The organism is Dokdonia sinensis (genome assembly GCF_003688895.1).
Classification (GTDB): domain Bacteria; phylum Bacteroidota; class Bacteroidia; order Flavobacteriales; family Flavobacteriaceae; genus Dokdonia; species Dokdonia sinensis.
This window is the reverse complement of sequence record NZ_REFV01000001.1, coordinates 280,845-338,515: the sequence shown is the minus strand read 5'-3', so window position 1 is coordinate 338,515 and position 57,671 is coordinate 280,845. Positions and strand designations below refer to the sequence as shown.

At 40.1% G+C, this 57,671-nt stretch carries 55 protein-coding genes (2 of these 55 cut by a window edge); 20 read left to right on the top strand and 35 right to left on the bottom strand.

Annotated elements, in window-relative coordinates; all coding sequences use genetic code 11:
- The 4 genes from EAX61_RS01390 to EAX61_RS01375 form a co-directional block, all read right to left on the bottom strand.
- On the bottom strand, positions 1-1,202 hold the 5' portion of the coding sequence (locus tag EAX61_RS01390) for a M23 family metallopeptidase (RefSeq protein WP_121915856.1). It extends 493 nt beyond the left edge of the window; the window shows 1,202 of its 1,695 coding nt (coding positions 1-1,202); the start codon lies at positions 1,200-1,202; the stop codon falls past the left edge of the window.
- Between the two features lie 86 nt (positions 1,203-1,288).
- Positions 1,289-2,179 carry a DUF4249 family protein gene (locus EAX61_RS01385; protein WP_121915855.1) on the bottom strand — a complete coding sequence of 297 codons (891 nt, stop codon included), beginning with the start codon at positions 2,177-2,179 and terminating at the stop codon, positions 1,289-1,291.
- A 20-nt stretch (positions 2,180-2,199) separates the two neighbouring features.
- Positions 2,200-3,078 carry a DUF4249 family protein gene (locus tag EAX61_RS01380; RefSeq protein WP_121915854.1) on the bottom strand — a complete coding sequence of 293 codons (879 nt, stop codon included), beginning with the start codon at positions 3,076-3,078 and terminating at the stop codon, positions 2,200-2,202.
- A complete protein-coding gene (locus tag EAX61_RS01375; protein ID WP_121915853.1) occupies positions 3,078-5,459 on the bottom strand; it encodes a TonB-dependent receptor in 2,382 nt (793 codons plus the stop codon). Before EAX61_RS01375 ends, EAX61_RS01380 begins: the two co-directional genes overlap by 1 nt.
- 148 nt (positions 5,460-5,607) lie before the next feature.
- On the opposite strand from EAX61_RS01375, the gene EAX61_RS01370 reads away from it, so the two are divergent.
- Positions 5,608-7,215 (top strand): NAD(P)H-hydrate dehydratase, encoded by a 1,608-nt coding sequence (locus tag EAX61_RS01370; protein WP_347337917.1) that lies wholly within the window; start codon positions 5,608-5,610, stop codon positions 7,213-7,215.
- 160 nt (positions 7,216-7,375) lie between these two features.
- Here EAX61_RS01370 and EAX61_RS01365 read toward each other — a convergent pair whose 3' ends face one another.
- From EAX61_RS01365 to EAX61_RS01325, 9 genes are all read right to left on the bottom strand, one after another.
- The gene (locus EAX61_RS01365) at positions 7,376-7,936 is read right to left on the bottom strand and encodes a type 1 periplasmic binding fold superfamily protein (protein WP_121915994.1); all 561 of its coding nucleotides are present in this window, start codon (positions 7,934-7,936) and stop codon (positions 7,376-7,378) included.
- Between the two features lie 155 nt (positions 7,937-8,091).
- On the bottom strand, positions 8,092-10,488 hold the full coding sequence (locus tag EAX61_RS01360) for a TonB-dependent receptor (RefSeq protein WP_121915851.1): 2,397 nt from the start codon (positions 10,486-10,488) through the stop codon (positions 8,092-8,094).
- A 30-nt stretch (positions 10,489-10,518) separates the two neighbouring features.
- A complete protein-coding gene (locus EAX61_RS01355) occupies positions 10,519-10,857 on the bottom strand; it encodes a hypothetical protein (protein ID WP_121915850.1) in 339 nt (112 codons plus the stop codon).
- Positions 10,854-11,378 (bottom strand): DUF6787 family protein, encoded by a 525-nt coding sequence (locus EAX61_RS01350; protein ID WP_121915849.1) that lies wholly within the window; start codon positions 11,376-11,378, stop codon positions 10,854-10,856. Before EAX61_RS01350 ends, EAX61_RS01355 begins: the two co-directional genes overlap by 4 nt.
- 18 nt (positions 11,379-11,396) lie before the next feature.
- Positions 11,397-11,804 carry a DUF6146 family protein gene (locus EAX61_RS01345; RefSeq protein ID WP_121915848.1) on the bottom strand — a complete coding sequence of 136 codons (408 nt, stop codon included), beginning with the start codon at positions 11,802-11,804 and terminating at the stop codon, positions 11,397-11,399.
- A 210-nt stretch (positions 11,805-12,014) separates the two neighbouring features.
- Positions 12,015-12,650: a DUF937 domain-containing protein gene (locus EAX61_RS01340; protein WP_121915847.1), complete on the bottom strand. Its 636-nt coding sequence runs from the start codon at positions 12,648-12,650 to the stop codon at positions 12,015-12,017.
- 126 nt (positions 12,651-12,776) lie between these two features.
- Complete coding sequence (locus tag EAX61_RS01335; RefSeq protein ID WP_121915846.1) at positions 12,777-13,730, bottom strand: D-2-hydroxyacid dehydrogenase; 954 nt, start codon at positions 13,728-13,730, stop codon at positions 12,777-12,779.
- Positions 13,731-13,909: 179 nt separating this feature from the next.
- Positions 13,910-14,974 (bottom strand): 3-phosphoserine/phosphohydroxythreonine transaminase, encoded by a 1,065-nt coding sequence (gene serC, locus EAX61_RS01330; protein ID WP_121915845.1) that lies wholly within the window; start codon positions 14,972-14,974, stop codon positions 13,910-13,912.
- Between the two features lie 75 nt (positions 14,975-15,049).
- Complete coding sequence (locus EAX61_RS01325; RefSeq protein WP_121915844.1) at positions 15,050-16,168, bottom strand: acyl-CoA reductase; 1,119 nt, start codon at positions 16,166-16,168, stop codon at positions 15,050-15,052.
- A gap of 62 nt (positions 16,169-16,230) precedes the next feature.
- Here EAX61_RS01325 and EAX61_RS01320 point away from each other — a divergent pair, with 62 nt between their 5' ends.
- From EAX61_RS01320 to EAX61_RS01295, 6 genes are all read left to right on the top strand, one after another.
- Positions 16,231-16,584: a 4Fe-4S dicluster domain-containing protein gene (locus tag EAX61_RS01320; RefSeq protein WP_121915843.1), complete on the top strand. Its 354-nt coding sequence runs from the start codon at positions 16,231-16,233 to the stop codon at positions 16,582-16,584.
- Between the two features lie 206 nt (positions 16,585-16,790).
- Positions 16,791-19,241 (top strand): endopeptidase La, encoded by a 2,451-nt coding sequence (lon, locus tag EAX61_RS01315; RefSeq protein WP_121915993.1) that lies wholly within the window; start codon positions 16,791-16,793, stop codon positions 19,239-19,241.
- Between the two features lie 119 nt (positions 19,242-19,360).
- Positions 19,361-20,377, top strand: a complete 1,017-nt coding sequence (gene porQ / locus EAX61_RS01310) for a type IX secretion system protein PorQ (RefSeq protein ID WP_121915842.1) — start codon at positions 19,361-19,363, stop codon at positions 20,375-20,377.
- A gap of 212 nt (positions 20,378-20,589) precedes the next feature.
- On the top strand, positions 20,590-20,892 hold the full coding sequence (locus tag EAX61_RS01305; protein ID WP_121915841.1) for a type II toxin-antitoxin system RelE/ParE family toxin: 303 nt from the start codon (positions 20,590-20,592) through the stop codon (positions 20,890-20,892).
- A gap of 1 nt (position 20,893) precedes the next feature.
- Positions 20,894-21,178 (top strand): addiction module antidote protein, encoded by a 285-nt coding sequence (locus tag EAX61_RS01300; RefSeq protein ID WP_054560626.1) that lies wholly within the window; start codon positions 20,894-20,896, stop codon positions 21,176-21,178.
- Between the two features lie 95 nt (positions 21,179-21,273).
- A complete protein-coding gene (locus tag EAX61_RS01295) occupies positions 21,274-21,807 on the top strand; it encodes a hypothetical protein (RefSeq protein WP_121915840.1) in 534 nt (177 codons plus the stop codon).
- A 35-nt stretch (positions 21,808-21,842) separates the two neighbouring features.
- On the opposite strand, the gene EAX61_RS01290 is transcribed toward EAX61_RS01295, so the two are convergent.
- Both EAX61_RS01290 and EAX61_RS01285 read right to left on the bottom strand, forming a co-directional pair.
- Positions 21,843-22,505, bottom strand: coding sequence for a transglutaminase domain-containing protein (locus tag EAX61_RS01290; protein WP_121915839.1), 663 nt, complete (start codon positions 22,503-22,505; stop codon positions 21,843-21,845).
- Between the two features lie 10 nt (positions 22,506-22,515).
- On the bottom strand, positions 22,516-22,926 hold the full coding sequence (locus tag EAX61_RS01285) for a carboxypeptidase-like regulatory domain-containing protein (protein ID WP_121915838.1): 411 nt from the start codon (positions 22,924-22,926) through the stop codon (positions 22,516-22,518).
- 326 nt (positions 22,927-23,252) lie between these two features.
- On the opposite strand from EAX61_RS01285, the gene EAX61_RS01280 reads away from it, so the two are divergent.
- Positions 23,253-25,589 carry an ATP-dependent helicase gene (locus EAX61_RS01280; RefSeq protein WP_121915837.1) on the top strand — a complete coding sequence of 779 codons (2,337 nt, stop codon included), beginning with the start codon at positions 23,253-23,255 and terminating at the stop codon, positions 25,587-25,589.
- Here EAX61_RS01280 and EAX61_RS01275 read toward each other — a convergent pair.
- The gene (locus EAX61_RS01275) at positions 25,579-26,526 is read right to left on the bottom strand and encodes an alpha/beta hydrolase (RefSeq protein WP_121915836.1); all 948 of its coding nucleotides are present in this window, start codon (positions 26,524-26,526) and stop codon (positions 25,579-25,581) included. The genes EAX61_RS01280 and EAX61_RS01275 overlap by 11 nt on opposite strands.
- Before the next feature lie 103 nt (positions 26,527-26,629).
- On the opposite strand from EAX61_RS01275, the gene EAX61_RS01270 reads away from it, so the two are divergent.
- Positions 26,630-26,845 carry a hypervirulence associated TUDOR domain-containing protein gene (locus tag EAX61_RS01270; RefSeq protein ID WP_121915835.1) on the top strand — a complete coding sequence of 72 codons (216 nt, stop codon included), beginning with the start codon at positions 26,630-26,632 and terminating at the stop codon, positions 26,843-26,845.
- Between the two features lie 92 nt (positions 26,846-26,937).
- On the top strand, positions 26,938-27,555 hold the full coding sequence (locus EAX61_RS01265; RefSeq protein WP_121915834.1) for an L-threonylcarbamoyladenylate synthase: 618 nt from the start codon (positions 26,938-26,940) through the stop codon (positions 27,553-27,555).
- A gap of 385 nt (positions 27,556-27,940) precedes the next feature.
- On the opposite strand, the gene EAX61_RS01260 is transcribed toward EAX61_RS01265, so the two are convergent.
- The 8 genes from EAX61_RS01260 to EAX61_RS16390 all read right to left on the bottom strand — a co-directional run bounded on the left by EAX61_RS01260 (position 27,941) and on the right by EAX61_RS16390 (position 34,522).
- A complete protein-coding gene (locus EAX61_RS01260; protein ID WP_161555155.1) occupies positions 27,941-28,708 on the bottom strand; it encodes a leucine-rich repeat domain-containing protein in 768 nt (255 codons plus the stop codon).
- Between the two features lie 325 nt (positions 28,709-29,033).
- Positions 29,034-29,888, bottom strand: coding sequence for an OmpA/MotB family protein (locus tag EAX61_RS01255; RefSeq protein ID WP_121915832.1), 855 nt, complete (start codon positions 29,886-29,888; stop codon positions 29,034-29,036).
- A gap of 87 nt (positions 29,889-29,975) precedes the next feature.
- Positions 29,976-30,998, bottom strand: a complete 1,023-nt coding sequence (locus EAX61_RS01250) for a glycosyltransferase family 2 protein (protein WP_121915831.1) — start codon at positions 30,996-30,998, stop codon at positions 29,976-29,978.
- 255 nt (positions 30,999-31,253) lie between these two features.
- On the bottom strand, positions 31,254-31,976 hold the full coding sequence (locus tag EAX61_RS01245; protein WP_121915830.1) for a head GIN domain-containing protein: 723 nt from the start codon (positions 31,974-31,976) through the stop codon (positions 31,254-31,256).
- Between the two features lie 26 nt (positions 31,977-32,002).
- Positions 32,003-33,088, bottom strand: coding sequence for a DUF4097 family beta strand repeat-containing protein (locus EAX61_RS01240; protein WP_121915829.1), 1,086 nt, complete (start codon positions 33,086-33,088; stop codon positions 32,003-32,005).
- A 10-nt stretch (positions 33,089-33,098) separates the two neighbouring features.
- The gene (locus EAX61_RS01235) at positions 33,099-33,659 is read right to left on the bottom strand and encodes a hypothetical protein (RefSeq protein ID WP_121915828.1); all 561 of its coding nucleotides are present in this window, start codon (positions 33,657-33,659) and stop codon (positions 33,099-33,101) included.
- Positions 33,628-34,206, bottom strand: a complete 579-nt coding sequence (locus EAX61_RS01230) for an RNA polymerase sigma factor (RefSeq protein WP_236641961.1) — start codon at positions 34,204-34,206, stop codon at positions 33,628-33,630. Before EAX61_RS01230 ends, EAX61_RS01235 begins: the two co-directional genes overlap by 32 nt.
- Before the next feature lie 124 nt (positions 34,207-34,330).
- Positions 34,331-34,522, bottom strand: a complete 192-nt coding sequence (locus EAX61_RS16390; protein ID WP_161555153.1) for a hypothetical protein — start codon at positions 34,520-34,522, stop codon at positions 34,331-34,333.
- 14 nt (positions 34,523-34,536) lie between these two features.
- Here EAX61_RS16390 and EAX61_RS01220 point away from each other — a divergent pair, with 14 nt between their 5' ends.
- On the top strand, positions 34,537-35,115 hold the full coding sequence (locus EAX61_RS01220; RefSeq protein ID WP_121915826.1) for an RNA polymerase sigma factor: 579 nt from the start codon (positions 34,537-34,539) through the stop codon (positions 35,113-35,115).
- Entirely contained in the window at positions 35,105-35,509 is a 405-nt protein-coding gene (locus EAX61_RS01215) for a hypothetical protein (RefSeq protein WP_121915825.1), read from the top strand. The genes EAX61_RS01220 and EAX61_RS01215 overlap by 11 nt, the downstream gene beginning before the upstream one ends.
- A gap of 208 nt (positions 35,510-35,717) precedes the next feature.
- Here EAX61_RS01215 and purB read toward each other — a convergent pair whose 3' ends face one another.
- The 7 genes from purB to EAX61_RS01180 form a co-directional block, all read right to left on the bottom strand.
- A complete protein-coding gene (gene purB / locus EAX61_RS01210) occupies positions 35,718-37,061 on the bottom strand; it encodes an adenylosuccinate lyase (protein ID WP_121915824.1) in 1,344 nt (447 codons plus the stop codon).
- Positions 37,062-37,141: 80 nt separating this feature from the next.
- On the bottom strand, positions 37,142-38,473 hold the full coding sequence (locus tag EAX61_RS01205) for a DUF58 domain-containing protein (RefSeq protein WP_201739400.1): 1,332 nt from the start codon (positions 38,471-38,473) through the stop codon (positions 37,142-37,144).
- Positions 38,474-38,483: 10 nt separating this feature from the next.
- Positions 38,484-39,566, bottom strand: a complete 1,083-nt coding sequence (locus EAX61_RS01200) for an AAA family ATPase (RefSeq protein ID WP_430641059.1) — start codon at positions 39,564-39,566, stop codon at positions 38,484-38,486.
- A gap of 10 nt (positions 39,567-39,576) precedes the next feature.
- Entirely contained in the window at positions 39,577-40,788 is a 1,212-nt protein-coding gene (locus EAX61_RS01195) for a DUF4350 domain-containing protein (protein WP_121915822.1), read from the bottom strand.
- On the bottom strand, positions 40,785-41,534 hold the full coding sequence (locus EAX61_RS01190; protein WP_121915821.1) for a DUF4129 domain-containing protein: 750 nt from the start codon (positions 41,532-41,534) through the stop codon (positions 40,785-40,787). Before EAX61_RS01190 ends, EAX61_RS01195 begins: the two co-directional genes overlap by 4 nt.
- A 4-nt stretch (positions 41,535-41,538) precedes the next feature.
- On the bottom strand, positions 41,539-42,471 hold the full coding sequence (locus tag EAX61_RS01185; RefSeq protein ID WP_121915820.1) for a hypothetical protein: 933 nt from the start codon (positions 42,469-42,471) through the stop codon (positions 41,539-41,541).
- Positions 42,468-43,475, bottom strand: a complete 1,008-nt coding sequence (locus tag EAX61_RS01180; protein WP_121915819.1) for a stage II sporulation protein M — start codon at positions 43,473-43,475, stop codon at positions 42,468-42,470. Before EAX61_RS01180 ends, EAX61_RS01185 begins: the two co-directional genes overlap by 4 nt.
- Positions 43,476-43,510: 35 nt before the next feature.
- Here EAX61_RS01180 and EAX61_RS01175 point away from each other — a divergent pair, with 35 nt between their 5' ends.
- The 3 genes from EAX61_RS01175 (at position 43,511) to EAX61_RS01165 (ending at position 45,666) form a co-directional block, all read left to right on the top strand.
- Complete coding sequence (locus EAX61_RS01175; protein WP_121915818.1) at positions 43,511-44,233, top strand: RDD family protein; 723 nt, start codon at positions 43,511-43,513, stop codon at positions 44,231-44,233.
- Positions 44,233-44,856 carry a trimeric intracellular cation channel family protein gene (locus EAX61_RS01170; RefSeq protein WP_121915817.1) on the top strand — a complete coding sequence of 208 codons (624 nt, stop codon included), beginning with the start codon at positions 44,233-44,235 and terminating at the stop codon, positions 44,854-44,856. Before EAX61_RS01175 ends, EAX61_RS01170 begins: the two co-directional genes overlap by 1 nt.
- Positions 44,857-45,258: 402 nt before the next feature.
- Positions 45,259-45,666, top strand: coding sequence for a CoA-binding protein (locus EAX61_RS01165; protein ID WP_121915816.1), 408 nt, complete (start codon positions 45,259-45,261; stop codon positions 45,664-45,666).
- Here EAX61_RS01165 and EAX61_RS01160 read toward each other — a convergent pair.
- Positions 45,643-47,079: a sodium:solute symporter gene (locus EAX61_RS01160; RefSeq protein WP_121915815.1), complete on the bottom strand. Its 1,437-nt coding sequence runs from the start codon at positions 47,077-47,079 to the stop codon at positions 45,643-45,645. The genes EAX61_RS01165 and EAX61_RS01160 overlap by 24 nt on opposite strands.
- Before the next feature lie 49 nt (positions 47,080-47,128).
- On the opposite strand from EAX61_RS01160, the gene EAX61_RS01155 reads away from it, so the two are divergent.
- From EAX61_RS01155 to EAX61_RS01145, 3 genes are all read left to right on the top strand, one after another.
- Positions 47,129-48,286, top strand: coding sequence for a DUF3810 domain-containing protein (locus EAX61_RS01155; RefSeq protein WP_236641960.1), 1,158 nt, complete (start codon positions 47,129-47,131; stop codon positions 48,284-48,286).
- Positions 48,287-48,363: 77 nt separating this feature from the next.
- Positions 48,364-51,327 carry an amidohydrolase family protein gene (locus tag EAX61_RS01150; RefSeq protein WP_121915814.1) on the top strand — a complete coding sequence of 988 codons (2,964 nt, stop codon included), beginning with the start codon at positions 48,364-48,366 and terminating at the stop codon, positions 51,325-51,327.
- Position 51,328: 1 nt separating this feature from the next.
- On the top strand, positions 51,329-52,633 hold the full coding sequence (locus EAX61_RS01145) for an amidohydrolase family protein (RefSeq protein ID WP_121915813.1): 1,305 nt from the start codon (positions 51,329-51,331) through the stop codon (positions 52,631-52,633).
- A gap of 160 nt (positions 52,634-52,793) precedes the next feature.
- Here the strand turns inward: EAX61_RS01145 and EAX61_RS01140 are convergent, their stop codons facing one another.
- Both EAX61_RS01140 and EAX61_RS01135 read right to left on the bottom strand, forming a co-directional pair.
- A complete protein-coding gene (locus EAX61_RS01140; protein WP_121915812.1) occupies positions 52,794-53,582 on the bottom strand; it encodes a DUF6503 family protein in 789 nt (262 codons plus the stop codon).
- Between the two features lie 54 nt (positions 53,583-53,636).
- The gene (locus tag EAX61_RS01135; protein ID WP_121915811.1) at positions 53,637-55,478 is read right to left on the bottom strand and encodes a T9SS type A sorting domain-containing protein; all 1,842 of its coding nucleotides are present in this window, start codon (positions 55,476-55,478) and stop codon (positions 53,637-53,639) included.
- A gap of 77 nt (positions 55,479-55,555) precedes the next feature.
- Here EAX61_RS01135 and EAX61_RS01130 point away from each other — a divergent pair, with 77 nt between their 5' ends.
- Positions 55,556-56,353 carry a TrmH family RNA methyltransferase gene (locus tag EAX61_RS01130; RefSeq protein WP_121915810.1) on the top strand — a complete coding sequence of 266 codons (798 nt, stop codon included), beginning with the start codon at positions 55,556-55,558 and terminating at the stop codon, positions 56,351-56,353.
- Between the two features lie 139 nt (positions 56,354-56,492).
- Here EAX61_RS01130 and EAX61_RS01125 read toward each other — a convergent pair whose 3' ends face one another.
- Positions 56,493-57,200, bottom strand: a complete 708-nt coding sequence (locus tag EAX61_RS01125; RefSeq protein ID WP_121915809.1) for a peptidylprolyl isomerase — start codon at positions 57,198-57,200, stop codon at positions 56,493-56,495.
- Between the two features lie 47 nt (positions 57,201-57,247).
- Here EAX61_RS01125 and EAX61_RS01120 point away from each other — a divergent pair, with 47 nt between their 5' ends.
- Positions 57,248-57,671, top strand: the 5' portion of a protein-coding gene (locus tag EAX61_RS01120) for an NUDIX hydrolase (protein ID WP_347337916.1). 173 nt of this gene lie beyond the right edge of the window; 424 of the gene's 597 nt are visible here — the first part of the coding sequence; it begins with the start codon at positions 57,248-57,250; the stop codon falls past the right edge of the window.

The following is a 57,671-nucleotide window of genomic DNA, read 5'->3' as shown; positions in this document are numbered from 1 at the left end:
ACTAAGTCTCCGTTTACTTGGATGTCAAGATACGCATCATCATATAATGCACCTTTGGGAATATATATGTCAAACTTTCCATCCGTAAAGGTATAGGCATTATTTGCTTGAACATAATGGTCTGTTACAACAATTTCTTTTTTGTTGGTAATCGTGTCATTAGCTCCTATTATAGGAATCTGAATTTGTACTTCGTTATCCTTAAAGTCATTAATCTTTATGCTATACTCATAGGATAATGAATCTTCTATATGCAATTCTCCGCTGTCTACAACTTTATTATAAATACTTAGCGGATTATTAGGCTCTACGAATAATTTCTGAATGCGACTTCGCTTGTTCTGATAGAAGCCGTAGTCTATCATTCTGTTGAGATATCTAGTTTCGGCAAATGAAAATTTATCCATTGTCAGTCCGAAATTATGATTGCCGTTTATAAATGTGTTAATGCTGTAAATTCCGTTTCTATTATTAGCTCCATTTTGTTGGTCATTTGTAGTTACACCAAAACCTATACTGCCTTTTGCCTTAAGATTTTCGGTCACGTACTTTCCTTTAGATTTTTTGGTTAGACGTAATTCAATAGGATTTTCTGAACCATTAACGTGAGATCCAGGTCCGATAGGATATGCCATAACGCGTCTTACTTGAGGTTCCTTAGTATCATTTACCTCAATGCCAAATAAGAACGGATTCATAGGTCGTTCGTTTTTATCTCGAAGTTCAAAATGTAGGTGTGGACCGCCACTTCCGCCAGTATTGCCGCTGTAGGCAATTAATTCTCCTTTGGAGATTTTAAGTTCTTCGGCAGTCGGAAAAACTTCGATTTCAAAATCTTCTTTTTCGTATTGTCGTTCCTTTATATAGGATTCTATTTCTGGACAAAATTCTTTTAAGTGGGCGTAAACACTTGTATATCCGTTAGGATGCGAGATGTATAGCGCTTTACCATAGCCATAGTGAGAAACTTTGATACGGCTCACGACACCGTCTGCTGCAGCATATATGGGTATTCCAGTTTTTTGCTGCGTCTTGATATCCAGACCACTATGAAAATGATTACTGCGCAACTCACCAAAGGTTCCAGATAACACCATCGGAATATCCATAGGAGCTCTAAAATAGTCTTCTGGAACGTTGGTTTGACTATATCCAGTAAGACATAATAGCAAAGAAATCAGGCTTAAAAGTTTCAATCTCATAAAAGGCTAAAATAAGTAAAGCAGGTAAGAATCAAAAAGTCTGCCGAGCTGGTCTAGAGGTCCGCTTTCGCGAAAGCGGAAAAAGTCTATAAATCCTCAATCACGATACGTTCTGTAAAAACCTGTGAAACCGAAAAATAGCCCAGAATAAATGCATCTGGTCGATTTAGGTTATCAAACTGGTCGATATTGTCGATGTCCGTTACATTAAGAAAGTTGCCTCTTACGGTAGCAGTAGGGGTCTGGAAAGGACCATTGTCACCTTGCTGGCTCTGCTCGATAATACCGTTCATATAGTCAAAAAACTGCTCTGTGGCACCCAGAATACTAATGGTAATCTCATCACCTGGTTCTATATTCTGGTCATAAAAATAAGAGAACTGAAACTCTTGCCCTTCTATAAATTGATCTTCAGAGGTTATAAATTCTCCAAAATCAAGATCAAAAACATAAAAGTCTTGCCGCTGGGGAAAATCGGTAAAGGTTACTGCAACTTCTGTCTGGTCATCGCCAAAAAGCATTCCGTCACCCTGGGTTAGATCGTCTATCGCTACCGAAGGAGCAAAATTTGTGCGGGCCAGATAAGACCGTCCTTCATAGTCTACTTGCATAATAAACTCGGCATCAGGATCAGAAAGAAAACTTGTAACTATCATATTATCTGCAACTGGAGAGACAGTAGTGGGAAAGGGACGATACATTCCAGGTTCTCCAGGCACAGGTTCATAAGGTACAAATGCTCCTGAGGATTCATTAAGAATAATAAGACTCTCGACTTCTGCAGGTTGTATCTCGTCAAAAAATGAGGAGCTCAACGATATTTTTATGTTAGCAGGGGTTAGGGATTGTGTAGTATCTACACGTATGAGCGCATCTACAATTAAGCGAGGAGCCTCTGCCTCCAGATCGACTTCTACAACATCCTCACAGGAAAATAATAAAGGAATGCAGATTAAAAGATATATTAGTTTTTTCATAGTATTTTCTTAATATTCAATTATTGAATAATGAGTGTTTTTGTGTGTTCTTGAACGACGGCAAAATATCCTAAAACAAATTCCTGAGGTCTTCCCACATTATTAAAAAGGTCAATGTTATCAATATCCTCTACTTTGAGAATATTACCGCGTACGGTGCTCACAGGGGTTTGAAATAATGTGTTTTCTCCCATCTCACTTTGTTCTATAAGCTTTAGATAGTAGTTGTAAAAAACCTCATCTACTCCCCAAAGATTTATCTCTATCTCGTCTCCAGTATTCAAGTCCTGCGATGAGAAATAAGAAAAGGAGTAGGATTGGCCATTAAAAAATTCGTCTTCTAGTGCCACAAACTCACCATTTCCATAGCTTATTACGTAATAATTCTTCTCGTCTTCAGGATCATCAAAACTTATAATAATTTCTGTTTCATCTTCGTCAAATAAGACTTCTGTGCCCTGAGTGACAGAAGTAATCTCAGGTGCTTTAACATAACTAGCAAAAGCCAGATAAAGTTCATCCAGATAAAAGAAAGTTAGTACCAAGAGGTCATCTGGATTAAATTCCCCTGTAATTAACAGGAAATCGTCTATAGGCATTCCATCTGAACCGGGTATATAGTCTCCTGGTCTTTCTGGATCTTGTACATAAAATCCGGGTAGGCCACCTTGAGTATCGTTTAAGAGTTGTGCATCTCCTAATGTTTCTGGCTCTATAGTCCCAAAAAAAGAACCCGTTGTTGATACTCTTATTCTATTTTCTCGGGGTATATCATTATTATATCTAAGAACGCCCTCAAAAATAAGTTTAGATTCTTCAGTAGGTAAATCTACGTCTACCACATCCTCACAACTTGTAAGGAGCACTCCAAAAATCAATATGTAGGTTATCCTACGCATTAAAATTTAAAATTATAAGTCACAGAAGGAATGATACCAAAAATCGATGTGCGGACCGCCTCATTTCTGAAGGTTTGATCATTCTGGCGGAAATTTATAGAAGCAGCATTTCTGCGGTTATAGACATTGTATACGCTAAATACCCACTCAGATTGCCATTTGCGACCTCTGTTTGCCTTAGGCGTGAGCGTTGCGCTTAGGTCAAGCCTATGATAATCCGGAAGTCGTTGTTTGTTTCTCGGTCCGTATGTCGGGATAACAATACCCTGAAATTCAAACTGACCCACCGGGAAGTTTGTAGGTTGCCCCGTTTGAAATAATAAATTGCTGCCAAAACGCCATTGGTCATTTAGTTCATAATTTAGATTCATCGAGATGTCGTGGGTCTTGTCGTACGGTGTGTTGTACCACTCTCCACGGTTGATTCCTATCTCGTTTTCATTTCTTCCTGGAGTACGCTGCTCAGATTTAGAAAGCGTGTATGATAAAAATCCAGTAAATTTCCCTTCATTCTTACGCAGGAAAAATTCTAGACCGTAAGCCCGAGCTTCTCCTTGAAGGATTACTTGCTCTATCGCATCGTTTGCAATGAGTTGCGCGCCGTCTATGTAGTCTATACGACCATCTATATCTTTGTAAAATGCTTCGGTTTCTATGGTGTATTCGCTTTCGCGAAAGCGGAAATTCTTAAAGAATCCTACAGCATATTGGTCTAATACTTGAGGAGCGGCAAATTGTCCAGAAGGTGTCCACACATCTAGTGGCGTAGGCGAACTCGTATTTGAAAGCAAGTGTAAATACTGAACAAGCCTAGTATAACTAGCCTTCACCGAAGTATCATCATTAAAGGCATAACTCGCCGAAAGTCTAGGCTCAAAACTATTAAACGTTGCCAGTTTATCACTTCGGGAGAATGAAGTATCTACGTTTGTAGGTTCAGCGCTTTGGTAAATCAGTAGGAAAGGGTCAAAGGTCACGGGCTGATCATTGCGATACACATTTACTTCGTCCTGACCTAGTCTGGTAAAATTGCTCCAACGCAGGCCGTATTCCATACTGAGGTTTTCTGTGAGTTTATGCTCTACATCTACATAAGCCGCAAACTCGTTAGCATACTTGCGTGTCAGTTGTTCTTCTACAATTCCAGAATCAGGGCCATCTGGTTCTATTTTACCCGGATTAAAGGTGTAATAGAGATTATTAATTCCCGTATATACTTTTACTGCATCATTAAGGTAATATGTAAAATCATACTTAAGGTTAATATTAGAGATGCCACTATTCCAATTAAATCCAACAAAATCTAAGCCTAGCCCATAATAATAATCGCTATAAATCAGGGATGCGTTAGAAAATAGTTTGTCAGAAAACAGATGATTCCACCTAAGATTTAAAACTGCATTACCATAAATATTCTCAAAACTATCTTCTATACTAAATAGGTCGCGACCAAAATACCCTGAGAGATACAGGTTGTTATTTTCATTGAGTTTATAGTTTAGCTTTGTGTTCAGGTCATAAAAATACGCCTTACTGTCTATGTCAAAAAGGGGCAAAAACAAGTGTGCATAAGAGGCACGACCACCTATGAGGAATGCACCTACATCTTTCTTTATTGGACCTTCCACTAGCAGCCTACTTGCAACAGCTCCTATGCCGCCGTTTACTTTAAGTTTTTTACTATTTCCTTCTTTTTGATAAATATCCAGAACAGAGGAAACTCTGCCCCCATAACGGGCCGGAATACCACCTTTATATAACTTAAGGTCTTTAATAGCATCAGGATTAAAAACAGAGAAAAACCCAAAAAGGTGTGAAGAATTAAATATCGTAGCCTCGTCTAGTAAGATTAAATTCTGGTCTGCAGCACCACCACGTACGTTAAATCCAGAAGCTCCCTCGCCAGCACTTGTGACTCCAGGGAGTAATAGAATTGCCTTAATTACATCTGCCTCACCCAGAACAACAGGAATCCTTTTTATAGACTCTGCAGAGAGCGCATTTACACTCATTTGCGGTTTGCGTATGCTCACTTTTTCCACCTTTTCTTCGAGCACAATTTCATCTAGGGACTCGCTGGATGGTTTCATTGCAAAATTACGACGTATACTGGAGTCCAGAACAATGGTTTCTAATCGGTCCTCATACCCGAGGTAGCTCAGACGTAATTGATACGTGCCTGCAGGTAATGTAATAGAGTAAAAGCCGTAAGAGTTTGTTGCAACACCATTAGAAATTTCAGGGAAGAGTAAGTTTACCCCTATGAGCGTTTCGTTACTTTCTACATCAGTAACGGTTCCGCTTAAAGTGAACTTTTCCTGAGCTAAGGCATTCATCGTGAATAGCGCAAAAAAAAGCCCTACAAAAATGTTTTTTGTCATTCCATTTGAATTTTAGTAAAGCTACACGTAAAAAAATAAATAGAAACCTGCCATTGTTATTTGGGGTGTTAAAATTTATGCACACTCGTTTTCGAGTGGATATTCGTCTTTTACGATAAATGATGTTATTTTTAGAGAATATATTACAATGAGAATAGGTATGCTTTCGCGAAAGCGGAATTACCGCTACTCAAAACTTGAAAATTACTTAATACCCAATATGAAAATATACAGCCCAAAACAAATCTATGAAGCAGATAAGGCAACCATAGCAAAAGAAGGTATCCCTTCCTATAACCTCATGGAACGCGCCGGTGGATACATATACGAGTGGATGCACAAACGCTTGCAGGGGCAGCAGGTTCCCATAAAAGTTTTTTGTGGAATAGGCAACAATGGTGGCGACGGTCTCGTGGTGGCGCGCTTATTGCTTAAAAATGGCTATAATGTAGACGCTTATATTGTTAACTGTAGTGACAAGCGTTCTCCAGATTTCTTAAAAGCTTACGACGAGCTCAAAAGTGCTTCTAAAAAATGGCCAGAACTCATAAAAAAAGAAGAAGACTTTCCAGCAATCACTCCCAATGATATTGTCGTAGATGCTATTTTCGGTATAGGGCTCAATCGATGTCCAGAAGATTGGGTAAAAAAGCTATTTGTAAAGATTAATGATTCTAAGGCATACGTACTCTCTATAGACATGCCATCTGGTATGTATGCAGATAGAGGCTTGCAGAAGGATGATGTAATTATACACTCGGCTTTTGTGTTGAGTTTTCAATCTCCCAAACTAGCTTTTTTTCTTCCAGAAACTGGAAAATACATTACGATGTGGGATGTGCTCGACATAGGTCTAGATCCAGAATTTCTTGCAAATACAGAAACAGATACCGTTCTCATAGATAAACCAGACATACAGCGTATATATCGCCAGCGCCCTCAATTTACTCATAAGGGTATGTACGGACATAGTTTGATTATAGGTGGTAGCTATGGCAAAATGGGGGCGATTATTCTTGCTGCAAAAGCTGCTTTGCGTGCAGGAAGTGGTCTCGTTACGGCGTATGTACCTCAAATAGGCGTTCCCATACTACAAACGGCAATTCCCGAGGTAATGGTGGAGACAGATAACTTTAACGGGAAGGTTTTTGAAGAAATAGATTTCCAAACCGAAGCAAATGCTATAGCCATAGGCCCAGGAATGGGAACGGATGAAAAAACTGTAGATGCGATGAGTGCATTTCTTAAGGCTCAAAAAGCACCTATCGTTATAGATGCAGATGCTTTAAACATTCTAGCAAAGCGACCCTCATTAATGGAGCAGGTACCTGATCTTTCTATTTTAACTCCTCACCCTGGAGAATTAGAACGATTAATTGGGAAGTGGGATGACGATTTTGATAAACTAGAGAAAACAGCAAAGTTTGCAAAAAAACACAACATTATAATTGTAATAAAAGGCGCACATACCATCACAGTCTATGATTATAAGTTACACATAAATACTACAGGAAATCCTGGGTTATCTACTGCTGGGACAGGAGATGTGCTCACGGGCGTGATTACAGGATTGTTAGCACAAGGATATCATCCTATGGAAGCGGCGTTAATGGGAGTATACCATCACGGCCTTGCTGCAGATATAGCTATTAATCAATATGCTGTAGAGGGACTTATAGCTAGTGATGTTACAGCCTTTTTAGGCCGTGCGTATATGGATTTATTTGCAAAACCAGAGCACGAACAACAGCAGTAACCCTAAAGATTTAATAGTACATTCAAAATCTGTGGGGTCACTATAACCTGACAGGTTAATTCTTTTATTAATGATTAGCATTTAGCTTAATCCCTGACAAATAAGCAACAAAAAAGAGGCTCATTGTCGAGCCTCTTTTTACAAATTTTTACGGAGATAATTACTCAATAGTTACATCAGTAAATACAGCTTGTACATCTGTCTCTCCACCAGCACCTGCCAGCGTACCGTCGTTGGGCTTAGAAGGCTCGTGACGTAATACAACCGTAAATGTTCCAGTACTAGCATCGCCAGTTGCAACAGTAATATCTAGTCCTAATGGATTTCCATCCTCATCGGTATCATTGTATGTAGTCGTAACATTTAAGCCATCTGACGCTAAATAAAACACCTGGTGCTCGTCTGCCTCATCTTCTACTTCTGTAGTAATATCTTCGGCAGGACTTTCTGTCTCGTTTAAGAAAACAATATCTCCGCTATATGAAGTATTTGCTGCAAGGCTACCAGAAACTGTAAGTACAGGCGGGTTAGGTCCTTCACCGTCGCTATCTACAGCAAGCAATGTAACTACGCTTCCGCTGTCAGGTGTTAGTGTAAGACGCACCGTAGTGATTACCTCTTCTTCGTTAATTACTTCTGGAGTCCCGTCATCATCATCCCCACAAGAGATTGTAAAAATAGCAAGTGTTCCTAGTAGTAAAAGATTTTTTAGATTTTTCATAATTGTTTGTTTTAAAAATTTGTGCGGTATGTTTTTAACCGCGTGTGTTAGTATTGTTTTAAAAATGTACATTCTTTTATTCCTATGTACGTTGTATGTTGATTCTTACGCTTTTTTATAAATACGTTTTTAGTGTATTTCAAAAGCAAAACATCCTAATAATTAATTTTAATTTGCAACAGCACGTTACGACCTAAATCATCGGCAAAATAGCGCTGGCGGTTTAGATATTCTCGATAAGAGGTATTAAACATATTGTTTACCATAAGTCCGAGATTGAGATTGCTTTTGTTCCCTAATGCAAAATCAATATCTCCCCTAAAGTTTATCAAATGATAAGCATCTGGAGGTGTGCTTACATCTACTACCACTTGGTCATCTGTTGCCGGAAGGGTTATCTCAAAGTTGTTATCTGGAAATTCATTCTGTCTAAAGACGTAATTGCTTTCTAGCATAAACCTTAAATTGCTAACCTCCGGCAGGCTATAAGTAATCGAGTTACGCGTATTTGTTGCTGGCATATTGATAAGCGCATCATCTAGCGTGAGATCTTGACCCTTAACTAATGAGAACTGGTTTTTTAAGGTTAGATTTTCGCGTAAGCGTACTTCATTATCGATGTCAAACCCTAATAATCTTGCCTCAGTCTGTCTATACTCCCATACTTGGAAATTACCACGTATGGTCTGTCGTAGGTCTGTAGGTTCGATCAGGATAAAATCATTAATAAAGCTTGCAAACGGTGCTATCGCAAATTGCCAATTTTCCTCAGTTCTCGTAAAATTGAGTGAAAACTTATGTGCCACCTCTTGATTAAAACTCAAATCTCCCAGCTCGATACGCGCAGCACTCTGGTGCAACCCGTCAGAAAAAAGCTCAGAAACATTTGGCGCCCGAGATGCTAGCGCATAATTTGCCGAAAGAGAATAATCACCATCAAAATCATACCCCACACCAGCCGTCGCCGAAAAATTACTGTACGAGAATTCTGGTCTTGTAAATATTTGATTGCCTATTTCCTCAACCTCAAATTCGGGAAAGCTCTGGTCAAAACTCCGTTCTTCCCATACAGATGTTAAGTAGAACTTTTCGGCGTTTATCTGATTGTAGTCAAATCGCGCTCCACCTTCAAAAGTCCACTGATTTAGTTGCTTAGACCCTAGCGCATATACACCAAAATCAAAAGCCTCATAATCTGGTATAAGCCTGCGCACTCCAGTGATAGGATCTGGAAAATGTTCTCTATATCGCCCCAAAACTCCAAATTTTGCAGTAACCGTATTATCTGCCGTGTAATCAAAATCTGCTGTTGCGGTAAATGTTTCCAGTTGCAAGTCTATAGAAGGGCGCGTGTCTTCACTATCCCGACGTATGTCAAATTCGAGCCTATTGTTGCGCTGGTAATCTACCTGCGCGGTTAGTTTTCCCAAATTCTCAAAACGATATAATCCATTTAACTTAGCAATTTGATGTCGTACATCCTGCCTCGGCTGGTTGATCTCATACGTAAAATCATTTACCACAAACGGCTCATCGCTATTTATAGCAACCACCAGATCTTCTGCACCACCTAGGTGGGAAGAACGTAATATTCCCGATTCTTTGTCAAAAATCGAATAACTCCCTTCTATCCCAAAACGATATCTATTTACACCTACACGCAACGCTACATCTTTCTCTGACATAGCGGTATTCGAAAGGATATAATCAGGAGTTTCAAAATCGCCAAAACGTTTGTAGGTTCCATTCACACCACCATACCATCCATTGTTAAAGGATTTTGTAAGCGATGAGGTAATGGAGCCACCTCGACCATTTGAAGCGCCAGTAACAATCGTCCGACCATATAAAGTATCTTTTACAGGAATCGTTTCGGGCTCAATGACAATAGTACCACCTATTGCGTCTCCACCGTATTGTAGTCCCGCCGCACCTTTAATGACAGTAACTTCTCCAGCAGCATTTACATCTATATTAGGAGCGTGCTCTGCTCCCCATTCTTGGTCTTGTAATCTTGTGCCATCAGTAATTAGTACCACGCGACTACTATGCAACCCTTGAATTACTGGTTTTACGACAGTATTTCCAGTATTTAATGAGGAAACACCGCTTAGCTGGCGCAGCGCATCTCCTAAAGAGGCGGCGCTGCTCGATTCTAGAATTTGATGATCTACTATGGTCTCTGTTCCTGTTTTACTCTTGAGCTCGTGAGCGTGTCCCGTTACTTGCACATCTCCTAGAGATTCCAAATGGTGCTCCATATTAATATTACGTGTCGTATTACCGCGTACAGTAACTCTAACCGCCTGTGTTTCGCAAGCAGGATGGGAAACTTGTAATGTATATGTTGCTTCACATAGGCCTGTGATAATATATTTTCCATCTGTATCTGTAGTCACAGCCTCTTCAGATCCAGCTACGATTATTGTAGCCTGATTTAGGGTAGACTGGTCGTGCAGATCAATAACATATCCAGATAAAGTGTATGTGCAATTTTGGGTAAATCCCAATGTGCTCCAGAGCAAAGCCCCGAGCAAAAAGTAAAATTTCATTTAAAGTATTTTTGTTAAAACTGAAGTTTTTCAAGTCTTAACAAGCGGTGGGCCTCTGTCTGCAAGGATTTTTGTATCAAGCGATACAATAGCGTAGGAATAAAAAAATGCGTTTTCAGAAGGAATGGTGAGTATTGTTTTTTCCGCTTTCGCGAAAGCGTACATCCCTATTTTTACAAGCTGTATATCTCCTATAGAACAATCTAGATCATTCTCATGCACGTGCGTGTCTGAAGCGACCTTACACGTATCAAAATGCTCGTGCCCCTCGAGGCTATGCGCAAAACTTACCCCAAGCGGAATAAGGAAAGTCAGTATAAGAATAGCTGCTTTCCATTTCTGGAGGATATGTTTTGTGTTATTTCTCACGACTGTTTTGAAAATAAAAAACCAAGTCCCATGCGGGAAACCATTTTTATAGCAAAAGATTTAAAAAAATCATATTGCCCAAAAATCCAGCCGAAAATAACTAAAAGCACCTGGTATATCGGGAAGATTAACAGAATTCTAACAGGCCAGTATATCCATCCGCTAGTGAGATCTCTGGACATTCCTATTAATTCCATAAGCGGATCAGAAAGTTTTCCAGAAGTGGACCCTGTTATTGCAAAAACTAAGAACATTGCAATAAGTTCCCAGCGGTAGGTCACTCCCCATCGTTTATAAAGTTTTGTAAATAACCAAAGGGTAATTCTAATAATCATTATCGAAACGATGATTGTTCCTATAATTAGAGCTACAAGGTGGCTCGTTGTTTCTGGAGTAACCCATTTTTTTACAATTCCCTTTGAGATAAGGTAACCACAAAAGAAAGTGGCAACGAATCCCAAAAATGGGTATATAAGTTGCCAGTTTCTTGTTATTTCCCAGCGCCTTTTAAAGTTTTTCATAGCGCTGCAAAAATACTATTATCGTAATTTCTGGTTGTATTGTTTTTGGAAAAATTCAAACCAGTTAAAAAGCAAGTAATTTACCTCATAACCATAATCTACAAAGTTGTTATAGTTTATTTGTTGAATGTAAATGTTTGGATTATACCTTGATGGCTCAAGTACACGGTTATTGTATGTTGTTACCATTATTTTATTACGGATTTCTAGATAATCCTGGCCATAAAATCCACGTGGAGGTTGTGTTGCTAGCCAGGCGTTAAAACCTGGCTCGATAATAATAATTTCATATTCCAGACTGTCGTTTGCAATACGGATAGTATCTGATGTAGAAGCGCTACTATTATTAACGTCCTTCGTATTAGAAGTTGAAGCACATCCTATTATAAGAAGTGCTAGAATTAGAGTGTAGAGTAAGTTTTTCATCATATTAAAGTTATAAGGTTTCTTATGAAAGTTCACCCATTTAAGCAAGAATTAACGCTTATTTGACTTCCCTTTTTTGTTATACACAATGATAGTGTATGTCTCCGCCTTTAAAAACCTACATTGAGTGATTGTGCTATTTGAGTGAGGGAAATAAAAAAAAGCGGCTTTTCGATAAAGAAAAGCCGCTTTACAATTAATAAATCCGTCTTATTTTCCAAAAAGTCCACCTAGCAATCCGCCTAGTCCTCCTTGTTTTTTATTGCTTCCTAGCACCATTCCCGCAACATCATCCAGAATGCTTCCATCACCGTCTGCATCTAGAAGTGATGAAATAAGGCTTTGATTTTCTTGTGGTTGTCCCCCTAGCATACTTCCTAAAAGTGCGTTCATTCCAGTACCATCACTTACATTATTCTGCTGGGTTTGTTTACCTAAAACACCCATAAGTACAGGGGCTGCTATCTTAAGTATCTGAGCCACAGAACCCGCATCTATTCCCGTCTTACTACTCAAAGCATTTTCAACCTGAGGTTGCTTTCCTCCTAGAAGGTGTCCTAAGATTCCGGCACCATCATTTATCGTATCATCGTCTGGACCACCGTTACCCATTAAATCTCCTAAAGAATCTAGAATTCCTCCATTATGTTTTCCAGAAAGAGCACCCATAAGACCAGCAGCACCTTCTGGTGTTTGTACGTTTTTCTTCATTGCCCCCATAAGAACAGGAAGCGCCATACTTAAGAGCCCAGCTGTTTTGTCCTCTGGTTGTCCTGTCTTGGCACTTGCTCCACTAATTAAAGATTTCCCTATTGGGCTATTTAAAAGGTCTAATAATCCTGACATCGTATTGTTTTTTAGTTAATTAAGATTAACAATTTACGAATTATTAATAAGTGATACAGTACCGGTATAAAAAAATCCGCTGCGGGAGCGGATTTTGTTTTTTATCGATTTAAAAACAGTCTTTATCTAGTTTTTAAGTAAACTTATTATTTGGTCTGCAAGTTCTGTTCCTATTCTATCTTGCGCTTCGCCTGTTGCAGCACCTATGTGCGGTGTAAGGGAAACTTTAGGATTCATGAGTACTTTAATTGCTGGTTTAGGCTCGTCTTCAAAAGTATCTAATCCGGCAAACGAAAGTTTGTTGCTGTCTAGCGCATCAATGAGTGCAACTTCATCTATAACACCACCGCGAGCAGCATTAATGATCGCAGCGCCATCTTTCATCATTTCGATCTCCTTCTTTCCGATCACATATTCCTTTTGAGCAGGAACGTGTAGTGTGATAAAGTCTGCGTGTTTTAGTACTTCGTTTACAGGTTCTGTCTTAATATCTACATTGATAAATTGCCCGTTGTAAAAATCTACTTTAATTGTTGCTTCGCCTACAAACTTGTCACTTGCAATTACTTTCATCCCGCAACCTAGAGCAATTTTTGCTACCTCACGACCTATGCGTCCAAAACCAATAATTCCTAAAGTCTTGCCGCGAAGTTCTGTACCCTTTGCATACGCTTTTTTAAGGTCTTTAAACTTTGTGTCGCCGTCTAATGGCATCTGACGGTTTGAATCATACAAGAAACGAACTCCGTTAAATAAGTGAGCAAACACAAGCTCTGCCACCGAAGCAGATGATGCGGCGGGTGTATTAATTACGTGCAGTCCTTTATCACGCGCATATTGCACGTCGATGTTGTCCATTCCTACACCACCACGACCTATAATTTTTATAGACGGACAAGCGTCGATAAGATCTTTGCGTACCGTTGTCGCGCTACGTACCAAGATGACATCGATTTTGTGTTCGTTTATGTGGTTTATCAGTTGTTCTTGAGCCACATTTGTAGTGCTTACTTCAAAGCCTGCAGCTTCAAGGGATTCAACTCCTGTTTGTGATATTCCGTCGTTTGCTAGTACTTTCATATTTAGTGACCGCTTTGCGGCTATTTTGTCATATCCGTAAAGGCGGATATCTCAGCTGGCATCTATGATTGACACCGATTAAACATTTTATTTCATTGGTTACGCTTTCGCGAAAGCGTAAAAAAAACTATTGAACTAAACTTCCAATCTTGTTTTCTTACTTTCTATTTTTTAATTTATTAGGCCTTGCGCTCCAACTCACTCATCACATCTACAAGCGCACCTACACTGTCCATCGTCATTGCGTTATACATAGATGCTCTGTAACCACCTACACTACGGTGACCGTTAAGACCGTTTATTCCAGCTTCTTTCCACATCGCGTCAAAGGTTTCTTTCAAGTCACCATCTGTAAGATTGAACGTCGCGTTCATCGTCGAGCGGTCGTCTGTTGCCGTAAAGCCTTTAAATAATGGGTTGAGGTCTATCTCACTATATAATAAGGTAGCCTTGCGACCATTTATTTCTTCAATTGTAGATATTCCTCCTTTTTCCTTTAACCAGCGCATTGTGAGCATAGAAACGTACACCGCATATACTGGAGGGGTATTGAACATACTTCCTTTCCCGATGTGTGTCTGGTAATCAAGCATAGATGGAATCTTGCGTGTCACTTTTCCTAAAATATCTTCACGCACTACTACTAACGTTGCCCCAGCAGGTCCCATATTTTTTTGTGCCCCAGCGTAAATTAAGTCAAACTTTGAAAAATCAAGCTCACGAGAAAAAATATCACTACTCATATCGCACACTAGCGGACAATCTACCGTAGGAAAATCTTTAATCTGCGTTCCAAAAATCGTGTTGTTGCTCGTCACGTGGAAGTAATCCATTCCTTCTGGAATGTGATATCCTTTAGGGATGTAATTATAGTTTGCGTCTTTGCTGGAAGCAACTTCTGTCACATCGCCAAAGAGTTTTGCCTCCTTTATCGCTTTGTCACTCCAAGTTCCCGTATTCAGGTAGGCCGCTTTTTTTTCTAACAAATTGTAAGCGGTCATTAGGAATTGCATACTTGCGCCTCCTTGTAAAAAGAGCGCTTTGTAACCTTTTCCTTCAAGACCAAGAAGCTCCAACGCCAGATTGCGCGCTTCATCCATCACATCTACAAAATCCTTGCTTCTGTGAGATATTTCAAGAATGGAAAGTCCAGAATCGTTAAAATCGAGTATGGCCTGCGATGCCTCTTGAAAAACTTCTTGAGGTAAAATACAGGGTCCTGCGCTAAAGTTGTGCTTCTTCATTTTGTGAGTTTTTAAACTTTTGCAAAGATGCCCAAAACCATATAAAAAGCCGTTAAGAATGTGATAATTTATAGGTCAAATTGTTGTCAAAAATTCAATAGTATCCACACCATCAGCATAGTCGTGCAATTCTGGCTGTTGGGTTTTCCCAAAGGGAATGGTGGTGATATCGCTTTCCCTAAAATGTGAACTCACCACACATTGAATCTTCTCATTATCTGCACTAAGTTTTTCGGCCAAGGCCTCTGGGGCGCTGTATTTCTCGTAGAATAAAGTGGCAATGGGCGAGCCGTAGCTTTCATCTTCTTTAAGCATTAAGAACCCGTTTTCTAATAGGTCAAAAAGGCTCATTAAATAAACCGCCTTATTGTAGTCGTAATTATTTGCATACTTCGCTTTGTCCATCATCGTATGCCACGGGTACATCGCTTTAAAGAATGCGTCAAAGTCGTAATCTTCTGGAACATATAATTTTGAAACATTGCGACATCCCAGACCAAAATATCTGAAAACATCCTCACCTAAAGCTTCGAGCTCTTCCTGCGTTTCCTTTCCAGTCAGAACTGCGACAGAGTTGCGGTTCTTGCGTATGATATTCGGTTTTTTACCGAAATAGTATTCAAAGTAACGTGCGGTATTGTCGCTTCCAGTGGCGATAACAGCATCGTGTTCGGGTAATTTTTCTTCGGTAAATGCGATGCGACCTTTAAATGCTGGCTCGACGTATTCTAGGTATTTGGCAAGAAAGGGGAGGAGGTGTTTATCGTTTGAGGATTGTTTTCCTACGAAGTTGTGTCCCGTAATAAGAACGCTTAGGAAATCGTGAAAACCCACTAGCGGAATATTCCCTGCCATAATTACGGCAACAGTTTTTTGAGAATCTGCTTTTTCTGCTGCGTCTGAGTCCGCTTTCGCGAAATTTGTGCTGAGCGTAGTCAAAGTAGCGTAACCTTTCAGCCATTTATTTAATTTAGCCTCAGTAAGGGATTGCGACCAACCTTCAATGGCGTATAGAATATTCTCCTCTGTAAACCAATTGTTATGCTCCCCAGCAAGTTTCATCTGATGCCTAAATCCATCAAAGAAGAGGTCATTGTGCGGAATATTCTTTTTTTGAGCAATTTCTTTACGGGAAAACTGGCTCAAGAAAGTTCCTAGTGCGTCAAAAGCGTTAATTCTTTGTTGAAGGTTCATAGTATTTTGGCAAATCGCCGTGTAGGCATTATTTTTGCGCAAAGTTACCCAAAAAGAAAGCTATGGCAATTATCATAACAGACGAATGTATTAACTGTGGCGCGTGCGAGCCCGAATGTCCAAACACGGCGATATACGAGGGTGCAGACGACTGGCGCTATGCAGATGGTACGGATTTAGAGGGTAATGTAGTGTTGCCCAACGGTAAGGAAGTAAATGCAAATGAGGCACAAGAACCCATAAGTGATGAGATTTACTATATCATTCCGGATAAATGTACGGAGTGCAAAGGTTTTCACGATGAGCCACAATGTGCTGCTGTATGTCCAGTAGATTGCTGTGTGCCAGATGATGAGCACGTAGAGACTGAAGAGGAGTTGCTAGGCAAGCAGGCATTTATGCATAAGGATGCTTAGGTAATTTAAAATCCAATCATCTTAAAACCATCTTTGAGGTGGTTTTTTTATACCCCTCACCGACTGGCACAAGAATTGTCTTAAGAGAGTAGCGAATAACTTGCAATCTAGTTAACCGATTGTATTTCAGTTATTTTAATAAGACACTAACAGTTCAAAATACACAGGTACATTATTTTTGTACGACATTGTGGCATACATATATTATGGCTAAACCAAAATTTACTACCCTTGACAGTTTGTCATTGCAAGATATAGACAGCGAGGCAGAGCTTATTCCGCTTATGACGCCGGAAGATGAGGATGCGATTAATCGCGAAGAGTTACCTCCTAGTCTACCCATTCTTCCCTTAAGGAACACCGTTTTATTTCCTGGAGTTGTGATTCCAATTTCGGCAGGAAGGGATACTTCTATCGCGCTTATCAATGAAGCAAATAAAGGAGGAAAGGTGATCGGTGTTGTGGCTCAAAAGGATGAAGAAGTAGAAAATCCTTCTGCAGATGATATTCATCGCGTAGGAGTTGTGGCCCGTATTCTACGTGTTTTAAAAATGCCTGATGGCAATGTAACGGTGATTATACAGGGTAAGAAACGTTTTCGCGTAAGCGAAGTACTTACTGAGAAACCGTATATGACGGCGACTATTACTGAGTTCAACGAGACAAAGCCAGATCTGGCAAATACAGAATTTAAGGCTGTTGTGGACTCTATTAAGGAACTTGCGTTAAGTATAATTCAGGATTCTCCTAGTATTCCATCTGAGGCTTCTTTTGCCATTAAAAATATTGAGAGTAATTCTTTTCTAGTCAACTTTGTGAGTTCAAATATGAACCTTACGGTTACTGAGAAACAAGAACTTTTAGAAATAGAAGACCTCCAGAAACGGGCGATGGAAACGCTTAAGTTTATGGATATGGAGCGTCAGAAGTTGGAGCTTAAAAACGATATACAAAGCAAGGTTCAGAATGATATGAGCCAGCAACAGCGTGAGTATTTCTTGCACCAGCAAATGAAGACCATCCAAGAAGAATTGGGCGGTGTCTCGGCAGATGATGAGTTGGAAGAGATGCGTGCCCGTTCCAAAAAGATGAAGTGGAACGAGAAAGTTGCAAAGCATTTTAAGAAAGAACTTTCTAAAATGCAACGTATGAATCCGCAAGTGGCGGAGTATAGCATACAACGTAATTACCTTGATTTGTTTCTGGATCTTCCGTGGAATAAATTCAGTAAGGATAAATTTGATCTAAAACGAGCAAAGCGCATTTTAGACCGTGATCATTACGGTCTAGATGATGTGAAGCGTCGCATTATAGAATACCTCGCAGTATTGAAGCTGCGTAATGATATGAAATCTCCCATTCTATGTCTTTACGGACCTCCAGGAGTAGGTAAAACCTCTTTAGGAAAATCTGTTGCCGAAGCATTGGGAAGAGAATATATTCGTATGAGTCTAGGTGGACTACGCGATGAAGCAGAGATACGTGGACACCGTAAAACGTACATAGGAGCGATGCCAGGACGTATCCTTCAGAATTTGAGGAAGGCTGGAACGAGTAATCCAGTTTTTGTTCTAGATGAAATAGATAAGCTAAGTACGGGAAGTCAGGGAGATCCATCATCTGCATTACTTGAAGTGTTAGATCCAGAGCAGAACTCTGAGTTTCACGATAACTTCTTAGAGATGGGATTTGACTTATCTAAAGTAATGTTTATTGCGACTTCTAATAGTCTGAATACCATCCAGCCGGCATTGCGTGACCGTATGGAAATTATAAACGTTACGGGTTATACCATTGAAGAAAAGGTAGAGATAGGAAAACGTCATTTATTACCAAAGCAGCTAGAAGAGCACGGAATGAACGACAAGCAATTAAAAATTGCAAAGCCTCAACTCGAAAAAATCGTCGAAGGGTATACCAGAGAATCCGGAGTACGCGGTCTTGAAAAGCAAATTGCAAAGATGGTGCGCTACGGTGCAAAAAACCTTGCAATGGAAGAGGAATATAACGTCAAGGTCTCAAACGAAGATATTATCGAAGTGCTGGGTGTACCTAGAATGCAACGTGATAAATATGAAAATAATGATGTTGCAGGAGTTGTGACAGGTTTAGCTTGGACACGTGTTGGTGGTGATATCTTATTTATTGAATCTGCATTGTCTAAAGGTAAAGGAACACTTTCCATCACCGGAAACTTAGGAAAAGTGATGAAAGAGAGCGCAACTATTGCTATGGAATATATCAAGGCAAATGCGCAAGAACTCGGTCTAAGCTCGGAGATCTTTGAGAAATACAATGTACACATACACGTGCCAGAAGGGGCAACCCCTAAGGATGGTCCTAGTGCAGGAATTACAATGCTTACTTCGCTAGTTTCTCTATTTACCCAGCGCAAAGTGAAGAAGAGTATTGCGATGACAGGTGAGATTACACTTAGAGGCAAAGTGCTTCCTGTGGGTGGAATAAAAGAAAAAATTCTTGCGGCAAAACGTGCTCGGATTAAAGAGATATTATTGTGTGAGCAAAACCGCAGAGATATAGAAGAAATCAAGCAAGAATATCTTAAAGGTTTAACGTTCCATTATGTGAGTGATATGAGCCAAGTGCTGGAACTTGCCCTTACTAAGCAAAAGGTTAAGAATGCTAAAAAGCTTTAATACCAACTTTAAAGGTTAATTGTGAGGACGGGAAAAAACTCCCGTCCTTTATATTTTAAGCCACCATCAAAATATATTATACTTGTACACGTTTTTGACTTGAGTCCTTGTCCTACTAGATGCGCAAACTATTTGTTTTCTTCCTATTTATAAACTCAACAATCTGTCTGGCACAGTTAGGAGGGCGCGGTACGTATCAGTTTCTTAACTTGATGTCATCGCCACGACAGGCAGCAATGGGAGGTAAAATCCTCACAAACTACGATTACGACCCAGACTCTGCGCTCTATAATCCGGCTACAATTAATTACCGAATGGACAACCAGTTGTCCGTAAACTACGTAAATTATCTTGCAGATATTAATTATGGAACAGCCTCGTATGCTTATTTATATGATCGTCATACGCAAGTATTGCACGCGGGAGTAACGTACATTAATTACGGAACTTTTGTAGGTCGTGATGAAAACGGAGACTTTACAAATGACTTTAGTGGAGGAGAGACGGCTTTATCTTTTGGGTATGCAGTAAACATAGGGCGTTCTGATTTTCACGTAGGAGCAAACTTAAAGCTCATTTCCTCTAAGCTAGAACAGTATTCCTCTTTTGGAGGAGCACTAGATCTGGGCGTGATTTATAATTATGAGAAATGGGATCTCAATGCGGCACTTGTGGTACGTAATATAGGAACACAGTTTACACCTTATGTAGATACGATAGAAAAGTTACCGCTAGAAATAGATGCAGGAATCTCACAGATAGTTCCTAATGTTCCCATACGCTGGCACCTTACGTTTGAAAATTTACAACTCTGGAACATCGCCTTCGAAAACACCGCGCAATCTACCACAGACCTAGACGGTAACGTGACTAATAATGAGGTGAATATTTTTGACAATATCATACGCCACACGATTGTAGGTGTGGAGCTCTTTCCTGAGAGTGGTTTTAATCTTCGTCTGGGATACAATTTCCGTCGTAGCGAGGAACTCCGTATACTTAACCAGCGTAGTTTTGCTGGGCTTAGTGCCGGTTTTGGCATAAAGATTAATAAGATGCGTTTTAATTATGCCTACGCCCGCTACAATAGTGCAGCGTCCAGCAGTTTCTTTGGGATTGGGATAGACTTGCAGTAGGGTTTTTTGTACGCTTTTCATAAATACGTCTTCAGCGTATCGCGAAAGTAGATTCTCATTCCTTTCAATTACCTTTAGGGTATAATGACCTATAAATTTGGTGGTTATGTAACTAGTTGTGGTGCATATCAAACCAACCTTCTGGAAAATCCAAAATTTTATTACAAACACAAATATTTGATTATATTTGTATCTAAATGGATACATCTTAAATGGTTATCACAAAAAAAACATCTGAATTTGATAAGTGGATTAGAAAGCTCAAAGATATTCGGGCTAAATCTAAAATACTCTTTCGAATTCAGAAACTCGAAACTAGCGGGCATTTTGGAGATTGTAAACCTGTTGGAGACGGAATAAGCGAAATGCGAATTAATTATGCCAAAGGTTATCGAGTGTATTTTAAGGAGAAAGACAGCAAAATCGTAATTCTTTTAATTGGTGGAGATAAATCAAGCCAACAAAAGGACATCGACAAAGCGAAAGAAATCTGGAACAAAATAAAAAACGAATAAAATGGCAACTACTAAATTTGATATAGCAGATTATCTTGACAGCGAAGAAATGATTGCTGAATATCTTAATACAGTCCTTGAAGATGGAGATAGCTCTGATTTGATTGTGGCAATTGGCCACATCGCAAAGGCTATCGGAATGACCAAAATAGCTGAACAAACTGGAATGAGCAGACCGAGCCTCTACAAAGCATTATCGGATGGAGCAAAACCACAGTTCGGAACCATAATGAAAGTGCTGAAAGCAATTGGCGGACAGATAAACGTAAGACCAATTTCAGCCTAAAAAAACGACACCAAAACACTTTTTAACAATACATATCTTTCCTTCTGATCAGCCACTTTTTTATATTAAACGTTGTGTCTAATTTGAACCAATCAATGAAAAAAGGAATTTTAATAACAATAATTGGAATTGTAATTATCGGAATTGGATATTTCGGACTTCAAATGTTTGACCTTGCAAAAGGAGTAAAAGAAGATATCGGAAAAAATTTTAATCGTAATTTGATTCTGGTTTTACATGATTATGAAATTGACTTAACCGATTTAGATTCTGTGCGTGAAAACCTAAATGGATTTTGGATTCCTGAAAAAGACATTAATGGAAAAGAAATTTTGTGGTTGGATTTTCATAAAACAAAAAACTCTTCAACTTGGGAATTAATTCCTTATAATGAGGAAATTAAACGAAATGAATCAATTACAATGAATTCTAGCTCGACAATCGTTAGTTTGATAAAAGAAAATGGAGAAACACAAATGGAATTCGTCAGTTTAGTAGGTTTGGACACGACCGAAATAGAAAAATTATCTAAAACGAAATTTAAAATAGACGGAATTACATATTTGAGACATAAAGGTTATGATTTTTTAGAAACTTGGAATGTCCACGGATATGAATCTGAAAAATAATAACGTGCTACAACACGTTACATAACATATACACCCTACCACTCAACCCCCATCTCCCCAACCAGATGACTCTTCCCAAACTCCTCAACCTCCATTAAAAAATAGCGATCGTCATAATCGTAGACAAAAATTCCAGTTTCGTCCGTATACCCACTAGACCAGGTAGCATCGCACACGTACCATTTTCCATTTAGTTTTACGGTATTCCAAGAATGGTTGGGAGCATCTAGATTTTTAAATCTAGACTTGTTGGCTAGGCCATAGCCGTTTATGATGTTGCAGTCCAGACCCGATTGTTGTGCGAGCGTTTGTATGAGAAAGGCATAGCCGGTACAGAGCGTTTTCTTTTCGGCGCGGAGCTTGTTAAAAACCTCGCGTTTAAAGGTTTTGTTCCATTGGGCTAGACGTTCAGGGGTAGCTTTATATTTTTTTTGCCTGTACTCATTTTTATCAACCAGATTTGCATCATTCTCAATATTGTGGGTCACCCAGTAGTAAATTGCTCTAAATTTTTCTACCTCTGTATCTAGTTGGAACGTAAGATTATGCGCAAGAAGCGGTATATTATAAAGTGCTGCACCTTGATGCCGCTGCGCAATCTGGTCAGCTTGTGTGAAATCGATGTTTTTGAAATCACTTTGCTGGGCCGTGAGCGGGGGCATAAAGATGCAGCACATTACGAAAAGGATAACTCTCATTTATAGATGATTAGTTATTTGGCAGATCCGTTGCCTTGCCAGAAGGCGCTGTGCGTAAGGCCGCAGTAATTATTAACGGGATTTCTTCTAGAAATGGTTTAATAAACGTCGTGTCACCAGTTATGGTCACCTCGCGATCCTGATAACCCAGAGAGCTTACCGTGAGGACATCACCTTCTTTAAGCATTTGAGGAAAGGTAAAAGCACCCTTCTCATCCGTTGATGTTGCGATGTAAGCCCCCTTGAGACTTACCGTTGCGTAGGCGACATTCTCATAAGCACTACTTACGACACCCGTCACAGTACGTTCAGTTGTTTGGGCACTTGCCGTGTTTGAAATAAGCCCTAGACTCAGTACAAGGCAAAATGCTAACATTGTTTTTGCAACATTTTGTTGCATTGTGATAATCTGTGTTTTCATAATAGTTATGTTTTAGTTCACAATAAACTTAGGGCTTCCATCCACGTTCTTAAACTTATAATGAGCCATACGCACCTTTGGGTGAGTGAAGTGTTGCTTTGACTAAGCCTAAAATTTTTCCATTTTGGTTACTAATGAGGGTGCGCTATTTCTACTACGTTTAGTACGCAATTTGGACTATGCTTAGTAGGCTTTCGCGAAAGCGTAAACACTCAATTCCATATTCTTGTTCAGTTAATACTGAATCTGACTGTTGAAAAAAGCGGTTAAAAATACCGTTTTTGGCTTCTAAAATACCACTTCAAAACCGTAATTTACACCCTGGTATGGATTCAAAACTAGAAGTATATATTGAGGGGCTTAACGAGGCTCAAAGAGCGCCCACTTTACATAAAGATGGAGCCCTTATCGTCATTGCTGGCGCGGGTTCTGGAAAAACGAGGGTACTCACAATGCGCATTGCTTACCTGATGAGTCAGGGTGTAGATGCATTTAATATTCTTGCCCTAACCTTTACAAATAAGGCGGCGCGGGAGATGAAGAAACGTATCGCGGGTATCGTGGGAAGTAACGAGGCAAAAAACCTGTGGATGGGAACCTTTCATTCGATTTTTGCAAAAATATTACGTTTTGAAGCAGATAAGCTGGGTTTTCCTTCCAACTTTACGATATACGATACACAAGATTCGCAGCGGCTTATTTCTGCTATTATAAAAGAAATGCAGCTGGATAAAGATGTATACAAATACAAACAAATCCAGAATAGGATTTCTTCCTTTAAGAATAGCTTAATTACGGTAAAAGCGTATGCAAATAATCCAGAGTTGATGGAGGCAGATGCAATGGCAAAGCGTCCTCGCGTGGGCGAGATTTATGCCGAATATGTAGACCGTTGTTTTAAGGCAGGTGCAATGGATTTTGATGATCTGCTCCTGCGCACGAACGAGCTCTTAAATCGTTTTCCAGAGGTCCTGGCTAAATATCAAAATCGCTTCCAGTATATACTTGTAGATGAGTACCAGGATACCAACCACAGTCAGTATCTGATTGTAAAAGCGCTCTCTGACAGATTCCAGAATATATGCGTAGTAGGAGACGATTCCCAGAGTATTTATGCTTTTAGAGGGGCAAACATTAATAACATACTCAATTTCCAAAAGGATTATGATAATGTGGCGCTGTACCGTCTAGAACAAAATTATAGATCTTCTAAGAATATCGTAGAGGCGGCAAACTCAGTAATAGAAAAGAATAAAACACGTCTCGATAAAACGGTCTGGACAGATAATCCTGAAGGCGGCCAGATTATCGTACACCGTTCACCCACAGATGGGGAAGAAGGACGTTATGTGGCGAGCAGCATTTTTGAAAACCGAATGAACCACCAGATGATGAATGGAGATTTTGCCATTCTTTATCGTACAAACGCGCAATCCCGTGCGATGGAAGATGCCTTGCGCAAGCGGGATATTCCGTATCGTATTTATGGAGGACTTTCGTTTTATCAACGCAAGGAGATTAAAGATGTACTTGGGTATCTGAGATTGCTCATCAATCCAAAAGATGAAGAAGCCTTAAAACGTGTCATTAACTACCCAGCTCGTGGAATTGGAGGAACGACTATAGATAAACTAATTGTCGCGGCAAAGCATTACGACCGCTCTATTTTTGAAGTGATGCAAAAGATAGATCAGCTAGGAGCATCTATGAACATAAATCGTGGGACGCAAACTCGTATCAAGAATTTTGTCACGATGATCCAGAGCTTCCAGATTATGAATGAGGGAAGTGATGCCTTTGAGGTGGCAGAGCACGTCGCCAAAAAAACTGGACTTCTCCAAGAACTTAAAAAAGACGGCACTCCAGAAGGAGTAGCCCGCATTGAGAATATTGAAGAGCTCCTTAATGGTATGCGAGACTTTGTAGAAGAGCAAAAGCAACTTGCAGATACCACGGGCTCTCTCGCCGAATTTCTTGAAGATGTCGCCCTAGCAACCGATATGGATAACGATAAAGGTGATGAAGATAGGGTTGCCCTTATGACCATTCACCTAGCCAAAGGCTTAGAATTCCCATTTGTCTACATCGTAGGAATGGAGGAAGATCTTTTCCCAAGTGCAATGAGTATGAATACCCGTAGTGAGCTAGAGGAAGAGCGCCGTCTCTTCTACGTAGCACTCACCCGCGCGGAAAAGCAGGCCTATCTCACCTACACGGAATCCCGATATCGCTGGGGAAAACTGGTAGATGCAGAACCTAGCCGTTTTATTGAAGAAATAGATGACAAGTATCTGGATTACCAAACCCCGATGAACAGCTATCGCTATAAACCGCTAGTCGATGCAGATATCTTTGGCGATATAGATAAGAGTAAACTTAGACTCAAAAAACCCGTAAGTGGAACACCTCCTAAAGTAGGGACGCCCACACCGGATCAACTACGCAAGCTCCGTAAGATAAGACCCACATCAAGTGATGCCCCTATGCCAAGTCTTGCCGGACAACTGGAAGCGGGAACGATTGTGGAGCATATCCGTTTTGGAAAAGGAATAGTCGCTGGCCTTGAAGGAAAAGGTCAAGACCAAAAAGCCGAAATCAATTTTGAAAACGGGGGTCTCAAGAAGTTATTACTGCGCTTTGCAAAGCTTAAAATTATTGAATAGGAAGATACGTCCTAATGTACTGACTTAGTTTTATTGTAAGGTCTGCGTAACTCGCCTGACTCCAGTCGTCTCCGTGGCCACCATCATAAACTGTAAAAGAATGCTCAATGTCTGCATTGTTAAGCGCAGTGTCCAGTCGTTGCCCATTAGTCAGAGGAACGAGTGGATCTTCATTGCCGTAAAAAAGTAGTGTAGGACTACTCGTATTTGTGACTACTCGCGCGGGACTATTTACAACCGCGTAATTTGTTCCGTCGGGGTAGGCGCTTTGATCTACAAAGAACTGTAAAGCCAGCTCAAAATTGGGATCTTCTGCATAAAAAGGATCTGTAAAGTCAGAAGGTCCTACGATATTTGCCACAAATTTTATTTGATCATTTTCGTCATACGTGTAATCATACATCATAGACAAGTGCGCTCCAGCACTCGTTCCTATCATTCCAAATTCCGGGAGAATAGCCAGTTCGTCCTTTTCGGCGATGAGTTTGTTTATGGCTCTTTGTAAGTCATTATATTGGTTAGGAAACGCTGGAATATTAGGAATAACCGCTAGTGTGTAATTAAGGTTTACAATAGCGTGGTCTGGAAACGTTTCTTGTATTAAACTTACAAAACCTGCCATATCTGCCTTGTCGCCAGCTGTCCAGCCACCACCGTGCACGAGGAGTATCACCTTTGTTTTTGAAGCAGACCTTCCTTCTGGTAAATAGAGATCATATACCTGTTGGGCATTTGCTCCGTAAGAAACATCTTCCATAAATACAGCAGCTAGGTCTTCATCTGTCATTCCAGAATCATCTGTTGTTCCAGAGTCGTCACCGTCTCCCGAATCATCCGTAGTTTCAATTTCTGAAGCATCATCATTTGAAGAACTGCAAGAGGTAATGGAAACATTTAAAAGTAGGAGCAGGCATATAGGAATTATAAATAAGCGCATAGTAAAGTTTTTTATAGTAACGGAAAAAATGTAGTATTATGTTAATGATACGTTATTCAGGAACGTTTTAGTTCTTTATTTTTTTAATTTTAAAAGAAAAACGATGATCAAAGAAGGAACAAAAGTGCAATGGGAATGGGGAAATGGTACCGCAACCGGAAAAGTGAAATCTACTTTTACTAAAAAAGTAACCCGCACTATAGATGGTAATGAGGTAACCCGTAACGGGGAAGAAGGTAACAAAGCGCTGTATATAGAGCAAGAAGATGGCGGTAACGTCCTTAAACTTGAAAGTGAAGTATCTCGTGCAGACTTTTAAGGAGCCAAATTACCTTTAGTTGAATAAATGAAATTTTGATGGTTGCGCTTTCGCGAAAGCGTATGAATAACCATTATTTATAATATCCTTTTATGGCTACACTGATAAAACTTTACGAAGAAAATCCAAATCCTAAGGAGATCCAAAAAATCGTCAAAATCATTAGAGATGGCGGCCTTGTGATATATCCGAGCGATACAGTATATGCGCTAGGTTGTGATATCACAAATAATAAGGCGTTAGAACGTGTTGCTCAAATAAAAGGAGTGAAGCTTGAGAAGGCAAATTTTTCTTTTGTTTGTGAGGATTTAAGTAACCTCTCAGACTACGTGAGGCAAATAGATACGAAGACTTTTAAAATCCTGAAGAGGGCGCTTCCTGGTCCTTACACCTTTATACTTCCTGGGAACAACAATCTTCCTTCGGTGTTTAAAAAGAAAAAAGAGGTAGGAATTCGCGTCCCGGATAATGCTATTACACGCGCTATTGTGAGGGAGTTGGGCAATCCTATAATCTCAACTTCTATTTATGATGAGGATGAGGTGATAGAGTATATGACTGACCCAGAACTTATTTTTGAAAAATGGCAAAGTCTTGTAGATGTTGTCATAGATGGTGGGTATGGTGACAACGTCCCGTCTACCGTAATTGATCTTACTGGGGACGAGCCACAACTTATAAGAGAAGGTAAGGGTGGTTTAGAAATATAACCCCCCTCATTCAGCTAAGTTCTATCTACTCTAAGATTTTATTTAATCTTTAGGGTGTAAAAAAACTCAAAATGAAAATAACGTAATAAAGCCTCCCTAGTGGAGGCTTTATTGTAGGTTGTTGGGCAAAAAAAGTCTATCTATTATAGATACGTTTCAGGGGTGAAAGCCGGACGTTTTTGTTGCAAATTAAATTCAAGTAGATTGTTACTTACGCTCTATCTTAATTTGATAGAACAAATTTAGGGTGAATGGTTAAGTATCTGAAAAACTGATAAATATATGGTCATATATCAGTATAAACGTAATAAAAAAACCTCCCGATGAGGAGGTTTTTACAAATTACCTGTTAGAGTGATTTGGGGTTTAACAAGTGTAAAATCATTTAATCGTTTGCAGCTACGGCTTCACCAGAAACATTTCCGTTAAAATTATTTGAAGCCATAGTAAGTTCTTCAAGTTGATTCATATTGTTTATTCCTTCTGGAATAATTCCTGAAAAGTTATTGTCAAAAATACTGAGCCTTTTTAGAGAAGTGAGTGCTTCTAGACCCTGTGGCAATTCACCATTTAGATCATTACTGCTTACTTGGAGGTCTCTTAGATCTTCTAGTGTTGTGATAGACGCTGGAAGTTGACCGCTAAAATTGTTGCTATAAATACTTAGTCGTCTCAATTTTTTAAGATTTCCAATATTCTGAGGTAATGCTCCCTCTAGTTGGTTAAAGAATAAATCGATGTATTCAAGATTTGCCATAGAAGTCAGTTCTGATGGAAGCTCACCTGTGAGTTGGTTAAAAGAGACATTAAGTACTTTTAATCCTTTAATTTTTGTGATGGTCTCAGGAAGTCTACCAGAGATATTGTTCTTGTAAAGGTTAAGCGACTTAAGGTGTACTAGGTTACCTAATGACTCAGGAAGATTACCTGATAAATTATTATCTACAAGTTGTATTGCAATCACTTTATCTCTAAAAAGTGTAATTCCTTCCCAAGTAGCTATATCTGCATCTAGGTTCCAAGTCGTATTCCAAGAATTACCGTTAGTGGCTTTGTGGAGATCCAGTAGCGCTTGTTTCTCTTGAGTAGATACTTGCGCTATCGCTACGGTATTAAGTAGTATTAAAAGTAGCAAAGAAGTAATTTTTGTCATAATGGTACTTTTTTGAATGGTTAATCTTATGATTTGGTTAGTTGAATTTAAGACGAAATACATTCTCATCGGTTAAAATGCATTAAAATTCGATGTAAGACGCTTTTTTTTAACATTAATAAGTTTAGAAGTGTATTTTGTCGATGTTATGAATCTAATGTTGCGGAGGGCAAAGTTTACTTTCAGTACGTAAGTCTATACCCAATGAGGAGTAACTTATAATAATAACCTTTAAATGCTGGCATAAAAAAACGCCCAGTAAAAACTGGACGTTTTGTAATTTTTGATATGCTCAAAAGCACATCTAGAGGAGGCAGAGTAGTTACTATTCTGCTTTTTTCATGCCATCTTCTACCATTTTGTAGAATTGATCTAGCTTAGGTAGTACAACAATTCTCGTACGTCTATTTCTCGCGCGACCTTCTGAAGTTTCATTACTCGCTAGAGGAATATAAGAACTACGTCCTGCAGCAACCATACGCTCTGGTGGAACACCAAAATCATTCTGAAGTATACGCACTACAGATGTCGCACGTTTTACACTTAAATCCCAGTTGTCTTGTAAAACAGCGTTGCTTATAGATCTGTCATCTGTGTGACCCTCTACCATAAACTCGATGTCTGGCTTAGCTTTTACCACCGTAGCAACTTTACCTAATACCGCTTTTGCTTGATCAGTTACGTTATACTGTCCACTCTTAAAGAGTAATTTGTCAGATATAGAAACGTAAACGACACCTTTTTCAACATTAACCTCGATATCTTGATCATTAAGGTCACCTAGCGCACCTTTAAGGGAGGTTACTAATGCTAACGTTACACTATCTTTACGAGTAATTGCATCACGCATAGTCTTGATTTGCAAATCTTTCTCACGTAGTGACTCGAGGGATTTTTCAAGAGATTCTGCCCCTTTGGTTGAAAGTGTTGTCAAGTTACCTTGTGTATTAATTAAGGCCTGGTTGTTCTCCTTAAGAGAAGCGATCTGATCTCTAAGAGATTCTACTCTTGCCTCTGCTGCAGATTTATCTGTAAGACAGCTATTCAATTTTACGGTAGCGGAGTTAAGCATATCTTGCGTCTCCTTTTGGCGTGCTTCTAGGGCGGCATATTCTTTTTTAGAAACACAAGAAGTGAGCATTAAAAGGGCGCTCGCACCTACGATCAATATTTTTTTCATGGTTTATTATATTTTCAAATTAGTACGTAAATGTATGTAATCAAGAAATGTTAAAAAGGGCAATTAACAGTACTTTATCATTTAATTTTAGAGTTGGTCATAGCGTTTCACACCAGACAGGTAGTGGGATTTAACAATTGACAGGGTATGCACATACGACGCACTTTTACTCAAATGTTTTCGTTTTTTTATGAGCTTTGGAAGGTTTGCGTAAAAGCTAAAATGTGCCTTAAGAATGGCCGCAAAATGTTTTGGTTTTCCTTCCAGAAGAAATTTTATTGCCGCAATACCGTCGAGTGTAAGTCTAATCAAAAGAATGAATAATATCCGTAGTCCTTTTACATTTTTTACTAATGAGTAAAGACTGTTTCTAAAATTGTAAAAGCTTTTTTTTGGGTCTGCTGTTGCAAGAGTAGCTCCGCCTAAATGAAAAACCTCACTAGCTCCACAAGCTTTTACAGAGTACCCTGCATTTTTGATACGCCAGCAAAGGTCTATTTCCTCTTGATGGGCAAAGTAATCCTCATCCAGACCACCAACCTCCCAAAACACGTCCGATCTTACAAAAAGACAAGCACCGCTGGCCCATTGTACCTCAATCGTATCATCGTATTGCCCATTATCTTGCTCGCAATGGACAAAAATGCGACCGCGACAGTATGGATAACCCAAACTATCTAAAAAGCCACCCGCTGCTCCCGCATATTCAAAATGCGTGGGCCGTTTAAGGTCTTTAATTTTGGGTTGTGCCGCAGCGACATTTGCATCTGATTTGAAAAGTTCAATAACAGGTTGGAGCCATCCTTTAGTAACTTGCACATCACTATTTAATAGCACAAAAACATCTGCTTTGATATTTCTAAGAGCCTCGTTGTAACCACCTGCATAACCACCATTACGAGTATTTTGAATGATTATTACGCTACTTCGACTTCGCTCAGCACAGGTTTTGCAAAAGCGGTCTTCTACGTATGCAACAGAATCATCCGTCGAAGCATTATCTGCTACATACACTTGCGCAAGGGGCGAACTAAATTCTACAACATCTGGAAGAAACCGCTCCAGCAATTCCTTTCCATTCCAGTTTAATATGACGACTGCGATTTCCATTGTGCAAAGATGCGGGTTTTGGATTTTACTAAGAAACAGTTTTTGAGTTTAAAATTTTGGTGAAAGTAGGGAGATATGAGATGGGAGATGGGAGATGGGAGTTGGAAGTGGGAAGAGATTTTACGTTTTATTCAACTTCAACTTCAACTTTAAGTTCGAATTCCATTTTCGCGAACCTGCCTGTCGGCAGGCAGGAGCGCAAAAAAAACCATCCTCAACGAGAATGGTTTCATTTATAGTATAGTCCGGAATTACTTAGTTCGAAATCGTTCCTGAACCAGAAACCTTAGTATCCTGCTTGCTTGGGTTTCCAGAATACTCAATATCCCCAGAACCAGTCACACGCGCAATTAGTTTCTTATTACATACCATTGAAATATCTCCGGAACCTGTGACCTTTGCGTCTACATCATCTGCCTGAAAACGACCAGCGTGTATATCTCCAGATCCAGTAACGGTAACCTTAAAGTCGCGCGTACTACCTGTGAGTGTGAGGTCTCCAGAACCTGTCACTTTTGCTTCAGTATCGCTAGCCTCAACTTCAAGAACAACGTCTCCAGAACCAGAAACCGAAGTTTTGAAATCATTTGCCTGTATAATTGCTCTACTCGTAATACTTCCAGAACCAGAAAGCGTTACTTCGTCTAAGTCTTTAAAAGGAACCGTGATTCTCACACCTCTACGAGAGCTAGGTTTTAAGTTTTTGTTATTCTCTGTTTTGATTTTCAGGGAATTTCCATCTACTTCTGTGATGATGTATTCTAGAAGATTGCTGTCTGCTTCGATAGTAATTTTACCTTCGGTGCCAGAGACTAATTCTACATCAAAAAATCCACCTACGTTTATCTGATCGTAATCCCCTACGTCACGGGTAATTGTTGTGATATTTCCGTCTCCTTTAATTCCCTTTCCCCACCATTGTGCATTCATTGCAGTTGCTGTGAGGAGAATAATACTTAATGTGATTAGCTTTTTCATAATATAGCTTTTAGATTGATTGATAATTAGATTTTAGTTAAAGTAACTCCTCCATATTCAGAGTTGATGTCAATGTTGTTTTTTGCAGAAGCGCTACCATAATACCCTTCATAATATTTATCTGATGATTCTATGCGCTGTTTGCTTATCTCAAGATTGTCCTTTCCGCTTAGCCCTGCATACTCTAAGGTAATATTAAAAGTGAACTTATAGCTTGCGTTATAGCCTATTTTAATCCCTGTGTAGTCACTCTGAATGGTTACATCGCCTGCATCGCTTGCAAGTTCATCTATATTTATAGACCCGTAATCTGTATTAAGATTTACAGTACCGTGCACCACCCCAAACTTAGCCGATAAGTAATCCCCGCGACCTATGATATCTCCAGAGGAATCTGTGCTCACAGATCCATACTCGCTGTTATAGTTGAGATTTTTAATGGTGCCAAAACGAGACTTGGAGTAATCTGCATTGAGCTCGATATTACCACCTTTGTCTAGTGTGAAACTTGAGTAGTCTGCATTGATACGCCCACTTTTCATATATGCAATCGTAGAGTTATTTGTGTAGTCAAAGTTGAGGTAGTTATTATCTGCCATCAATTCGCCTAGAGTCATCTTGCCGTAGTCGCAACGTATTTTTGCAACGCCCTCAATCCTGTTTAGGGAAATAGGTCCGTAATCGTTGCTAATGTCGATGTCATTTGTCACAGGAACTTTTACTGTGTAATTCACTTCCATATTCACATTATTATCTTTCCAGCTGTTCCACCACGAGCGACTTCTATTCTTGTCAAATGATGTTTTAGCGCTTACAAAAGAGGCACTACCTTCAAAGTTTACATCGATTTCATCCAGTTTCTCCTGTACTTTTTCCTCGTTGTTACCATTAGTTTTGACGTGTACCTCGATGACTGTTCGGTTTTCGTTCCAGCTTACGATGTTTACGTGGCCGTAGCTGTTGTCTATAAGAAGACGCGCATTAGCATTTACGGTAAATTCTTTTTTGATTTTTTTCTCCTTAGTGTATTTCCCTTTAGGCTCTGTGTTTCCTAATATAATGGTAGGAATTGCGAGTAGCAGAAAAAAGAGAGATGTTATTTTAGTTTTCATAGTTGTTTATTTATAAACGTGCCGGTTCAAGTGTTGTTAATTCATTTACAGCGTTCATTTGCTCGAGGACCTGCTGTAAAAGGTCAATTCTGTTTTGGAAATTAGTAATCATTGCATAGATGACTCTTTTGTCTTCACCACTTTCAATTAAATCTTTCTGTAGTTTCTTGTAATTGTTTTCTAATACTGCAAGATTTGCAATCGCACTCTCTACAATCTCTCGTGTTTGGGGCGTACTTTTCTTGCGTATCTCAGACAATTCTTTTTCTATGGTTTGCGTAAAAAAGTCCTGTGTTTGTTCCATTTCTGGAGAGACATCTGCTAGATTCCCTTCATTTGAAATACCAGCAGTCTGCGTCCAGAAGATGCCAGCAAGTAGCAATACACTTGCTGCAATTGCTAGCGGTTTCCACCAGTTAAGGCTAGTTGTTTTTACGGGCTCAGGAGCCTGCGTGACAGCAGTTGCTTGCAGTTTTGCAAAGAAATTTGCTTTGTGATCCTCGCTAGGTTGTGCAACATCCAGTTGCCCTTGCAGTCCATCAAACAGTTGTTCTATAGTATCCTTTTTCATTGTCTTCTAATATTTTTCTAAGGCTGTCCTTAGCTCTTGAAACCATCGTGCGACAGTTTGCATAACTCGTGTTCATAATCTCGCTCATTTCCTCATAATCATAACCCTCTATAAGGTGTAGCGACAGTGACTGGCGATAATTGTCTTTAAGTGAGTTCATTGCCTCGACGACGACTTTTGCCTTTACACCGCTCAAATCTGCTTCTGCCATTCCATCGTCCTCATCTTCTATGCGGTATAAGTGATCTTCTATGGGTGTTTCCTTTAACTTTTTTGACTTGTTGTACGCATTTAAACTGTTATTTACTACAATCCGTTTTAACCAACTCCCAAAGGTCGCATCACCCTTAAAGCTATCCAGCTTCGTAAATGCATTGAGAAAAGAATCCTGCATCACGTCTTCTGCCGTAGCGCTGTCCTTTACGATTCGTAGCGAGGTGTTATACATCGCGCCATAATATCGCTGGTACACCTCCATTTGCGCACCTTGATTGTTGCGTTCACATAATGGTAATAGGTCGTCTATATTTTGGTTAGTGTAAGACACTCGTTTTGATTGGTTCTGTTATAAAGATGTATCCTTTTTTGGATTGTTACACTTTCGTGAAATTTTTCTCTAAAATTTTCTAATCCTAAAGATAATCAAAGATGTAAGCGAGTTTTAGATGTCACTAATATTTGCCAAAACAATCATCTGCTGAAAGAATAGTATTAAACAAAACCCAAAACCCAAAACCCAACACCCAACACCCAGCACCCAGCACCCGGCACCCATCTTCCAACTTCCAACTCCCAACACCCAACACCCAACTTCCAGCACCAAACATTTTCCCATTATCTTGTAACCAAAACCCAAAACCCACCGTCTTACTTTATAATGACCCATCAAGACGACCAGTATTTTATAGACCAGACTTTGGGTGGGGACACGCAAGCCTTTGCCACGCTCATTGAGCGACACAAAGGATTGGTTTTTACACTTTGCCTACGGATGCTCAAACAGCGTGAGGAAGCAGAGGAGGTCGCGCAGGATGTTTTTGTAAAGTCATTTCAGAAGTTGTCGACTTTTGGTGGGAGGTCTAAATTCAGTACGTGGTTGTACAGGATTACATATAATAGATGCTTAGATACGCTTTCGCGAAAGCGTAACCAACCCACACATCAAGCCTACGACCTGAACGATGACATTACAGCAGATGGAATTGCAAATGTTCTGGAGCAAATGGAAGCAAGAGAATTCACCGCTCAAATTTCTGAATGCATCCAAGAACTGCCAGAAACAGAAGCGTTTCTCGTGACCTTATTTTATTTGGAAGAGCAATCCTTAAAAGAAATCGCTAGCGTTACTGGGCTAAAGGAGAACCACGTAAAAGTAAAATTGTATCGTAGCCGAAAGAAATTATACGAGATTATTACATCTAAATTACCGAACTTGAGTGCACATTATGGAAACTAAAAAAAATAAATTACTCAATACGTTTACCGATAAAATGATAAAGTCTGCAGGACTGGAAGAGCCTGCGACAGACTTTACTGCGCAGATAATGCAGAAAGTTGAAGCACTTGAAGCTTCAAAAACGATTGTGTATGAACCACTCATTTCAAAACGAGTATGGTGGGGAATTGCCGTGGTAATCGTTAGTGTTTTGGGATATGTGATGTTTACGGGAAAGGAATCTACAATGTTCAGCAATGCGGTTGCTGAGGTTACGAGTCAAGCACCCTCTTGGGAATTACCGCGATTGGACTTTGAGTTTGATGTGTCTAATGTGATGGTTTATAGTTTCTTGATTTTGGCGGGGTTTGTTGTGGTGGAGATTCCTTTGTTACGGAGGATGATGAAGTTTTAAGTGTAATTTCGGATGTTTCGATACGATTTAAAACTGCGCTACCGCTTCGTTTTAAATCACTCAACCACCTTAGATTGCTAAATTAATCTAACAATACCTTTGTGGTTTTGTGCCTCCGTGAGAATATTATTTTCATCCAGCATCCAGCATCCAGCATCCAGCATCCAGCATCCAGCATCTTTGTACCTCTAACCTTGCACCTCTAACTTTAAATTCCCGTATAATTACTAGGCGTAATTACCTTCAGTTCATTTTTTACAGCATCACTTACTTCTAACGTATCAATAAATTCGGCGAGGGACTGTTGTGTGATTTTACTGTTTACTCGAGTAAGCGCTTTTAGCGCTTCGTAAGGATTGGGATATCCCTCACGGCGTAAAATGGTTTGAATCGCTTCGGCTACAACGGCCCAGTTATTTTCTAGATCCGCCGCAATTTTTTCTTCGTTTATGAGAAGTTTGTTGAGTCCCTTTTGTGTGGATTGTAAACCAATTAATGTATGACCGATGGGTACTCCTATGTTTCTTAGGACTGTACTGTCCGTAAGATCACGTTGCAGTCTTGAAATAGGCAACTTTGCCGAAAGGTGTTCGAAAATGGCATTTGCTATCCCTAAGTTTCCTTCACTATTTTCGAAGTCAATAGGATTTACCTTATGTGGCATCGCACTTGAGCCTACTTCTCCTTTTTTGATTTTTTGCTTAAAGTAATCCATTGAGACGTACGTCCAGAAATCACGGTCTAGATCTATGAGAATGGTGTTGATGCGTTTTAATCCGTCAAAAAGAGCTGCCATATGATCGTAATGCTCAATTTGTGTAGTAGGGAAGGAGTGTTGCATTCTGAGCGTGTCGTGTACGAAACTCTTACCGAAAGCTCTCCAGTCGATACTTGGATATGCTACTTTGTGAGCATTAAAGTTTCCTGTCGCTCCACCAAATTTTGCCGCACTAGGAATATCATTAAGCAAATTCAATTGCTCTTCCAGACGCACTACAAAAACTTCAATCTCTTTTCCCAAACGTGTAGGAGATGCTGGTTGTCCGTGCGTGCGTGCGAGTAAAGGAATATTTGCCCATTCATCTACAAGTTGTTTTAAGTGATCTACCACTTCCAGAAGCTGTGGGATATACACTTGATTCATCGCATCCTTGAGACTCAATGGTATTGCGGTGTTATTGATATCCTGCGAAGTGAGTCCAAAGTGGATGAACTCCTTATATTTTTCTAGCCCAAGACCGTCAAATTTTTCTTTGATGAAATATTCCACCGCTTTCACGTCGTGGTTTGTTACTTTCTCAATGTCCTTAATGGACTGTGCATCTTCGGTTGTGAACTCAGAGTATATTTCGCGCAAAGCGATAAAAGAATGCTTATCTACATCCTGCAACTGCGGTAATGGCAACTCACAAAGCGCGATAAAATATTCTATTTCGACTTTTACTCTGTATTTTATGAGTGCTTCTTCAGAAAAGAAAGCGACAAGAGATTCAGTTTTTGAGGCATAACGACCATCTATAGGAGAGATGGCTTGTAAAGATGACAACGACATAGTTTGCGTTTGTTTATTAAGGGTGCAAAGATAAATATTAAGAGAGGGTTGGCATAATAAAGCGCCAATTATTGCAAGTGTTACAAAATTCCCCGCGCTTTAATTTCCAGATACTTGTTAATTGTATTCACAGTAAGGTCTTCTGGCTTAGTGAGGATGGTCTGTATCCCGTACTTTTCGAGCGTTGCGGCCATCACTTTCTTATCATAGTCGGCTTTTTGAGCGATGGTTTTGTGGTAAACTGTCGGTAAGTCTTCGGCAGGAGTGTTGAGCAGTTCGTCCAGCTCTGTGTTTATAAAAAAGATTACGACGAGGATATGCTTTCGCGAAAGCGCCTTTAAATACCCCAACTGTCTTTCTAGAGAAGAGATGTGCTCAAAATTAGTGTACATTATCAGCAGACTGCGCTGGCTAACCTTGCGTTTTACTTGATTATATAAACTGCCAAAATCACTATCCAAAAACTTCGTGTTTACATTGTACAACACTTCCAGAATGGTATTGAGGTGTACCTTGCGACTGCTGGCGGGAAGGTGGTTTTTTATACCTTCGGCGAAGGTGATTAAGCCCACTTTGTCCTTTTTCTTAAGCGCAATGTTTGAAAAAGCGAGCGTACTATTAATCGCATAATCCAGTAAAGTCAATCCTTCAAAAGGCATTTTCATCGCGCGACTGGCATCTATAAGACAGTACACTGGTTGCGATTTTTCATCCTGAAACTGATTGATCATCAGCTGGTGACGCTTTGCCGTGGCTTTCCAGTTTATGGTGCGCACATCGTCTCCCAGCACATAATCCTTAATTTGCTCAAACTCCATTGTATGGCCTATGCGTCGCATCTTTTTCATCCCTAGAAGGGTAAGCCTGTTATCCAGCGCTAGGAAGGCATACTTTTTCATTTGAATAAAGGAAGGATATACCTTTACAAGTTGGTCTTTCTCAAACGTAAAGCGCCGTTTTGCGATGCCAAAACGGGTGCTCGCATAGATATTCAAATTCCCAAAATAGTATTCCCCACGCTCCACGGGTCGCAAATCGTAGGTAAAAAGACTAGATTCTTTTGCAGGAATGATAAGTTCCTTTTTAAAATCCCGTTTTTGGAATTGCACCGGAATTTCGTCTATAATATCGAGGCTAACTTTAAACGGATAGTTGTTCTGAATTTTGACAGGCAACTCGTTCTCATCGCTATTTGAAAATTTTTCTGGTAGTAAACGTTGTGCGGTAATATTTCCGCTTCCGCGAAAAAGGACTACGCAGTCTATAAAAAACAATAATATCAGTCCCCATAACGCCCACCAGACCAAAGGGTAGATGAAGTTGACCCAATACGACACCAAAAACGCGACAGCGACAAGCGCAAGCGCATAAAAGAGACGATTGTGCAGATACAATGCTTTTATAAACCGAATGATTGCCAAACTATCGTGGGATTTCAACCGATTGTACAATCATATCTATCACCTGCTCTGTGGTCATCCCTTCCATCTCACGCTCTGGCGAAAGGATAAGACGGTGACGCATCACAGGAATTACAGCACGTTTCACGTCTTCTGGAATGACAAAGTCGCGCCCTGCGATGGCTGCAAAAGCTTTGGCTGCATTCATAATAGAAAGCGACGCACGTGGTGATCCTCCCAAATATAAATGAGGATGCGTTCTCGTTTTTACAACGATAGAAGCGATATAGTTTAAGATTTTTTCCTCTATAAGAACTTCCTGTGTTTGTAGTCTAAATGTTGCTAGTTTTTCGGGAGATAAAACCGCAAGGATATCCTTTTGAGGCGCTGCTCCTTTTCTGTCGTGATGACTAGCAAGGATGGCTACTTCTTGTTCCATAGAAGGATAGTCTACCTTAATTTTAAAGAGAAAACGGTCTAGCTGTGCTTCTGGCAAGGCGTAGGTACCTTCCTGTTCAATAGGGTTTTGGGTGGCGAGAACCATAAATGGAGGTTCCATTTTATAACGCTCTCCGTCTATAGTGATTTGGCGCTCTTCCATAACCTCAAAAAGTGCCGCTTGTGTTTTTGCAGGGGCACGATTGATCTCATCTATGAGCACGATATTTGAAAAAATAGGCCCTTTACGAAATTCAAATTCGCTATTCTTCATATTGAGCACCGAAGTTCCCAGAACGTCAGATGGCATTAAGTCTGGAGTGAATTGCAAACGACTAAATTCTGTTGAGAGTGTTTTTGCAAAAAGCTTTGCGGTAACTGTTTTTGCAATTCCAGGAACTCCTTCTATCAGTACGTGTCCGTCTGAAAGTAGCGCCACGATGAGCAACTCTATAAATTCGTGTTGCCCTATGATAATTTTACCTAGTTCTGCACGTATGGCTTCGGCCGCATTGCGCAATTCTTCTAAGGGGATGCGGTTTTCAAAATCCAGCTTGTTCTCATCCAGAGCATTGCCGTCTATTAGTTCTTCGGGAGTGCTTGAAGGCTGTTGTGATGCATTTTGACTCTCTTCAGGGTTGCTGTTTTTGTGTTCTTCGGCTTCCATAACTTTTTATTTATGTGGTGCTTTTGTATTGTTCTATGCGCTTGTTTAAGTCAAGTAATATTTCCTGAGAGACATTACCAGTACTTAAAATATCATCTATAAACTGAAATAAATTTTTTGTTTCTTCTTCGCTATTTCCAGACTTAAGGCTCACTTTTTCTAGAAACTGTTTATCACGATTTCCAGTATTCACGAGGTATTCACTACGCAAGAATTCAAAAAAGTGATTGATCTGGTGAAAAGCAATACTGCGGTGGTCCATTTTGTCCAGGTACATTCCTGCAATCGTCTCCGTAAAATCTAGTGTCTTATTAGACAAAGGTTTCACAATTGGGATGGCACGTTGTTTTCTTTTACCTTCAAAAATAACCCATAAAAGCACACCGATAATTAGCAGGTAATATGCCCACTTTAAATAGCGGTTATTTAGGAAAATATAGAGTGGCGATTGCTGTACCGTTTTACCATTCTTGTAGTGGTCGTCCCAATAAATCGTTTCGTTTTCCGGAAGATACCGCAACGCATTTTCTACATACCTGTAGTTGTACTCGTACAACATATTATAGTTTGTGAATGCGGTAGGCATTAAGTGTAAATAGATTTTTCCTTCGCCAAAAGCCTGTTCAATAAAATGGGTCTTCGGTTCTTCTAAAGTTGTTGTATCGCCTTTGTTGAGGTCAAACTCTCCCACGACCACAGTTTCCAGAGTGTCAATCTCGTTAAACTCCGTTGCACCTATTTCTAGGTCGATGTAATAGGCGTTTTTTCTTTGTAGCGCAGGATTACTGAGCTGTAGGACAGGCTTGTTTTCCAGATTGTCTAAGTCGTAATAGGCCTGCGTTTCGAGATTGAGGGTGTCGAGTAATGCTTCTGGCATACTGTTGCTTGCCACAAAAAGTGTATTTCCAGCAGTTACCCATTTTAAAAGTCGGTTAGCTTCTGCTTCGTCAAAGGGGACTTGAGTATTAATAAAAAAGTAGGTTCCTTCAAAGGAGGAATCCTGCAATACCTCAAAAGGCGGTCGGTTTACATCGACTATATTTTCGGCGCCTCGGCTTTCTTTAAGGGTATTATACAGCACAAATGTTCCGTATGGGATTTTATCTTTTTTACTGTAGGTGGGAAACCAGTTTATGTCCTCCTTTTCGGTGGTTTCTAGGTAAATGAGCATTGCAAACAGTAGGACCAGACACCCTACCAAAACTTTGAATTTTGTGGTCATAAGGTGCTGTTTAGTTGGTTGAATGCGGATTGCGCTTTCGCGAAAGCGGACTCATCTACCTCAAAATTTCCGTACCAGATATAGTCATAAATATCCGTCACACGCCGAAAGTACGATCGTCGGTAAGAGTCTTCAATTTCAAAAATATACTCGTGGTTCGTCTTCTGAACCTGCCAGTCTATGTAATCTTTTGCAGAAAGTTTTTGAAGGGCTAGTAAATAGTAATATCTCACCGCAAGGCGGTAATTGCCACTCGCGAGAGCACTATCTATAAGCGCCTGAATGTCCTGATTCTGGATAATATCCTCATCATCGCCCATAAATGCCTGGGGTGCGCGCGCACTTTCAAAAACGAGTCTGTTGCTGTCTATGCGCAGGAAGAGCCAAACGAGCGCGCCCAAAAATAAAGCGAGCAGGATGTAAGGTAGGGCTTGTACAAAACCGCCCCAAAATCCTGTGGCCGCGTTATCGCCTATAAGCCAGCGCATAAAGGAGTAATAAACATCGTAGAGCCACTTTTTAAAGCGCGTCCACCAGTTGTCCTCTTCGATAGTCTGTTTGTAGTTAAAATCCTCGTCTGCTTGGTATTCTTTTATTTGATTTTCGTCCAGTTCAATTTCAGGAAGTGACTGCTGGTCGTAGCGCACTTCTTTGGCGACAGTTTGTGGCTCCTCTTGTAGTGAAACGGCGTAGCCTTTCGCGCAAAGCGAAATAAAAATCAAGAATACTACAAGCGATTTTCTCATGTACCTATTGTCCTATGCTGTCTATAGCATCGAGAGAACCGCGCTGGGTCTTGCGCTCGTGCAGGTTAAAGTAAATGAAGTTGAGCGTGATTGCCATAATGATGTAGAGCAAGTAGCTCACGGTGCTCGCAAGTGTCTGGAGGGCCACGTAGACCCCATCAAACATCATCGACGGATCGCTTAACGAGCTCTCCGACATCATCGTAAACATTTTAAATATGGTGTAAAAGACTAATGGTAGTTGAAAAACAAAACTGATGACGTAAATCAAAATAGCCTGTATAATTATGGTAAATAGGGTCATCCACCAATGCTCTTTAATTAACCGAATACTTTCTGAAAACGATTCCATAACGCCAGTACCACTATGGCTCATAGCTGGAAATACTAATGTCCATTGTACCGCAAAATAGATGATGGGAGCAAAGGCGGCCAGCATAAGTAAAACTCCCATTACAGGAACAGAACTCATAACAAAAGCACCAGGTAATACGCAGAGGATAGCAATTCCTGCAATTCCTAATGTCTGAGCAAAACTAAGCAGGATATAATTGGTAAACCTGGCTTTCATCGCTTGCACAACTGCCTCTACATCTGGTTTACCATTTGTGTCTATGTATGATTTTATGTATTCTGAAACTAATCCATATAAAACACCAGTATAGGCGACAACCGTAATAAAGAGAATAATCACGCTAATTATAACGCCTCCAAGATCAAAGTTACCTTCTCCAAAATCTAGAAGTGGGTTTGAACCCGAAACGCTGTAAGTGTAATAGGCTACTGCGCCTATTAGAAGAATAAATGGCAACAAGGCTACGCGTACAAAGACTTGAAAAATACCTTTAGTGTTCTTACGAACAAACTTGAAGGTGTCTCCTATAATTTGACCTAGCTCCCGTTGTTTTCTGAATGTTATAAAATCTGTGGTTTTCATTGGATAAAATCTGGTATTTGGGGAGTTTCAAGCTGTGCTTCTATATCCTGAGCCTCTTTCTTGTGAACCCTTCTCGGGTAAATGATATAGTAAAAGATAATAATAAACAAGGATGAGCCTATAATGAAAATAGCCAACCAATCCGGCATTTCTGTATGTCTCGTGACGAATCCTTCCAGAAATCCCGCAACTACAAATAGGGGAATGGTACTGACCATAATTTTAAGTCCGTTTTTCATTCCTCGTTTAAAGGAGTCCAGCCTTGTGTAAGTACCGGGAAATAGAATGCTGTTTCCTAGCACAAGCCCTGCACACCCTGCAATAATAATGACTGAAATTTCAATAGTCCCGTGTATCCAAATGGTGCGCATAGATTCCCAAAGCAAATCATTCTCATAGAACATCTGCTGGAAAACGCCCAGCATAATGCCGTTGCGCATCATTATATAAATTGAGCCTATAGATAGCAACATTCCAAATATGAAAGCATATAAGGCTACCTTAATATTATTTATGGTAATTCCTATGAACATCCCGATCTCGTTATGTTCTTTGTAAACCGCCATCGGGTCTCCTTTTTCTATGTTGTCCAGAGTCATATTCACATAACCGTCACCTAAAATAGACCGCACAAAATCCCCATCTGTTGATGCACTCCACCAGCCTATGATTACGAAAAGCGCAAAAGTCAAAAATGCAATGAGCAATTGTCGCTGGTACTGAAACATCAGTAATGGAAATTCCTTTGTAAAAAACGTAATGAAACGTTTGCTAGACTCGCGTTTTGTTTTGTAAATAATTTGGTGTGACTTAGAAGCCAGATGATTAAGGTAAACTAGAGTCTTGCTTCCGGGATAAAATGTTTGTGCGTAACTGAGGTGGTCTGTAACTTCTATGTACAAACTTGACAATTCGTCAGGAGTGATTTGTGTTTTGTTGACCAGAACATTTTCAAATCTTAACCATTTAGCTTTATTTTGCTTCACAAAAGCAGCTTCGCGCATTCATTGTAGAATTAGGAAGTAAAGAAAAAGAATATATGGATAACTTTCAAATAGAAACCGCCCAAAATGTGAGCATTTATCAGAATGTTGCAGGCATAGGAGATCGCTTGCTCGCTTTTCTGATAGATTTTCTAATTATAGGCGCATATACGTTCTTTTCCTTCTTTCTTTTAGGGGCTTTTGGACTGGATAGAGCAGACCAATGGGAAATCATCGCCTTTTTTATGGTCATAGGTCTTCCTGTTTTTCTGTATTACTTGCTTTTTGAAACATTTTGGGATGGAAAGACACCTGGAAAGAGTGCGATGAAACTTAAAGTTGTAAAGTTGGATGGTTCAAAACCGGGGTTCGGAAGTTTCTTTGTGCGCTGGATAATGCGAATTATTGATATTTCACTCAGTACGGGAGGAGTTGCAGTAGTGACGATACTCCTTAATGACAGAGGACAGCGTTTAGGAGACATAGCTGCGGGGACCACCGTAATTTCTGAGAAAAAACAAGCAAATCTTAGTGAGACCTTACTTGTAGACATTCCAGAAGGATATGTGCCTACTTATCCTCAAGTGACCGTGTTTTCAGATAAAGATATGCAGACCATAAAAACCTTGTATTCTAATGCCAGGAGTAATGGTAACCACAATGTAATCGTAAAGCTTTCTGATAAGCTCAAGACAATGATGAGCATTGAACCTTCAGAAAAACCATTTGAATTTGTAAATCGTGTCATTGCAGATTATAATTACTATACCCAGCGATAATGGATTTTCTTACAATCATTGATATACTTGGGACAATCTCTTTTGCCATATCTGGAGTACTTACAGCAATGAACAAGCGTATGGATGTCTTTGGTATCCTCATTATAGCAGCGGTAACTTCAGTAGGAGGCGGTACACTTAGAGATGTACTTATAGGGAAGACTCCTGTAACTTGGATGCTCAATATGACATTTATCTATGTGATATTGGGAGCCACGATTGCCGCTATCGTTTTTAGACCACAACTCAAATACGTACGTAAGTCATTATTTTTATTTGATACTATTGGCATTGGTTTATACACCACCGCTGGTGTTCAGATAGGACTGGCTGCTGACTTGCATCCTATTATTTGTATCCTGCTTGGAACAATGTCTGCCTGTTTTGGTGGCGTACTGCGTGACATCTTATGTAATGAGATTCCTGTGATTTTCAGAAAAGAAATTTATGCCACTGCGTGCATTTTGGGGGGTGTCGTTTATCTAATTCTTTACAGGTTTGATGTAGACACATCACTCACCACGATAATAGCCGGTTCTGTAGTGATCACAGTGAGATTACTTGCCGTTCATTTTAAGTTGAGTCTTCCGTCGGTTTATAGGGATGCGGCTATGCCTGAATAAAAAAGCGCCTCGCAAGGGAGACGCTTGTATATAGAATCTAATACTCGGTGAGAGACTAGATTATACTTTTTTTGACGGCTAATTCAAATAATGATAACGTTGTCTCAATTTCTGATTTGAGTATGTTACTTATATAGACGCAGTTTTTTACTGATTGTTTCATCAGAGACTCGGAATTAACAATTATTTAATATTCAAGTACTTAAGTGATAGAAAAAACAAAATCCCAGAATGTAAACATCCTGGGATTTTTAGTTAGACTTCCATAATTAACACTAACCATCAAAACGAATTATTAGTCATCTAACCTTTTGCTATATCAATTGACATATAGTTAACTTATCTTATAGACGTAAAGAAAACGATAGTGTTACAAGTTTATTTATTATTTAACTTTGATTTATGTTAAAACACACATTAGTACTCGGTGCTTCCTTAAAACCTAATCGATATTCCCATATCGCAATCAAGCGATTGCGTTCCTATAATCATCCCGTGACCGCAGTTGGTTTGATGGAAGGAACTGTGGGTGATATAGATATTATAACTTTTGAGTCCGCTTTCGCGAAATTTACCCTGAGCGAAGTCGAAGGGGCAGAAACCTCACAAGAAAGCGTTCATACCGTCACATTATACTTAAACCCAAAACGCCAGTCACAATATTACGACTACATCCTCTCGCTGAAACCAAACCGCGTCATTTTCAATCCCGGAACAGAAAACCCAGAGTTTTACGCATTGCTCAAGGAGAAAGCAATCAACTATGAGGTGGCTTGTACTTTAGTATTACTTGCGACGAATCAATATTAACCCGAGGTAAGTCAGCGCACCATTCAAAATCAAAATAAAGAAACCAAAGTCAAAGCCTTGCTTCAAAGAGAAATAGCTAATGAGGTATGCCAGAATAGGTGAGGCAAGAGCAATAAAGGGAACAAACTCATCTTTTACTTGCCATTTTGAAAATAATCCAAAAGCATACAGACCCAGCAAAGGCCCATAGGTATACCCCGCAAAAACAAATAATCGCGATATCACGCTATCATCTGCTATCACATATTTAAAAATGATGATAACCAGGATGAGAATGATGGACATTAAGATGTGAATGCGCTTTCTTATCGCAATTTGTTTTGCAACGTCATATTTCTTTTCAATATCCAGAATGTCTATGCTAAACGATGTAGTTAGAGAAGTAAGCGCACTATCTGCACTAGAGTAGGCGGCAGCAATAAGTCCCAGCAAGAAAACGATGGCCAGTCCTATGCCCAGGCCACTATCTACTGCAATGGTGGGGAAGAGTTGGTCTTTATGAGCCTCTATTCCGTTTTGGGAAGCATATACGGTGAGTAATAACCCTAGAACTAGGAATACCATATTCACAATCGTGAGTACGATAGTAAACCAAAACATATTTTTTTGAGCATCTTCCAGATTACGACACGTCAGGTTTTTTTGCATCATATCTTGGTCAAGTCCTGTCATTACGATGGCAATAAAAGCTCCAGAGATGAATTGTTTTACAAAGTGGTCGCCACTTTTCCAATCGTCAAAAAAGAAAACTTGACTCATATCACTTTCTGAAACCAAGGCAAATAAGTTTCCTGCGCTCAGTCCCATTTCATCACTAACAAAGTAAATGGCGGCACCTACCGCTATGAGCATAAATAATGTTTGTAAAGTGTCTGTCCAGACAATAGTCTTAATTCCAGCCTTAAAAGTATATAACCAGATAAGCAAAATGGTTAAGGTCACAGTAACCCAGAACGGGACACCCATCTCGTCAAAAACAAGCAGTTGCAACACATTTGCCACTAAATACAGCCTAAAACTCGCACCTACAATACGGCTCAATAAGAAAAAAGAAGCCCCCGTTTTATAGGAGTAATTGCCAAATCTACCTTCTAAGTACGTGTAGATAGAAGTAAGATTCAACCTATAATAAAGGGGTAGAAGCACTAAGCCTATCACAGCATAACCCACGGTATATCCCAGCACTACCTGAAAGTAGCTAAAACTCGAAGCCTCAATCCATCCAGGAACAGAGATAAAAGTGACTCCAGAAAGCGAAGCTCCTATCATCCCAAAGGCCACAAGATACCACGGCGACTGCTTTCCAGCTTTAAAGAAATCTGCATTGGAACCCGTTTTTCCGGTGAGATAACTTATGAGCATCAGTACGCCAAAGTAACCAGCAATAAGTAATAAGATATGGATAGGTTGCATATATCGGGATTTGAATACGAATATAATAGATAAATACAGTTAACGGGATATGAAACGGGCAACTTGTGGAGAGACATTTCTTATTTTTACACCAATGAAACAAGAGCGCAAACTCCTTTTTATCGGTCTCCTATTATTTGTGCAGATGGGAATTGTACGCATACTGGCGCAATTTCCAGTGTTCATTGAAGGATATTACAGCAACGGTCTGTATCCGATAATTTCTAAAGGTTTTCGGTATGCGCTGGGTTGGTTACCATTTTCTTTTGGGGATGTGATGTATGTGGCGCTTATTGTGCTCGCTTTGCGCGAAATTTTTGGCCTCTTCAAAAATCGTTTTAAAACCATAAAACTATTTCTCCTAAGAACGCTTGCCCTAGCGTCCATTGTGTACTTCGCCTTTCACCTTCTTTGGGGAATGAACTATTACCGCCTACCGTTGCACGAAGCTATTGGAATAGAAAATGACTACACTACCGATGAACTCGTAAACATCACCGAAAAACTGATTGCCAAAAGTAATGCGCTCCACGCTCAGCTTTCCTCAAACGATAGCTTGCCCGTAAGCTATAAAGAGGTGTACCCACAAATGTACCCTGAGCAAAGCCGAAGGGTAAAATCGGCAATCTACGCTAACACCCTGCAAGGCTACGCTTCCCTTAAACCCCAGTTCCCTAAACTCAATTATCCGCCAAAGAGTGTCAAGACTTCCCTACTCAGCTATCCACTTTCCATAATGGGATATAGCGGTTATCTGAACCCTATTACAAATGAGGCGCACATCAACGGTATGATGCCCACCCACCGTTTTCCAGTAGTGAGTTGTCACGAGATGGCACATCAGCTGGGATTTGCAAAGGAGAATGAGGCAAATTTTATAGCCGTTATGGCAACGCTTAACAATGAGGATAAATTTTTCCAGTACTCGGGAAGTATCTTCGCGTTGCGATACTGCCTTAATGATTTATATAGGAGAGATGCTGAGGTGGCAGCACGCTTTCGCGAAAGCGTAACCCCAGGAATTCTGGCAAACTATCAACAGTCCAGAGATTTTTGGGATGCTATGGATAATCCACTCGAGCCTTTTTTTAAACTCTTCTACTCCAATTATCTCAAGGCAAATAATCAACCTGATGGAATAAAAAGCTACAGTTATATGGTCGCCCTTCTCGTGAATTATAATAAGGCGTTTCCAGAGACTTTCTGATGTTAAAAATCTCTTAATTGGCTGCGGTTTTATAAGGGTTAACATATCTTTAAGAACTTAATTAAAACTGAAAACCAATGCTTTTTAAACAACTCTCCTTTATAGGGTTGCTCTTGTGTTCGCTTACTTTTTACGCACAGGATTACTTCCCTAAAAACGATGGGGTACAATCTAAAAACAATAATTATACTGTTTTTAAAAACGCCACCATTCACACCTCGCCCACAGAAACAATTAAAAAGGGCACGCTTGTCGTGCGCGACGGTAAGGTCGTGAGTGTAGGTAAAAATGTAAATGCACCGGCTAATGCTATTGTGATAGACTTGGACGGGAAATCTATTTACCCTTCTTTTATTGATATCTATTCTGACTTTGGAATTGAAAAGCCTAAACGTCCATCTGGTGGTGGTCGTACGGCTCAATACGAAGGTTCTCGAGAGGGCTATTATTGGAATGACCATATAAGAGCAGAGCAGGAAGCTTTGGGGTCTTTTAAATATGATTCAAAAAAGGCTAAGGAATATGTTGCAGCTGGTTTTGCGGTTGTAAATACACACTTGCACGACGGCATCGCCAGAGGTACGGGTATGCTTGTTGCTTTGAATACAGAAGGCGATGATGCTTCTCGAATTCTAGACGCAAGTTCAGGAAATCACTTTTCATTTGATAAAAGTGTAACCTCACGACAGTCGTATCCAGGTTCCATTATGGGAAAAACAGCCTTACTGCGCCAAGTATATCACGATGCAGACTGGTATGGAAAAGGAAATGTACCTACAAAAGATTTGACACTTGAAGCTGTGAACAAGAATAAAGATATGGTTCAGATTTTTGAAGGATCTGGATTGTATGATGCACTTCGTATAGATAAGATAGGGGATGAATTTGGAGTAAACTACCTCATTGTAGGTGGTGGCGATGAGTATAAGCGTATTGATGAGGTCAAAGCGTTGAACAGAACATTTATACTTCCACTCAAGTTTCCAGATGCTTATGATATGGAGAACCCATACAATGCATCCTATGTTTCTCTGGAAGATATGCGTGGTTGGAATCAGGCTCCCACAAACCCGAAGGTACTGACAGATAATAATGTAAACTTTGCGCTTACAACATTTTCTCATAAGTCGCCAAAGGATTTTAAAGACCACTTAATGAAGGCTATTAAGTATGGTCTTTCTAAAGAAAAAGCACTTTCGGCTTTAACGACCATTCCTGCACAGCTCATTGGGCAGTCGGATAAAGTCGGGTCGCTTAAAGATGGGGCTTGGGCAAACTTTATGATTACATCGGGTGATATTTTTGATAAAGACACAGATGTTTATGAGCACTGGGTTCAGGGTAACAAAACGGTTTTAAAGGATATGAGCATCAAAAATATTGATGGGAAATATAACGTGACCGTCGCTGGAAAAACCTACGAGCTTACTGTTGAAAATTCAATGGAGAAAAAGCCTAAGGCTACGCTTAAAAAGGGTGAGGATAAAGTCCCGAGTGAATTTTCATATTCCGATGGCTGGATGAACCTCACCTTTGCAGACGGCGATAAGCAGTTTACGCGCCTAGTATCAAACGTGTCAGATGGGCTTTCAGGAAAAGCCATACTGCCTAGTGGTGCAGAACAATCTTTCGCTGCAAGTCGTACGGGAGATGCTAAAGAAGATAAAGAGGATGACGATAAAGACAAAGAAGAGAAAGAGATTACGGTAATGCCTATGACGTATCCTAATATTGCTTTTGGTTTTAAAGAAAAGCCAAAACAGGAGGATATGCTCTTCAAGAACGTAACATTATGGACGAACGAAGCTGAGGGCATCATCGAGAATACAGATGTCCTTGTAAAAGACGGGAAAATAAGTGCAATCGGTAGCAATCTCAAAGCCGGAAGAGCTACCGTGATCGACGGAACAGGAAAACACCTTACTGCTGGTATAATAGATGAGCATTCGCACATTGCTGCATTTTCTATAAATGAGGGAGGTCAAAACTCATCTGCAGAGGTGCGTATGGCAGATGCTGTTGATCCAGATGATATTGACATTTACCGCAACCTTGCTGGTGGTGTAACTGCCATCCAATTATTACACGGTTCAGCAAATCCGATAGGAGGACAAAGTGCGGTGATGAAATTAAAATGGGGAAGCTCCATCGATGATATGGTACTAGAGGATAAGAAGTTTATCAAGTTCGCTCTGGGCGAAAATGTAAAGCAGTCTAACTGGGAAAGCTATTCCAGATTCCCACAGACGAGAATGGGTGTACAGCAGTTGTTTGTAGATTATTTTCAAAGAGCCAAAGAATATGAAGATAAGAAAAAAAGCGGTCAGCCATACAGGGTAGACGAGGAGCTGGAAACAATTGTGGATATTCTCAATCAGGAAAGAGCCATCTCCTGCCACTCTTACGTACAAAGTGAAATTAATATGCTTATGAAAGTGGCAGAGTCCTTTAACTTTAGAGTAAACACCTTTACCCACATATTAGAAGGTTACAAAGTAGCAGATAAGATGAAGGAGCACGGTGTAGGAGCCTCAACTTTTTCAGACTGGTGGGCGTACAAATATGAAGTAAATGACGCTATTCCCTACAATGCTGCGATTATGCATAAAGAAGGAGTGACAGTTGCTATAAACTCTGATGATGGTGAGATGTCTAGACGTTTAAATCAAGAAGCTGCAAAATCTGTAAAATATGGAGACGTTTCAGAAGAAGATGCGTGGAAATTTGTTACACTTAACCCCGCAAAACTCCTTCATATGGACGATAAAGTGGGAAGCGTAAAAGTAGGTAAGGATGCAGATTTAGTTCTGTGGACGGATAATCCACTTTCCATAAAAGCACGCGCAGAGAAAACAATTATTGAGGGTACGGTGTATTTTGATATGGAGCGTGACGCACAAATGCGCGAGGAAATCGAACAAGAGAAAAATAAATTAACCACGATGATGCTTGCAGAAAAGAATAAAGGGCTCAAAGTAACAGAGCCTAAAAAGAAGGACAAGCAGCATTTACATTGTGATACATTAGAAACCATACATTAAGATGAGAAACATTCAAAAATATATCGTTTTAAGCTTGTTGCTAGGAACGTTTGCAATGACTTATGCACAACAAACGCCTGCACCTAAGCAAACTGAACCATTTTCAATAGTTGGGGCCACGGCTCATATTGGAAACGGAGAAATTATTGAGAACGCCATTATCTATATCGAAGATGGGAAAATAAAGTCTATTAAACCTGCTTCTGGTGTAAATGAAGTTTTCCAGTATAAGGTCATAGACGCAAAAGGCAAACATGTCTACCCAGGGTTCATCGCTACAAACACAACACTTGGACTCATAGAAGTAGGTGCTGTAAGAGCGTCTAACGATGACGACGAGATAGGTGCTTTTAATCCGCATATCCGTTCGCTTATTGCCTATAATGCAGAGTCTAAAGTAGTAGAGAGTATGCGTCCTAACGGGGTGCTTATGGCTCAAACACGTCCTCAGGGTGGTGATATTTCTGGAACATCTTCTGTGGTGCAACTGGATGCTTGGAACTGGGAAGACGCTGCTTACAAGGCAGATGATGGTGTTTTCCTAAACTGGCCCAACAGTATGCGTCGTGGTCGCTGGTGGCTGGGCGAAGAGCCAGGTTTTAAGCCTAATAAAGATTATCAAGAAGATATCGATAAGGTAAAATCATTCTTTAAAAATGCTTCCGCTTTCTCAAAAGCTAAAGATGCAACAGATAAAAATCTACCTTTTGCAGCAATGGAAGGCGTTTTTAATGGAACACAACGTTTATACATACAAGCTAATGCCGAAAGGGAAATTCTAGATGCCATCGCTTTTGCAAAAGCGATGAACATCTCAAAACCGGTCTTAGTAGGCGGGTATCAGGCATATAAAGTAGTAGAAAAGTTAAAAGCGGCTAATATGCCAGTAATCGTTCAACGTGTGCAAGACTTACCTGCGATGGATGACCACGACTATGACTTACCATACCGACTGCCAAAATTACTGGCAGATGCTGGCGTGATGGTTGCTTTGGGTTACGACGGAGAGTACTGGCAGGCTAGAAACTTACCTTTTTATGCAGGGCAAGTAACACAGTTTGGAATGAGCGATGAGGATGCGCTAAAAATGATTACTTCCAATGCGGCAAAAATTCTAGGTATAGATAAAACTACAGGTACGCTAGAAGTAGGTAAAGACGCGACACTCTTTATCTCCGAAGGAAACGCTCTGGATATGCGGGGTAACAAGATTTCTAAAGCCTACATTCAGGGAAGAGATATCAGTCTAGAAACCCATCAGACAGAACTCTGGAAAAGATATAGCGAGAAATACGCAAGAGATTAACAACGATTGTCGATCAAACCAAAAGCACCATTTCTAAATCTAGAAATGGTGCTTTTTTATCGCATAATTTGAAATAAGAAGAAATTTGATTTTTTTGCTCAAAGCTCAAAGCTCAAAGCTCAAAGCTCAAAGCTCAAAGCTCAAGGCTCAAAGCTCTCAACTATTCCACAAACTTTCCATTCTGAGGTTTCTCAAAAATAGTAGCTTCGAGTTCGGTAGCAGTCGCGGTAGGTTTTGTAAAAGTTCGCTCGCTACGTTTTGTAGTTGGAACTCCATCTTCCAAAGCATACCACTCTAAAGTTTTGGGGAGTTGTAATCCATTTACTTCTTGCCAGTCTGCATATTTGATAAATGAGAAACGGTCGCTTTTTTCGTTTTTGCCGTAGGTTACAGTATAGGCTAGCCACGCCATCTGATTTGTTTTTGGGTCGCGGTATAAGATGTACTCATCATCTGGAGCATCACCCACTCCATCGCCAAAGGATATCTTAGTTCCAGGATAGCTCACGTCGCCTACTGTAAGCGGGTCAACATCAGAATAAGCAATCCCCTCATCGCCCAATACGAAGGGCATAGCGTAAAAATAGAACATCAAGTTATGATAAAAACGAGCGCGCTCCGGCTGGAAATAAGTCGAATCTTGAGCAAGCCAGACTTTCTCGCCGTCAAATCCGAGCGTGTAATTTTCGGTTTCAATGCGTGCCTTTCGTGATTTTAAGTCAACGGTATGTACCTCGTTACCCTCTTCTTTTTCAAGGGTAAAGCATAAATTGTTCATTGCATTCCATTTCTGGATACCGCCGTGAGCATCAAATACCGAAGTGATTTCTACAGGATAAACGCGTTGCGGAGTACTTTCTGCTATAGTTTCTTCTTTCTCTTGGTTTTTAGTCTCGCCACAGCTTAGTATGGTCAAGGCTACTAGTAGGATAATTGCTATTTGTTTCATTCTGGTTAGATATTTTTGAAAATCATTCGTCGGAAACAAGAATTAGTGCTTACACTATCGTTTTATGAATTTGACAGTAGGTGCACCGGGTATTTGTACAAAATATAGTCCCGACTTGAGATCACTTACATCTATCGTCATTTCCTGTGTTTCCCGACGTTCAATGGTCTTAATCAATGCGCCTGTGATGGAGTAGATGGCCGCTTTCGCAAAAGCGGAATCCCCTACAATCCTAAGTTCGTTCACCACAGGATTAGGATAGGTCGTCACCGCAATCGCGCTGAAGGTATCCACACTCAACGCCACGTCCATATCGAGAAAATCTGGTGTGCCGTTACCGTCTGTGTCGTCATCCAGCGGGTCGCCATTGCCATTGTAATCTTCATCTCTGGTTAAAATGAGGTCTCCGTCATCGTCGTCGTCTAGGTAGTTTTCTATCATGTCCCCGTCCGTATCGATAAAGGCCATACGACCAGCACCTATGCCTTCGATTTCGTCTTCGGTTTCAACTAGATCGCCGTCGTCATCGCTGTCTAGATAGTTGGGTATGTCATCATTATCTGTATCGTCATCATCTAGGTTCCCATTACCGTTGAGGTCTTCGTCCTCGTCTGGAATGCCGTCGCCATCTTCGTCTGCATCTGTAGTAGAGCAATCAGTAACCTCGATATCAAAAAGGTCTATGTCTACGCAATTAGTGATATTGCTTTCAACTCTTAAAAATATGGTTTGCGGATTTGTAGTATTTATATGAGCTTCCGGTACTGATATAGGACTACTATTGTTGTTAGCATCTGCTTCAGTCTCAAAATACGATATCGTCAGCGAGTTCACATCTTGATTACCTGTGACTACAGCGTCATTTTCTGTCAAATCAAAACTGGCAAAACCATCAAAATCAGGCTCGCATATTTCTAGATCATTTGGGCTGTTCTCTATAGGAAGGCTCAAAGTAACAAGTTCAAGAGTACCTTGCGTCGAACAGCCATTTTCATTGTTAATAGCTAAAAAGTAAATTGTTTGGGGATTGCTCAAACTTTGGTAAGCATTGGGTGGTACAATTTCTACATTACTATTTAAATCGGCCTGTGAGGCATAAAAAGTTACGTTAAGGTTGGGGTCCCCATTTGTAATTTCGTCAATTGAAATGGTTAGATCAAAGGTCGCAATACCATCGGAGTCACTTCCACTTTCAGAGTTATCGCAGACTTCTATGTTAGATATCGATGATGGAATATCAGGATTTGAAAATCCAAGAATTTGCGTTACAATGGTAAAACAAAATGTAGAATTGCTTTGCGTTTGGTTAGTAACGCGAGCATAAACGTTTCCTCCACTAGAGGTGTAATTAATTGGATCAGGAATATCCGTATTCTCGTTTTCGGCATTACTCTCGGTCTCGTACCAGTCTAACGAATATATAGTAGGATCTAAACCGTCTAAGATTTCAGAATTTCTAATGGTCAGGTCAAATGTTTCTATTCCATCTTGGTCAAAATCACACAGAAGGTAATCGTCAGGATTGGTATTTGCCTCAGGAGCAGAAAGAACAATCAAATCAAAATCATCAATTTCGAAGGAATCATCTGTAAAGTCATCTACTCTTACATAAATTGTCTCAGGGTTTGAGGTGTTAAAATAGGATGTCGCATTAAGCTGTGCGCCCCCATTATTATTTGTAGCATCAGCTAAAGTCAGAAAATATGCGACACTGAGATTATTAGGGTCTTGCGATCCAATGACAATGGGAGTATTTTGAGACAGATCAAATTCGGAAACCCCATCCCCATCATCATCACAAACCTCTAAATCAAGTGGCGGATTTTCAATGTCTCTGTTTTCTTGACTCAAAGAAACGGCACTCACAAATAACAATAAAAGTAGAAATCTTTTCATAAGACATATTTAAACCTCCAAAATATAACAATTATCTTTAGCACAGATTAACCCTGTATTAAAATAAGAGAGGTACTTTGACTAAATATATTTCCAGCCCCCAGAATTCCACCGTAAAGCGACTGCTACAATTACAGTCTAAATCCCGCATACGTGCAAAGGAGGGTGGTTTTATCATTGAGGGCCTGCGCGAGCTCGAACTCTGCATCAAGGGCGGTTATGAGATCGCAGCGCTTTATTTTGTGCCTGCGTTGGTTTCAGAGGAAGCGCTTCTGGCATTGTTTGTAGAGGATACTGTAATTATCCTCACAGAGATTTCTCAGGAGGTTTATGAAAAACTCGCCTATCGAGGGAGCACGGAAGGGGTGATCGCTTTCGCGAAAGCGAAACAACAAAATCTAAACGACTTAAAACTTCCCAAAAATCCCTTAATCTTAGTTGCCGAAGCTCCCGAAAAACCAGGAAATATAGGCGCCTTACTGCGAACCGCAGATGCTGCAAATGTGGATGCCTTCATCATTGCAAACCCTAAAACCGACCTCTACAATCCGAACATCATACGATCTAGCGTAGGTTGTGTGTTTACAAATCAAGTCGCAACTGGAAGTACAGCATCCGTCATTGCGTTTCTAAAAGAGCGGGGAATTAGTATTTATAGTGCCATATTACAAGATGCACAATACTATCACGAGCAGGATTTTACAACGCCCACAGCCCTGGTGGTGGGAACTGAAGCAACAGGCTTGAGCGAGGTGTGGCGAGTAGCCAGCAAACAAAATATCATTATCCCAATGAGCGGAGCAATAGATAGTATGAATGTCTCGGTGGCAGCTGGTATTTTGGTTTTTGAGGCAAAAAGGCAAAGAGGATTTTAAAAGAATAGTAACTAAAGTTGAATCACTTTTGTCATTTTTATCAACTTCCAACTTCCAACTTCCAACTTCCAACTTCCAACTTCCAACTTCCAACTTCCAACTTCCAACTTCCAACTTCAATAACCCAGCCTCGAGCTACTTATTCTATGATAGTAACCGTCATCGGGATTTTTTCTAACGGCCACTCGCTCTGATCTACGCGTACTTTATTGATCTCGTCTACTACTTCCATACCTTTAGTCACGCGTCCAAAAACAGTATGAGCACCATTAAGGTGGTGTGCCCCCAGCGGATTCTGAACAATATAAAATTCAAAAGGGGAGGAGGCATTGCTTATATTTTGCTCTACAAACTTTGCTGCTGCAAGAGCGCCTCGATTGTGTCGGTACTTTGATTCGTTTGGAATTAAGTAATCGCCCATAGCCTTGCGCTTTCTGCCCATTTTATAAGAATCTGAATTTCCTCCTTGAATCACAAACGAGGGTGAGACTCTATAAAACTCAGTAAGGTCAAAGTATCCTTCTTTTACCATCAAAATAAAATTTGCTCTATGTAATGGGGTGTCGTTGTATAATTGCAGTTCGATATTGCCAAAACTTGTGGCAATACGGACCTTGGTCTCGGGATTTTCGGCTCCATATGCTTGGAGAAAGGGTTTGACCGCATACTGGTCTGGCATAAATGGGTTTTTAGGCGTTCCTAGTTTGGGTGGCTCGGGCTTTTTTTCTTCAATTTTTTTTACGGTGTCTTTTATAACTTCGGGAATCGTTTCTTTTTTTGTGGATTTAGTATCTTGACATCCCGCAAGGCAAACCATTGCTATTGCCATTAAAAAATATCGAGTCATATATGCAGTTTTCTGAGTTTGTATCACGTTTATCAAAAATAAACAATTTGCCACTTCCCGGTAAAGAAGCGCAGTTCAAAATGGCGCCTATGGAGCGCATCAAAGAGCTTAAGAAAGCCGATATCGAAAAGCAAAATCCGAGACAGGCTGGCGTGATGGCATTATTTTATCCTAACAAGAAAGGAGAGACCTATATGATCCTTATGCTTCGCAGAACCTACAAAGGTGTACACTCGAATCAAGTAGGATTTCCAGGTGGTAAGGTAGAAGATGAGGATGAAAACATTGAGGCAACAGCCCTGCGCGAAACTGAGGAGGAAATAGGTGTCTCCAGAAAACGAATCACAGTAGTGCGTAAACTGACCAATATTTACATTCCTCCCAGTAATTTTTGGGTACAGTCTTTTATTGGGACAACTTCAGAAACGCCCAATTTTATACCTCAAGAAGACGAGGTTGAGGCGCTTATTG

Bases quoted from the DNA above. Each gene is read 5' to 3' on its own strand.
- EAX61_RS01385 (WP_121915855.1), bottom strand. From the start codon at position 2,179: ATGAAAAAACTAATATATCTTTTAATCTGCATTCCTTTATTATTTTCC.
- EAX61_RS01380 (WP_121915854.1), bottom strand. From the start codon at position 3,078: ATGCGTAGGATAACCTACATATTGATTTTTGGAGTGCTCCTTACAAGT.
- EAX61_RS01375 (WP_121915853.1), bottom strand. From the start codon at position 5,459: ATGACAAAAAACATTTTTGTAGGGCTTTTTTTTGCGCTATTCACGATG.
- EAX61_RS01370 (WP_347337917.1), top strand. From the start codon at position 5,608: ATGAGAATAGGTATGCTTTCGCGAAAGCGGAATTACCGCTACTCAAAA.
- EAX61_RS01365 (WP_121915994.1), bottom strand. From the start codon at position 7,936: ATGAAAAATCTAAAAAATCTTTTACTACTAGGAACACTTGCTATTTTT.
- EAX61_RS01360 (WP_121915851.1), bottom strand. From the start codon at position 10,488: ATGAAATTTTACTTTTTGCTCGGGGCTTTGCTCTGGAGCACATTGGGA.
- EAX61_RS01350 (WP_121915849.1), bottom strand. From the start codon at position 11,378: ATGAAAAACTTTAAAAGGCGCTGGGAAATAACAAGAAACTGGCAACTT.
- EAX61_RS01345 (WP_121915848.1), bottom strand. From the start codon at position 11,804: ATGAAAAACTTACTCTACACTCTAATTCTAGCACTTCTTATAATAGGA.
- EAX61_RS01340 (WP_121915847.1), bottom strand. From the start codon at position 12,650: ATGTCAGGATTATTAGACCTTTTAAATAGCCCAATAGGGAAATCTTTA.
- EAX61_RS01335 (WP_121915846.1), bottom strand. From the start codon at position 13,730: ATGAAAGTACTAGCAAACGACGGAATATCACAAACAGGAGTTGAATCC.
- serC (WP_121915845.1), bottom strand. From the start codon at position 14,974: ATGAAGAAGCACAACTTTAGCGCAGGACCCTGTATTTTACCTCAAGAA.
- EAX61_RS01325 (WP_121915844.1), bottom strand. From the start codon at position 16,168: ATGAACCTTCAACAAAGAATTAACGCTTTTGACGCACTAGGAACTTTC.
- EAX61_RS01320 (WP_121915843.1), top strand. From the start codon at position 16,231: ATGGCAATTATCATAACAGACGAATGTATTAACTGTGGCGCGTGCGAG.
- lon (WP_121915993.1), top strand. From the start codon at position 16,791: ATGGCTAAACCAAAATTTACTACCCTTGACAGTTTGTCATTGCAAGAT.
- porQ (WP_121915842.1), top strand. From the start codon at position 19,361: ATGCGCAAACTATTTGTTTTCTTCCTATTTATAAACTCAACAATCTGT.
- EAX61_RS01305 (WP_121915841.1), top strand. From the start codon at position 20,590: ATGGTTATCACAAAAAAAACATCTGAATTTGATAAGTGGATTAGAAAG.
- EAX61_RS01300 (WP_054560626.1), top strand. From the start codon at position 20,894: ATGGCAACTACTAAATTTGATATAGCAGATTATCTTGACAGCGAAGAA.
- EAX61_RS01295 (WP_121915840.1), top strand. From the start codon at position 21,274: ATGAAAAAAGGAATTTTAATAACAATAATTGGAATTGTAATTATCGGA.
- EAX61_RS01290 (WP_121915839.1), bottom strand. From the start codon at position 22,505: ATGAGAGTTATCCTTTTCGTAATGTGCTGCATCTTTATGCCCCCGCTC.
- EAX61_RS01285 (WP_121915838.1), bottom strand. From the start codon at position 22,926: ATGAAAACACAGATTATCACAATGCAACAAAATGTTGCAAAAACAATG.
- EAX61_RS01280 (WP_121915837.1), top strand. From the start codon at position 23,253: ATGGATTCAAAACTAGAAGTATATATTGAGGGGCTTAACGAGGCTCAA.
- EAX61_RS01275 (WP_121915836.1), bottom strand. From the start codon at position 26,526: ATGCGCTTATTTATAATTCCTATATGCCTGCTCCTACTTTTAAATGTT.
- EAX61_RS01270 (WP_121915835.1), top strand. From the start codon at position 26,630: ATGATCAAAGAAGGAACAAAAGTGCAATGGGAATGGGGAAATGGTACC.
- EAX61_RS01265 (WP_121915834.1), top strand. From the start codon at position 26,938: ATGGCTACACTGATAAAACTTTACGAAGAAAATCCAAATCCTAAGGAG.
- EAX61_RS01260 (WP_161555155.1), bottom strand. From the start codon at position 28,708: ATGACAAAAATTACTTCTTTGCTACTTTTAATACTACTTAATACCGTA.
- EAX61_RS01255 (WP_121915832.1), bottom strand. From the start codon at position 29,888: ATGAAAAAAATATTGATCGTAGGTGCGAGCGCCCTTTTAATGCTCACT.
- EAX61_RS01250 (WP_121915831.1), bottom strand. From the start codon at position 30,998: ATGGAAATCGCAGTCGTCATATTAAACTGGAATGGAAAGGAATTGCTG.
- EAX61_RS01245 (WP_121915830.1), bottom strand. From the start codon at position 31,976: ATGAAAAAGCTAATCACATTAAGTATTATTCTCCTCACAGCAACTGCA.
- EAX61_RS01240 (WP_121915829.1), bottom strand. From the start codon at position 33,088: ATGAAAACTAAAATAACATCTCTCTTTTTTCTGCTACTCGCAATTCCT.
- EAX61_RS01235 (WP_121915828.1), bottom strand. From the start codon at position 33,659: ATGAAAAAGGATACTATAGAACAACTGTTTGATGGACTGCAAGGGCAA.
- EAX61_RS01220 (WP_121915826.1), top strand. From the start codon at position 34,537: ATGACCCATCAAGACGACCAGTATTTTATAGACCAGACTTTGGGTGGG.
- EAX61_RS01215 (WP_121915825.1), top strand. From the start codon at position 35,105: ATGGAAACTAAAAAAAATAAATTACTCAATACGTTTACCGATAAAATG.
- purB (WP_121915824.1), bottom strand. From the start codon at position 37,061: ATGTCGTTGTCATCTTTACAAGCCATCTCTCCTATAGATGGTCGTTAT.
- EAX61_RS01200 (WP_430641059.1), bottom strand. From the start codon at position 39,566: ATGGAAGCCGAAGAACACAAAAACAGCAACCCTGAAGAGAGTCAAAAT.
- EAX61_RS01195 (WP_121915822.1), bottom strand. From the start codon at position 40,788: ATGACCACAAAATTCAAAGTTTTGGTAGGGTGTCTGGTCCTACTGTTT.
- EAX61_RS01190 (WP_121915821.1), bottom strand. From the start codon at position 41,534: ATGAGAAAATCGCTTGTAGTATTCTTGATTTTTATTTCGCTTTGCGCG.
- EAX61_RS01185 (WP_121915820.1), bottom strand. From the start codon at position 42,471: ATGAAAACCACAGATTTTATAACATTCAGAAAACAACGGGAGCTAGGT.
- EAX61_RS01180 (WP_121915819.1), bottom strand. From the start codon at position 43,475: ATGCGCGAAGCTGCTTTTGTGAAGCAAAATAAAGCTAAATGGTTAAGA.
- EAX61_RS01175 (WP_121915818.1), top strand. From the start codon at position 43,511: ATGGATAACTTTCAAATAGAAACCGCCCAAAATGTGAGCATTTATCAG.
- EAX61_RS01170 (WP_121915817.1), top strand. From the start codon at position 44,233: ATGGATTTTCTTACAATCATTGATATACTTGGGACAATCTCTTTTGCC.
- EAX61_RS01165 (WP_121915816.1), top strand. From the start codon at position 45,259: ATGTTAAAACACACATTAGTACTCGGTGCTTCCTTAAAACCTAATCGA.
- EAX61_RS01160 (WP_121915815.1), bottom strand. From the start codon at position 47,079: ATGCAACCTATCCATATCTTATTACTTATTGCTGGTTACTTTGGCGTA.
- EAX61_RS01155 (WP_236641960.1), top strand. From the start codon at position 47,129: ATGAAACGGGCAACTTGTGGAGAGACATTTCTTATTTTTACACCAATG.
- EAX61_RS01150 (WP_121915814.1), top strand. From the start codon at position 48,364: ATGCTTTTTAAACAACTCTCCTTTATAGGGTTGCTCTTGTGTTCGCTT.
- EAX61_RS01145 (WP_121915813.1), top strand. From the start codon at position 51,329: ATGAGAAACATTCAAAAATATATCGTTTTAAGCTTGTTGCTAGGAACG.
- EAX61_RS01140 (WP_121915812.1), bottom strand. From the start codon at position 53,582: ATGAAACAAATAGCAATTATCCTACTAGTAGCCTTGACCATACTAAGC.
- EAX61_RS01135 (WP_121915811.1), bottom strand. From the start codon at position 55,478: ATGAAAAGATTTCTACTTTTATTGTTATTTGTGAGTGCCGTTTCTTTG.
- EAX61_RS01125 (WP_121915809.1), bottom strand. From the start codon at position 57,200: ATGACTCGATATTTTTTAATGGCAATAGCAATGGTTTGCCTTGCGGGA.